The sequence below is a fragment of the Microbacterium sp. PRC9 genome (genome assembly GCF_031844125.1).
Taxonomy (GTDB): domain Bacteria; phylum Actinomycetota; class Actinomycetes; order Actinomycetales; family Microbacteriaceae; genus Microbacterium.
Map to the genome: position 1 here is coordinate 1 of NZ_JAUZUR010000002.1, position 56,506 is coordinate 56,506.

The following is a 56,506-nucleotide window of genomic DNA, read 5'->3' on the forward strand; positions in this document are numbered from 1 at the left end:
GGGCGCTGGCCCCCCCACCCCTCCGCCGGCTACTGAAGATCAGCCCGCCGACTCGCGGATGGCCTCGTAGGCGTCGAGGTTCTCGCCGGTGTAGTGGTCCTTGAAGTAGTCCTCTGCCTGGCTGATGAAGGCGTCCATGTCGATGTCCTCGGTCTCGATCACCGTGAAGTTGTCGTCCGCACGGTACTCGTCGAGGATCTCCTCGGTCGCCTCCTCCACGCACTCGCGGTTCTCGGGGCGGATCTCGTGGATGGTCTTCTCGAGCAGCTCGGCCTGCTCGTCGCTCATCTTGTCGTAGGTCTTGTCGCTCACGAGGATCCAGTGGATGCCGACGTTGTGGTTGTTCAGGATGACCGTGTTGAGCACCTCGTCGTAGCTGGACGAGTGCGTCGCGACGATCGGGTTCTCCTGCCCGACGGCGATCCCCTGCTGGAGCGCGGAGTAGACCTCTTCGACGGCGACCGAGACCGGGTTGGTGACGCCGAGCGCCGCCGCGTTGGCGAGGAACTGCGGCGAGTTCGGGAACCGGATCGGCACGCCCTCGAGGTCGTCGGGGCTCTCGACCTCGACATCCTTCGTGGTGAACGTGCGGTTGCCGAAGAACCAGCCGTCGACGATGCCGACACCCGTCGCGTCGTGGAAGGACGTGAACAGGTCCTCCGAGCCTTCGTCGATCCACTGGAACGCGTGGTCGACGTCGTCGAAGGCATAGGCCGCGTCCACGACGCCGATCGGCTCGAACGTCGAGCTGAGCGCCGATGCTCCCTGGAGATCGATGTCGATGTCGCCGGCCTGCACGAGCGGGAACCGGTCCGCGTCGGGGCCGAGCTGGCTCGCCGGGTAGAGCTCGACGGTGAAGCCGACGTCGGCGCCCTCGAGCCGGTCCTTCAGGAGCTCGACTCCGCAGTAGTAGTTCGGAGTCTCCTCGTTCTGGCTGGTCGCGACAGTGAGCGTGACGGGTTCGTTCGCTGCCGCGGTCTCGGTGTTGCTGCCCTCGGGGGTGCCTCCGCCGGCGCAGCCGGCGACGACGAGAGCGGTTGCTGCGAGCGCAGACGCGGCGATCAGGCCGCGGCGCATCGAGCTGGCTGTGCTCATGGGACTCTCCTCTTGTTCTGCGCACGTCTTCGTGCAGGTTACGACGTGACGTTGATGGTCCTGGCGCGGCATCCGGGCGACGCATCCTCGCCCCAGGCGAGATCCTCATCGACCGCACTGCCCCGACACGACTCGGTGGCAGTGCCGACTCTGACCGACTTCGATCGGACCGCAAAGCGGTGTCCCGTCGAGTGGAACATGAGGCCGCTGTCCACCGCGCACGTGTGGTTCCCCGCTGAATGGGACGACTCCCGCGCCTCGCGGCAGCGTCAATTACGCTCGTCGCGCGAGCACAAGCAAGGAGGCCCCGGTGACCGCATCTGCCTTCCCACCCGTGCGAATCGGCATGGTCGGAGCCGGATTCATGGGACACCAGCACATCGACTTCATCCAGGCTGCGCCGGGAGCGGAGCTCGCGGCCGTCGCCGATCCTGTCGCGACGGCCGATTCCTTCGACTGCCCTTGGTACGCGACGACCTCCGACATGCTCCGCGCCGGAGATCTGGACGCGGTCATCATCGCGAATCCGAACGCGCTGCACGTCGATACGGCGGTCGAGTGCCTGGAAGCCGGGGTCGCAGTGCTCCTCGAGAAGCCGGTCGCCGTGGACTACGCCGAGTCCCGTCGGCTCGTCGATGCCGTCGCGCGTCTGGAGGGGCGCCTGCTCGTCGGGCATCACCGGCGCCACCACCCGGCCGTCGCCCGTGCGCGCGCCGCGATCGAAGGCGGCGAGCTCGGGCAGCTGGTCGCCGTCAGCGGACTGTGGTCGGCCCGTAAGGAGGACGAGTACTTCACCGACATCCCGTGGCACAGCCGCAAGGGCGCCGGGGTGACCCTCATCAACGTGGTGCACGACCTGGACCTGCTTCGGCACCTGTGCGGCGAGGTCGCCGAGGTTCAGGCGATGCAGAGCTCGCACGCTCGTGGCCTCGAGGTCGAGGACACCATCACCCTGAACCTCCGGTTCGAGAGCGGCGTCGTCGGCAGCTTCCTCGCCTCCGACGCCGGAGTCTCGCCGTGGGGCTGGGACCAGGCCACGGAGGAGACCCTCGCGTTCCCCTTCGTTCCCGACGGGGTCGCCTACCGCCTCGTCGGCACGGACGCGGCGCTGTCGGTGCCCAATCTGGCCAAGTACGCCTACGATCGCGCGGTGCCGGCGAACTGGCACTCGCCTCTGTCGCGCACGTACCTGCCCGTCGCGCCCCGCGGCTCGTTCCACGCCCAGCTCGATCACTTCATCGAGGTCGCACGCGGCGCCGCACAGTCCCTGGTGTCGGCCGAGGACGCCTCGCGGACGCTGGCGCTCGTCGAGGCTGCCGCGCTCGCCGCGCGTACCGGACAGACCGTCGATGTGGCGAGGTTCCGCGCCGATAGCCAAGGATCGGCGGAGTCGTAGTGGCACCCGCGGACAGTCCAGAGCCTGTGGCGACGCGAGGTCGCGGCAGCCGCTTCGATGCGATCGTCGTCGGAGGAGGGCTCGCCGGGATTGCCGCGGCCAGCCGTCTCGCCGAAAGCGGCCGGACGGTCGCCCTCATCGAGAAGCGCGAGCGGCTCGGCGGGAGCTCGGCGATGAGCGGCGGATGGTTCGCGTTGTCCGGCACTGCCCTGCAGCGGCGGGGAGGCATCGACGACTCCGATGCCGTCTTCCTCGCCGACATGATCCGGACCGGCGCCGGATTCGCCGACGAGAAGCTGCTTGCGGCGCTCGTGGCCCAGCAGGCGTCCGCGATCGCGGCCATCGACCGCGCGAACGCGTGGACGGACGAGCTCAAGGTCAGCGCCGGCATGACGATCCCCCGGGCGCACCTGGTCCGCATCCGCCAGCTGCTCGACCATCTCGAACGCGCGGCCGTCCGTGCGGGAGCCCGGATCTTCACCGGCTCGCCGGCCGACGGCATCGTCCTGGAGGGAACGCGTGTCAGCGGCATCCGTTCCGGAGGCGACCTGCTCACGGCGGAGGGCGGCGTGATCCTCACCACGGGCGGGTTCTCCCGCTCGCGCGAGCTGCTCGACCTGTTCGTCCCCGATCAGGCGGACGCGATGCCGTACGGCGGTGTCGGCAACACCGGGGACGGACTGCGCATGGCATGGATGCTGGGAGCCGGTCTCGCCGACATCGGCCATGTCTCGGGCACGTACGGCCAGCACGCCGACACGAGTGACGACGAGCACGAGCTGCTGACGGCGAACTATCTCGGCGCGATCATGGTGAACTCCGTGGGCGAGCGCTTCACGGACGAGTCGGAGTCGTACAAGATCCTCGGGTCGGCAGTGCTGAACCAGCCCGGCCGCATGGCCTTCCAGATCTTCGATGCCCGCGTGCGCGCGCTCTCCAGGCCCGGGGTGCCGCTGTCGGATATGGACCGCATCGAGGAACTCGGACACTTGGTGAGCGCGCCGACCATCGCCGAGCTCGCGCAGCGGATCGGGCTCTCTTCGGAGGCGCTCGAGGGCACGGTAAGGCGATACAACGAGATGGCCGCCGGCCGGGGCGAACACGAGCCGATCCGCACGGGGCTCGTGAACGGGATCGGGGCCCTCACGCCCCTGATGACAGGCCCCTTCTACGCGTATCCCGCGGTGACGGCGATGACCTCGACGTACGGCGGTCTCAGCGTCGGGCCCGACACCTCCGTGCGGCGCGTGGACGGGAGCCGGATTGAGGGCCTCTACGCCGCCGGCGAGGTGGTCGGCGGATTCCACGGCGCGTCGTACATGACGGGCACGGCGCTCACGAAGGCGCTCGTGTTCGGGTTCGAGGCGGCAGACGCGATCGCACGAGGCTGAGGCCGCCGCGTGTCGTCAGAGCTCTTCGTAGGTGTCGGAATCGCGGATGCCACGCTCTCCCTCGTCGTCCGGATCGAGGCCGTCCAGCTCTGCAAGGATCTCGGCAGGCAGCGGCGGCATCCGGATCGCGTCGAGATTCTCGCGCTGACGAGCCTCGGTCGCCGACTTCGCGACCGGCACGATTCCCTGCGCCCGGTGCCAACGCAGGACGATCTGGCCCGGCGTCGACGAGGTCGCCTCGGCAGCGCGCAGCACGACCGGATCCGACAGCAGCGGGCCGCCGCGCCCGAGCGGACTCCAGGACTGGGCGGCGACGCCCTTCTCGGCCAGAACGGCCCTGAGGGCGTGGCGCTGGATCTTCGGGTCGCATTCGAACTGGTCGACGGCGGGGGTGAGGCCGGTCTCGGCGGTGAGTCGCTCGATGTGCTGTGCCTGGAAGTTCGAGACGCCGATCGAGCGGATGAGCCCCTCCTCGGCGAGTGCGGCCATCTCGAGGAACGCCGCCGAGGCCTTCCCGAGCCGGGGGAGGGGCCAGTGGATGAGGTACAGATCGACGTAGTCGGTGCCCAGTGCGGCGAGGCTGCGCTCGAGGGCCTCGCGCGTCGCATCGGCCACCATGGCCGAGCCGCGCAGCTTCGTGGTGACGAACAGCTCCTCGCGGGGGACGCCGGACAAGCGGATGCCGCGGCCCACGGCATCCTCGTTCGCGTATTTCGCCGCGGTGTCGATGAGCCGATAGCCGACGCTGATGCCCGATTCGACGGCGCGTTCGGCATCCGCGCCGCGCAAAGGCCACGTGCCGAGCCCGATCGCGGGCATCTGGTGACCTGAGTTCAGCGTGACGGTCGGCGCGGACACGGGCTACTCCTGGTCGGCCGTGAGTCGGTCTGCGGCGCGGAGCGCCAGTTCATAGCCGTACACGCCGGCGCCGGCGATCACCACGCGTGCGACGTGGGAGATGATCGAGTTCTGGTGGAGGGCATCGCGAGCGTGGATGTTCGTGATGTGCACCTCGATGACGGGCGTCGACAGCATGTGGAGCGCGTCCAGCAGCGGCACGGAGTTGAAGCTGAAGCCGGCAGGGTTGATCACGATGATCGCCCCTTGGCGGAAGGCTTCGTGCACCCACTCGACGAGCTGGTGCTCGGCATTGGACTGCGCGAAGAAGAGCTCGAATCCGAGTTCGGCGGCCACGCGCTCGCAATCGGCGCGCACGTCGTCAAGGCTCGTCGTGCCATACAGTTCGGGTTCGCGCCGGCCGAGCATGTTGAGGTTCGAGCCGTTCAGCACGAAGAGCTTCCGCGTCACGGGCGGGCTCCTTTCAGGGGCAGGTGAATTCCTCTGGGGTTCGCGCGGCACGCCGCGCGAACCCCAGAGCCGGGGGCTACAGCAAACCGAGCAGTGATGGCAGGAACGTGACGATCACGGGGAACAGTGTGAGCAGCAGCAGCACCGTACCGAGCGGGATCAGGAACGGCAGGATGCCTCGGAAGAGCTCTCCCATTGGTCTGCGCGTGATGGATCCGACCACGAACAGCACGGCTCCCACTGGTGGCGTCAGCGACCCGATCATCAGGTTGAGGATCATGATGACGCCGAGCTGGACCGGGTCGATGCCGAACTGCGCGACGATCGGCATCAGGATCGGCACGAGCACGAGGATCACCGGCGGCGCCTCGAGCGGGATGCCGAGCAGGATGAGCAGCACGTTCAGCATCAGCAGGAAGACCACCGGGTTGTCGGTGAACCCGGTGAGCCACTCACCGAGCGCGCGCGACACCTGCTCGCGGGCGAGCACCTGGCCCATGAGGTTGGAGGCCCCCAGGATCAGGAGGATGCCGCCGGCGATGACGACGGTCTCCTTGGCCGACTTCCAGAACACCTTCCAGGTGAGCGTGCGGTAGATCACCCCGAGGAGCAGCATGTAGACAGCCGCGATGCCCGCGCTCTCGGTCGCCGTGAAGAGACCGCTGAAGATGCCGCCCAGGATGATGACGGGCAGCAGTGCAGGGCCGATGACGCGCACGGCCGCCTTGCCGAGCATCCCGCCGTCGAAGGGCCGGCTGTGGGCGACATCGGGATGCCGGCGCACCCAGATGAAGATGTACAGCGCGAGCCCGACCGCCATGAGCATGGCGGGGATGATCGATCCCGCGAACAGTGCACCGGTCGAGATCGAGGCGGTCGCCGCGAAGAGGACCGCGGGGATGCTCGGAGGCATGACCGTGCTCATCAGCGAGCCGGCCGCGGTGAGGCCCGACGAGAAGCCGTAGGGGTAGCCCGCCTTGAGCATCTGCGGGATCTGCACCTTGCTCGTGGAGGCCGCGTCCGCAAGGGCGGAGCCGCTGATCCACGAGAACCCGATCGCCGTGCCGAGGTTGACGTAGGCGAGGTTGCCCGGAAGACGGGGGAGCAGGGCCCGTGCGAGATCGTAGAGCCTCGTGGCGATGCCGAGGTTGTTGGCGATGGTGCCGACGAAGATGAACAGCGGGACGGCCAGCAGCGGGAAGCTGTTGATGCCGTTGACGATCGACGAGATCGCGTAGCCCGCCGACAGTCCGTGGCTGTAGAAGTACAGCATGCTGGACGCGATCATCGCGAAGGCGACGGGCACCCGCAGCAGCAGGAAGACGACGAAAAGCAGGATGTAGAGCCAGAGGTCCATGCGGGTCAGCCCTCCATCTCGCCGATGTCGAGCTTGCGCTCGGGGCGGTGCGCATACGGGATCTTGAACGAGGAGTGGATCGCCGCCGAGACGAAGCCGACCAGCGCGAAGATGTACAGCACGCCGAGAGGCACGTGCATCGCGGCGCTGAGCCGGCCCCACTCGGTGTCGATCTTCACCCAGGCCTCATATGCCAGGGCGAGGCTGGTGATGACCATGATCACCGCGGAGATGACGCGCAGCGCGACGAACAGACGGGTTCCGGCGAGCATCTCGTCGAAGATCTCGAGCACGATGTGGCCGTTGCGCCCCACGAGGTAGCCGGTGGTGATGAACGTCAGTGCGATCATCGACAGCAGTGCGAGCTCGCCCGCGCCGACCCAGCTGATCGTCGGGAAGTAGCGGCCGAGCACCTGGTACATCACGCCGAAGACGATGAAGGCGAACAGGGTGACACCGATCGTGATCTCGATCCCGGAGAGGATCCGGATGAAGACGGGGTCGGCAGGTACGCCCTGGTTGAGCTTGGGCTCGGTGTAGAAGGTTCTCGTGGGCGGGTAGATGGATTCGCCGACGCCTTCTTCGTGAGCGGCGACGGCAGCCGCTTCGGGCTCGGTCTCGGGACCCTCCTCGGGCCCGGGCTCCCGGCCCTCCTCGGGCTCGCGCCCGGGTTCCTTGTCGCTCATGGCGCGACCGCCATGGTGTCAGGGTGCATTGCCAACCTCTCTGTCGATGCGGGGCGAGCGTGCGCACGCGCACCGCTGCCCCTGAGACTCTGGTCTGCCGGTCGATCCGGGCAAAGCCGAGTTTCGCCGAATGGGACACCTCCGTACAGACCGATCCGCCCCCGTCGCGAGCGACGGAGGCGGATCGGCGTCCGGCGGGACGACCTACTTGACGACGGTCACCGTGGCGGTCGAGGAGAGCTGCTCCTGGACACCAGCCGGGTTGAGCACGTTGACCCTCACCGTGAGGGACGCTTCACCCGCCGGCACGTTGTTGTCGACCTCGGCGGCGTCGAACTGGACGATCACCTTGTTCTTGTTGGCCGTGACCTTCGACGCGTCGATGAGCGTTCTCGTGAGAGGCGTCACCAGGACGGCGCCGCTGTCGTAGGTGTAGCCGGCCGGCAGGGCGAACTGTGCCGTGACCTTGCCGTTCACGCCGGTGAACAGTCCGGTGCCCGAACCGAGCTCGAGCTTGCCCGGAGTGAACGTCAGCGCGCCCGGCTGGTCCTGCGGGGTGAGGTATACCTCGATCTTGCCGGTCGGTCGCGGGTCGGTGCAGTCGTTGAAGAAGTACTCACCGGCACGGTCGAACGTGTGCTGGTAGGTCTCTCCCGGCTTCAGCTTGACGTTGAACTCCCCCTCGAAGAACTGCGTTGCACAGTGGTCCTTCAGGTTGGGGAAGTTCGGGAACGTCTCGGCACCCGGATTGCGGAACGTCACGGTCGTGCCGACGGGAACCCGCAGGTGCGTGGGCTGCATGCCGTTCTGCGACACGCTGTCGCGCGAGGCAGCGTCGTCTGCCGTGCGACTGCTCCGCGCGAGGAGCACGGTGTTGCCCACCGTCGATCCCTCGACGGCCGTGCCGCCGACGGGGCGACGGATCGTCAGGGGAGCCGTGTCGGGCCCCTCCTGGCTGCCCGACTCTGTCTTGTAGCCGCCGCCGAGCTTGAACGACCACAGCGAGTCGCCCTGCGTCACCGACCCGCCGTACGGGTTCGTAGATCCGGCCGCGATCACGGCGACGTACTGCTCGCCGTCCACCTCGTACGTGACCGGAGCACCCGCGATGCCGGACCCCGTCTGGAACTGCCACAGCACGTCGCCGGTGGCCGCGTCCATCGCCAGCACGCGACCGTCGATCTGACCGACGAAGAGCAGATCGGATGCCGTGGTCAGGGGTCCCTGACCGTGCGACATGTCGGTGCCCAGGTGGTTGCGCCACACGACCTCGCCGGTCGACGCGTCGTAGGCCAGGATGCCGCCGGTCTGGTACTGGCCGATGGCACGCAGGCCGTTCGCCGCGGCACCGTCGTAGTGCGCGACCGGGTTGGTGCCGTACGGGAAGTAGACCAGGTTGGTGCTCTGGCTGTACGAGTTGTTCGACCAGTCGCCGCCGCCGTTCTGGCTCGTCGTCGACAGGATGGGCGCCTCGAACTGCGGGTCGTACAGGCAGCCCTCGCGGTGTCCCGACGAGCCCGCCGGGTATGTGAGGTACGGCTCGTCGACCGAGACGTAGCTGTCCGGGTTGAACACGAGGTTGCCGTCTGCGTCCGCCTGATAGCCGTTGTAGTTCGGCACGCCGCGCCACGGGTTCCCGGGGATGTTGTCAGCGTCGAGCTTCTCCCACACCACGCAGTCCGGCAGCAGGCGGGTCTGCGGCATGGGCTGGGTCGCCGTGTTGTGCTGGCGCGCGTCCGTCGGGACCGGCTGCTCGGTCACGGGGAGCACCGGCTTGCCGTTGGTGCGGTCGATCACGAACTGGTGGCCTGACTTGCTGCCGTAGAAGGCGACCTTGCGCTCCTCGCCGTCGACCTCGATGTCAGCGAGGGTCGGCGGGTGGACATTGTCCATGTCCCACACGTCGTGGTGGATGGACTGGAAGTGCCACTTGAACTTGCCGGTCTTGGCGTCGACGGCGACCAGCGTGTCGGAGAACAGGTTGTCACCGGGGCGACCCGAGGCATTCTGCGACGACGTGCAGCTGCGCGCGTTGCCGAAGGTCATGATGTAGTAGCCGAGCTCGGTGTCGACGGCGCCGTGCATCCAGGAGGTCGCACCGCCCTCCTCGGCGCAGTCGGTGCCGTCGGCCTGCACAGGGCCCCACGTGGCCGACGCGTCGAACGTGACGCCGTCGAGCCCGGTGAAGAGCTCGCCGCGCTTCGGTCCGCCGAAGAAGTGCCAGAGGTAGTGGCCGTCGCTCGCGTCGAGCGCGACCACTGCCCCGCGGTCGCCGTCGGCCGCGTGCGCGTAGACGATCCCGTCGTTGTACACGGTCGCGACCTTGCCGACACGGCCCAGGTCCTCGCCGTTCGCTCCCTTCGGCTGCACCGCCCAGACTTCTTTGCCCGTCGCCTGGTCGAGGGCGACGACGCGGCTGCCGCCGGCGAGGGTGAAGATCTTGCCGTCACCCGCCGAGACGCCGCGGCGCGTGGTCGACGTTCCGTAGGCGGGCTTGTCCCACTTCCAGATCGCGTTCCCCGTCACGCCGTCGACGGCGATGACGCCGCCGCTCGGCGTGTCGAGGTAGATGACGCCGTCCACGACGATCGGCGTCGTCTGCTGACCGACGTTGGTCGATGCCGGCGCGACGGCCGAAAGGTGCGTGCGCCAAGCGGGCGCGAGGTCCTTCAGGTTCTGCTTCGTGATGTCCGTCAGACCTGAGTAGTGCTGATTGCCGAGGTTGCCGCCGACGGTGGGCATGTCGGCGCCGGTCGGCTCCAGGCCGGTCAGACCGGCCGGTGGAACCGGCTCGGCGGTCTTCGCCAGGCCGTACGCGGGTGAGGCGGCGACGGCGAGCGCCAGCGCCAGTGCGCCGATTCCCGCCGCGCCCAACCTCGTGGTCAGTCGTTTGCGCATCCCTTGCTCCTTGATCATCGTCGATCTGACGGCGGTGAGCTCATGCCCCACCGCCGCCGATGTGGGGAAGCCGCCTCAGTGTGCCGATACTGGGGGATCGGCGGCACGGGCCGGCGCTCGGACGCTAACTGCGCGGAGCGAGAGGGGCAACCGTGCGGCCCATCGAGTGGTACAACTCGCGCCGCCGCGTGGGGGCGCGAACCAATCGCCTCGTTGCTTCCTGCCCAGTGGGACAACCTTTGTTCCGCGCGACGACGCCTGCCTAGCATTTCGCCGTCGGCATCGTTTGCCCACGGACGGAGTTGTCATGGCCGAATCAGCACCCAAGTCCCTGTCGCCTGAGCAGGAGCAGGAACTCGACGAGGTGTTCGCGCGCGCACGGGCGGCGCTCGCGATCATCGAGACATACGACCAGGCCCGCGTCGATCGCCTCATCCAGGCGGTCGCCTGGGCGGTCGCCAACAGATCGTCCTTCCACCGCCTCGTGGAGATGGGCATCGAGGAGTCCGGTCTCGGCGATTTCGGTAGCCGGATGAACAAGCGGATGAAGATCCGCGGCGTGCTCCGCGACGCGCTGCGCAGTCCCTCGGTCGGCATCATCGACGAGGACGCCGAGAAGGGCCTCGTCAAGTACGGCAAGCCGGTGGGGATCATCGGCTGTGTCGTCCCGACGACCAACCCCGATCTGACCCCTGCGGGCAACGCCATCTACGCGATCAAGGCACGCGACGTGGTGGTCTTCTCGCCGCATCCGCGCTCGAAGAACACCACCTTCGAGACCGTGAGGCTCATGCGCGAGGCGCTCGAGGCCGAGGGTGCTCCCGCTGACATCCTGCAGTGCATCACGCTGCCGAGCCTGGCGGCATCGCAGGAGATCATGCGCCGCTCCGACCTCGTCATCGCCACCGGCGGCCAGGGGCTCGTTCGCGCGGCGTACAGCTCGGGAACGCCCGCGTACGGCGTCGGCGCCGGCAACGCGACCGAGTTCGTCGACGAGACCGCCGACCTCCAGGAGACGGCGCGCAACTGCATGCTCTCCAAGACCTCGGACTTCGGCTCGGGGTGCTCGGCGGACGGCAACGTCCTCGTCCCGGCGGCCCGCTACGCCGACATGCTCGAGGCGCTCCAGGCCGAGGGCGGACATCTCGCGACGACCGGGCAGCGCGAAGCCCTCGAGTCCGTCATGTGGGATGACGAGGGCCACCGCCTGGCCGACACCGTCGCCATCTCGCCGCAGCAGCTCGCCCGCGCCGCGGGCTTCGACATCCCCGAGGACCGGCGTTTCATCGTGGTCGAGGGCGACGGCATCGGCGAGGACAAGCAGTTCTGCAAGGAGAAGCTCACGACCCTGATGGCGGTTCACGCCTACGAGGGCAGCTTCGAGGACGGGGTCGAGGTCGCCAAGCATCTCTACGACATCGGCGGCAAGGGCCACTCGTGCGGCATCGCGTCGACCGATGAGGCGCACATCGACTACTTCGCGCGCCACATGCCGGTCTCGCGCATCATGGTGCGCCAGCCGAACTCGAAGGCGAACGCGGGCGCGTTCACCAACGGCATGCCCATGACGTCGTCGATGGGCTGCGGCACGTGGGGCGGCAACATCACGTCCGAGAACGTGTCGCTGCGCCACTATCTCAACACCACCTGGGTCTCGCGCACCATCGCCGAGGACCGGCCGTCCGACGAGGAGCTCTTCGGAGACTTCTACGACGCCGTCCTCGAGTCGGCGGACGCCGTGCCGGTCGTTTCATGAGCACGCCGTCGCCCGCCGCGCCGGATGGCGCACCGACCGCCGGGAAGTCGCCGGAGGAGCTCGTCGACGAAGCGCGGCGCTGGTGGCAGACCGACATCATCGACATCCATCCGGGTGAGATCGCCCTGAGGGGCTACCCGATCCAGGACCTGATCGGGAACGTCGGATTCGTCGACACCATCTGGCTCATGCTGCGCGGTGAGCTTCCGACGCACGCTGAGACGGCGCTCCTCGAGGCCGCTCTCGTCGCCTCCGTCGACCACGGTCCGCAGGCGCCCTCGATCGCCATCGCGCGGATGGCCACGACCTGTGGGGCGCCGGTCAACGGCGCGATGGCGTCGGCGATCAACGTCCTCGACGACATCCACGGCGGACCGGGGCAGCAGTGCATGGAGCTGTACCTCGAGATCGACGCCGAGCTCGAGCGCCTGGGCGACCTCGAGGAGGCGACCCGAGTGGTGCTGCAGCGCCATCGTGACGAGGGCGTGAAGTACGTGCCCGGCTTCGGGCACCGGTTCCACCCGCTCGACCCGCGCACCCCTCGGCTGCTTTCGCTCGTCGATGAGGCAACCGCCGACGGCACGGTGAACGGCCGATTCGCGCGGATCGGACGCGCCGTGGAGGACGCCATCAGCGAGGGCAAGCCGCGACGCATCCCCATGAACGTGGATGGCGTCACGGCGGTGATCTACTGCGAGCTCGGTTTCACGCCGGAGATGGGACGGGGCGTCTTCATCCTCGCCCGCTCCGTGGGCATCCTGTCCCACGCCGTCGAGCAGATGACGCAAGGGGGCCGCATCAAGGGCCCGATCCCCAAATCCATCGGATACACCTACACGGGGCCGGCACGCCGGTCCGTCCCGGTCAGCGACGACCAGACAAGGAGAACGTCATGAAGGACCTCGTGTCCAATCAGATCGTCCGCTATCTCGAAGAGCGCGCCGTCGCGCACGTCTTCGGGCTCTGCGGGCACACGAACATCGCGCTGCTGGCGGCACTGGAGAAGAGCGAGCAGATCTCCTTCGTGAATGTGCGGCACGAGCAGATCGCGGCGCACGCCGCCGACGGCTACGCCCGCGCGAAGAAGGAGACCGCGGTCGTGCTGACCCACCTCGGTCCCGGTCTCACCAACGCAGCCACGGGTGTGGCCAACGCCGCACTGGACTCGATCCCGATGGTCGTCATCGCCGGTGACGTGCCGACCCACTACTTCGGCAAGCACCCGCACCAGGAGATCAACCTCCACGCCGACGCAGCTCAGTACGAGATCTACCGTCCGTTCGTCAAGCGGGCGTGGCGCGTCGACCAGCCCCACCTGATCGCCGAGGTTCTCGACAAGGCGTTCACCCTGGCCGCGAGCGGTCGCCCGGGTCCCGTCCTTGTGGACGTGCCGATGGACGTCTTCTCGGCCGAGGTCGACGTCGCGCTGTTCGACAAGGTGATCGGCAACACCCGCTCGCTCGCGAAGCCCAGCATCGACGAAGCCGTCGCAGAACAGATCGTGAAGAACCTGCTGGACGCCGAGCGCCCCGTGCTCTACGTGGGTGGCGGCGTCGTCGCCGCCGACGCGGCGACGGAGCTCGCCGAGTTCGCGGAGCTGCTCTCGCTCCCCGTGGCGCACAGCCTCATGGGCAAGGGCGCCGTGCCCGACGACAGCCCGCTCGTGCTGGGCATGACGGGATTCTGGGGGACGGCGTTCACCAACGAGACGACGCGCACCGCCGATTGGATCCTTGCCCTCGGCACGCGGTTCGCGGAGGCCGACTCGAGCTCGTGGTACACGGAGTACACCTTCGACATTCCGGGCACGAAGCTCATGCAGGTCGACATCGACGCCGCCGAGCTCGGGCGCAACTACCCGCTGGAGGTCGGCGCGCTCGCCGATCTGAAGTCCGCTCTCACCGTGCTCCTCCGTGTCGCACGCCGCCTCGCGCCCGAGGGCGTCGGTCGGGACGAGCTGCGGGCTCAGATCGCCGCGAACCGGGCGACGCTGAAGCTCCAGAACGCGCAGGCGCAGGCATCCGATGACTGGCCGATGCGCCCCGAGCGCATCCTCTCCGAGACGCGGGAGGTGCTGCCGGCGGATGCCATCATCACCACCGACGTGGGGTGGAACAAGAACGGGGTGGGTCAGCAGTTCGACATCCTCACACCCGGCACGTTCCTCACGCCGGGCGGGTTCGCGACGATGGGCTTCGGCGGACCGGCCGCGGTCGGTGCCAAGATCGCGCGGCCCGACCGCGTGGTCGTCTCGCTCGTCGGCGACGGGGGCTTCGGCCAGAACCCCGCGGTGCTGGCGACGGCGCGGGAGCAGAACGTCCCCGTCGTCTGGGTCGTCATGAACAACAACGCGTTCGGGACCATCGCCGGCCTGGAGAAGGCCGCCTTCGACACCACTTACGGAACGGTGTTCGGGACCGCCGACGACCCGATGTACACCGATTTCGCCGCGATCGCCCGGGCTTACGGGGTCACCGGCATCAAGGTGGAGTCCGCGGCGGAGTTCAAGCCGGCTCTCGAACGGGCGATCGCGCTCGACGCGCCCGTGGTCATCGACGTCTCGATGGTCAACGTCCCCACGCCCACCACGGGCCACTGGAACATCCTCGACATCTACTCGCCCGACGAGAAGATCGAGCACGTCGCGACGCACTGACCCGCGTCGTCGCCTCGAAACAACACTCCACGTCAGGTCGTCCACCGATGAACGTCGCATTCGGAACGCGGAACTTACTCATCTCGACGGTGTGTCTGTCCGGCACCCTGGAGGACAAGCTGCGCGCCGCCGCCGCCGCCGGCTTCGCCGGCGTCGAGCTGCTCGAGTACGACCTCGTCATGTCGCCCTGGTCGCCAGGCCGGGTCTCCGCAGAGGCTGCGGAGCTCGGCCTGGCCGTGGGTGTGTATCAGCCGCTTCACGTCGAGGCAGTACGGCCGGAGATGTTCGAGGCGCGCCTGCGGCACGCGGAGCGCAAGTTCGACGTGCTGGCCGATCTGGGTGCGCAGGTGCTCGTGTGCTGCTCGGCGCGCACCGCTGACGGCGTCGATGACGACGGCCTCGCCGCGCACCAGCTGCGCGCCCTGGCCGACCGTGCGGCGCGGCGCGGCGTGAGGCTGGCGTTCGAAGCGGTGCCGTGGGGCCGCATCCCGACCCATCGCCACGCATGGCGCTTGGTCGAGGAGATCGATCACCCGGCCCTCGGCCTGTGCCTCGACAGTTTCCATGTGCTGTCAGCCGCGCACGACCCGGAGGCGATCGCCGGCGTCGATGTCGACAAGATCTTCCACGTGCAGCTCGCGGACGCGCCTCAGCTGCATCTCGACACCCGGGACTGGAGCCTTCACCACCGGATGTTCCCGGGGCAGGGGTCACTCGACGTGGCGGGGTTCGTCGACCGCATCGTGTCGAAGGGCTACACCGGGCTGTTCGCGCTCGAGGTCTTCAACGACGTCTACCAGCAGGAGGACCCTCGGCACGCGGCGATCGACGCCATGCGGTCGGTGCGGCTCCTCGCCGAGAGCCTCGACGGGCGGGCGCCGGATTCGCGAACTGTCGACGGCATCGCCGACTCCTCGCCGGCCGGCGGGCTGCCGCCCGCACCTGCGCTGGCCGGCTTCGCGTTCGCCGAGCTCGCCGCGGACGAGGTCTCGGCGCCCCTCGTCTCACGCGCGCTGACGGCGCTCGGCTTCGTTCACACAGGGGAGCATCGGTCAAAGCCAGTGCAGTTGTGGGAGCAGGGGGACGCTCGCGTCCTGCTAAACATGGCTCCCGAGCGATCCATCGCTCCCGCCACCGCATCCATCTGTGCGCTCGCTGTCGAGAGCTCCGATGCCGACGCGTCGATGCGACGTGCGCAACGGCTGCTCGCACCGCGCCTGGCGCGTCCGCGCGGGCCCGGCGAAACCGACCTGTCGTCGGTGGCCACCCCGGGCGGCACCGCGCTGTTCTTCTGCGACGACGGATCGGAGCATCCGTGGCTCGAAGACTTCCTCCCGACCGGCGAGGGCGTCGCGTCTGCATCGCTGCTCTCGACGATCGACCATGTGTCGATCACAGAGTCGATCGACGACTTCGATCAGTCTGCGCTCTTCTTCCGTGCCGTGCTCGGGCTCGTGCCAGAGGAGTCGACCGAGATCACAGCCCCGTTCGGCGTGATCCGCAGCTGGTCAGCGAGTCAGCCCGACGGACGCGTGCGCATCGCGCTGAGCACGACGCCGCTGCGACGCGGCGATTGGGCCCCGGGCATCTCGAGCCCGCAGCTCCTCGCCTTCGCGACCGACGATATCGTCGCCTCCGCCCGGGCGATGCGAGAGCGGGGGGCGCCCATCCTGCGCATCCCCGGCAACTACTACGACGACCTGGACGCCCGGCTCTCGCCGTCGACCGATTTCCTCTCGGTGCTCCGGGAGCACTCGATCCTCTACGACCGAGATGCGGACGGCGAGTTCCTGCACTTCTTCACGGAGATGCTGGGGTCGCGGGTGTTCTTCGCGGTCGTGCAGCGCATCGACGACTACCGGCGCTTCGGCGACCCGCAGAGCGTTCCCTTGCGCATGGCCGCGCATCGCCGCCAGCGCATGCGGATGCTGGCCGGCGCGCCGACCGAGGGATCCTCCGACGACCGGCACGACTACTCCCTCGCCCATCTGACCGCTCTCAGTCTGTCGCCGCCGGAGTTGGTCGACGCGGCCGCCGCAGCAGGGTATCGCTACGTCGGCCTGCGCATGACGAAGGTGACGCACTACCCGCTGGCCTATGATCCGGCGCTGATGCGGGCGACGAGAACGCATCTGGCGGCGACCGGCATCGAGGTCCTCGACATCGAGCTGGCGCGCTTCACATCCGGCGACAGTCCACGTGACTACCTGCGTTTCCTCGAGGCCGGCGCCGAACTCGGCGCGCGCCACGTCATCACTCAGCTGCCGGACTCCGACTTCGCTCGCAAGACGGATCGGTTCGCGGAACTCTGCCAACTGGCCGCGCCCCTCGGCTTGACGATCGATCTGGAGTTCCCATCGTGGACGGAGACGCCCAATCTCACCGAGGCGGTCCGTGTGCTCCGAGCCGCCGCCCAGCCGAACGCCGGGCTGCTCATCGACCTTCTCCATTTCGCCCGGTCGAGATCGAGCGTGGAGGAGCTCAGGGCGCTCCCGCCCGAGTGGTTCCACTACGCCCATGTGTGCGACGCTCCGGCGGAGATCCCCACGACTACGGCGGACTTGATCCACACCGCTCGCTTCGAACGACTCTTCCCCGGCGAAGGCGGGATCGACACGCACAGCATCCTCGATGCGCTGCCAGTCGGCATCCCCTACGCGCTCGAGATTCCTCGCGCGATGCTCGTGGCGCAGGTGGGCGCCAAGGAGCACGCGCGGCTCGCGATCGCCGCCGCACGTCGGCACCTGGACCAAGCCACCGTGCCAGCCTGAACTTCCTTGGGAGGCGGGATGGGTCAGGAGTCAGCCGCGACGGCCGTGCCGACAGGCAGGGCACAGACGCAGGATACGGACTCACGGCGGCCCGAAAGCGGCATAGGCTCGTCGGCATGAGCTGCCAACGCTAGCCCCATTCGGGGGCGGCGACGACGAAGGGGATACCCCTATGCGTGGCATGCTCTGCAACCTCCTGTTCCGCCTGTTCGGGCACCGCGTCTGCTGCGGCCGCATCCCGGCCTGGACGGCTCACGTCGGCCAGCGGTGGGACACCTACGATCAGGCGCCGCTGAACCTGTACAACATCATCTGGCGCGTGCAGAACTGGGTGCGGTCGGGCATGACCGACTAGGCCGACGACGCACGGCCCCCCTGCCGGGCGTGGGAGGCGGGCTCTGGTGCCGTTACGCGAACATCTGGCGCAGCATGTCGAGGTCGCCCGCTTCGAGCGCCTGCGCGATCGGGTCGGCCTCGGTCGGGTCCGGGCAGAGGGCGCCTGAGCTCGACACGCCGATCGAGACCGTCGACTACTCGTCCCTCACACTGTGCCGTCCGCGTCGACCGCGCGGGACTCACGTCGTCGGCGGACTGTTTCCACGATGGCCCATGCCAGCACGGCGACGGCGACCCCGAGGAAGATTCCGCCGATGACGTCGGTCAGCCAATGCGCGGCGAGGTAGGTGCGACTCCACGCCATCCAGAGGACCCACACCGCTCCGAGGGTCCACCAGAGCCAGTGCCGGAACAGCAGTCCCATCACCGTCGCGAGGGCGGCGGCGAACGCGACGTGCCCCGAGGGGTAGGACGTGGGGACGATCTCGGCGAGAGAGTCTTCGGGCCTGATTCGCGCGACGACGCGGGCGAGAGGGGCGGCGATCCCGATGCACAGCACCAGCGTCGCGGTGACGGTGAGGGCGGCCCACCACCAGCGCAGCACGAGGAGTGTGCCGACAACCACCACACCGGTGACCGCCGCCAGCACCGGCCCGCCGACGTGGGCGGGGATCCACGCCAGTACGAGGCCGGTATCGGTCCGGTTCGCCACCATCATGTCGTGCCACCACACGTCCACGGGAAACGGCTGGTCCCGGCGAACCGAGGTCACCAGCCACAGGAAGATGATCATGACGATGGCGGCGGCTGCGCCGACGATCAGCGGAACGAGGCGCGAGATGTCGGGCCGCTCGTGAGGAGGCTGCATGTCGCCATCCTGGCAGGGGCGCCGTTGTGACGAGGGACCCGAGCCGCGTAGGCACATTCCGCGCCGGGAAACCACCCTCTACCCCGCACAGGGCGGACTGGCTACGCTTCGGCCGTGAGCAAGAAGAACGCGAAGAAGTCGTCCGTGAAGCGCCTGAACAAGCGGCTGTACAAGGCGGAGCTGGAGCGGCTGCAGACCGAGCTGGTGGAGATGCAGCAGTGGGTGGCTTCCTCAGGGCAGCGCGTCCTCGTCCTCTTCGAGGGTCGCGACGCTGCGGGCAAGGGCGGCGCCATCAAACGTGTGATGGAGTACCTGAACCCGCGGCACGCGCGCGTGGTCGCATTGCCGAAGCCGTCCAAGAAGGAGCGCGGGCAGTGGTACTTCCAGCGCTACATCGAGCGCCTGCCCACCGCGGGGGAGATCGTGCTGATGGATCGCTCCTGGTACAACAGGGCCGGAGTCGAGCGTGTCATGGGTTACTGCACAGAGGACAAGTACCAGGAGTTCCTGCGCCAGGCTCCGATCGTGGAGAATCTGCTCATCGAAGACGGAATCATCCTGATCAAATACTGGTTCTCCGTCTCTGACGACGAACAGCAGGCGCGCTTCGCCTCCCGGGTCAGTGACCCGATGCGCCGATGGAAGCTGTCGCCGACAGACCTCGAGTCGATTCTTCGCTGGGAGGACTATTCCCGCGCGAAGGACGCTATGTTCGCTGCGACGGATACCCAAGGGTCGCCGTGGTGGACCGTCGAGAGCGACGACAAGAGGAGCGCTCGCCTGAACGTCATCAACCACCTGCTCAGCACCATCCCCCGCGGGCGGCTCGAACTGGACGAGGTGTCGATCCCCGATCGGCCGGATGGCGGCGACTACGAGCGTCCGCCCGCAGAGCAGTTCAACTATGTCCCTGACATCGCCGCTGACCTCAGCGCCGCGAAGTCGAAGAAGGCTGCCTGAGATGCGGGCGGCGATCGTCTGGAACCCGTCCAAGATCGACCAGGAGACCCTCGAAGCGGGGCTCGCGCAAGCCATGGAAGAGACCCCGATCGAGGACGTGCGGTGGTGGGAGACGACGGAGGAGGATCCCGGCCAGGGTGTTGCCGAGGCGGCCATTGCCGCGGGCGCGGAGCTGCTGATCGTGGCCGGTGGTGATGGCACCGTCCGGGCAGTCGCCGAGCATCTCGCGGGCACATCCGCCGACGTCGACATGGCGATCATCCCGCTCGGCACCGGCAATCTCTTCGCGCGCAACCTCGACATCCCCATCAACGACGTCCCGGCGGCATTCGAGCTCGCCCTGGCTGGTGAACCTCGACCGTTCGACGTGGGCTGGGTCGAGGTGGAGCGCGAGGGCGGCCCTGAGCGCCACGCGTTCGTCGTCATGGTGGGTTTCGGGCTGGACGCCCACATGCTCGCCGAGACCGACGACGACCTCAAGGACAAAGCGGGATGGCTCGCGTACGTCGAGTCGCTCGGACGGGCATGGTCGGCCAGCGACGTCATCCCGTTCACGATCACCACGGATGATGCGGCGGCGCAGAACCGGGAAGGTCATACCTTCCTGGTCGCCAATTGCGGCACGATCCAGGGCGGGATGCGGCTCGTCCCCGATGCGGACCCGTCCGACGGCGAGCTGGACTACCTCGTGCTGAGCGCGGAAGGGGTGGTGCAGTGGCTGGGCACGCTGAAGACGATGATGTGGGACAACGGGCTGAAGCGACTCGTCCAGACGTCCGACGAACTGACGAACACCGACTCGACCCAGCATGGCCGCGCCAGCAAGGTCGCCGTCACACTTCCTGAGGCGCACGCGTTCGAGATCGACGGCGAGGAGGTCGGCGACACTCGCGCATTCACCGTGACGATCCAGCCGTCCGCGCTCCGCGTGCGATCGCTGATCGCCGATACCCGCTAGGGTCGATGGGCGCTGCAGGGCCCGCAGCTGACCACCAGAGAGGGCACGATGTCGTCGACGTTCCGAATCGCAGGACTGCCCGAGCTCGAATGGACGCATGGCGCGTCCGCGGCGCGGTACGACGAACAGACCCGTGCCCTTGAGCTGACCTGTGCCGCCGGCGTCGACTGGACGAACGACGCGACCGGCGCACCGCCGCAGCACAAGGCATCCAGTCTCTCCTTCATCGCCCCGGCATCGCCGTTCACGGTGCAGGCGCGCGTCGAGGTGGTCGGCGAACGCACCACGTTCGACGCCGGCGCGCTGACGATCTGGCGCGACAGCGATCACTGGGCGAAGCTCTGCTTCGAGTTCTCACCGCAGGGCGAGGCGATGGTGGTCAGCGTGGTCACGCGCGGCCTGTCGGATGACGTGAACTCCGCGGTCGTCACGGACCGCGCGGTGTGGCTGAGGATCGCCTCCGTCGGCGGGGATGCGTGGGCGTTCCACGCCTCTCCGGACGGCGTCCGATGGGACTTCGTCCGGCTGTTCTCGCTCGCCGGCGGCGCCACGCCCGTCCGAGTCGGCTTCATGGCGCAGGCGCCGCTCGGCGACGCCTGCACCGCGGTGTTCGACCAGATCGATCTGCGCGCGACCCTCGTCCCGGATCTCCGCGACGGATCGTAGACGGATGCTGCGCCTATGAGCTGGCGCGCGTGCCGCCGCGTCGCGCGGCCAGGTACTCCGCGGGCATGCCCGGCCCGATGCGGATCGCGACCTCTTCCGCCGGCACGGAGCCGCACGCGTCGCACGTCGCCGTGGCGTGGATCTCGCTGTCGCACACCGAGTGGCGGTAGAGGATCGGCGGGTCGATCGGCGACGCCCACTCGTCGCCCCACTCCGTGAGGGCGATGAGGGAGACGGCCAGCGCCCGGCCCTTCGGCGTGAGCACGTAGTCGGCGGCGCCGTCCCGCTGCATGATGCCGGCGGCTACGAACGACTCCAGTCGCGAGGTGAGGACGTTCGTCGCGATGCCCAGATTGTGCTGGAAGTCGCCGAATCGCGTCACGCGTGCGAACAGGGCGTCGCGGATGATGAGCAGGCTCCAGCGTTCCCCCACCATCTCGAGGGAGCGTGCGATCGAGCACACCTGTGTGTCGTACGTCTTGCCGAGCATGCGTCGAATCTATCACTTGCATGATGCAAGCAGCAGCGCTAGGGTCGCTTGCATCACGCAAGTCATCGATCCGATCCGATCGGATCGCGAGCAAAGGAGCAGGAAGCATGACCGCGAGCTTCACCACGACGATCACCGTGAACGCCTCGGCGCAGGACGCGTTCGACGCAATCAACGACGTCTCGGGCTGGTGGGGCCGGACCACCGGTTCGACCACGGAGGTGGGCGGCGAGTTCGTCTACGTGGTCCCGGGCCTGCACTACAGCGGATTCCGGGTCACCGAGCTGGAGCCCGGCCGGCGCGTGGCGTGGCTGGTCACCGGCAGCCACCTCGACTTCGTGGCCGACAAGCAGGAGTGGAACGGCACGACCGTCCGCTTCGACATCCTCGAGGGCGAGGGTGCCACCCGCGTCGTCTTCACCCACGACGGCCTCACGGCCGACGACGACTGCTACGACATCTGCACCAACGCGTGGGGGATGTTCGTGAACGGCAGCCTCAAGGCGCGCATCGAGACGGGCGAAGGCGCGCCGTATGTCTTCGGCGGCGACGAGGAGCTGACCACTGAAGACCACGATGAACTGCACAGGCAGGTCGCGGCCGCCAGCGAGCGTGTCGGGGGTGCGGCTTAGAGTGCGCCCATGCCGGAGCGGGTGGAACTGTGGTGGGCGAGACGCCAGTTCTCGAAGGGCGTCGACGTGCCGTACCCGGTGGGCACCTACCGGACGCAGTGGGCGGCGTATCCCGCGCTCATCCGGCAGTACCACCCCGATCTGAACGCGGGCATCACCCTCACCCAGGTGCCGCCTGCCGCTGATGTGCTGCTGCTGTGGCAGTGCGAGGCCGGGCACACGTTCGCCGCGACTCCGTCGGAGCAGCGCGACCGGCCCGGCCGCGAGAGGCGCCGGTCGGCCTGGTGCCCGGAGTGCTCCGTGCTGGCCAGCCCGCCGCGCGTCGTCGCCCGGGCGCCCGGCGCGGAACGTGCACCGCGTCGCAAGTCCTCGCGCACGCTGTGCGCCAAGACACCGGAGCTTCCGGTGGGGGAGCCGTTCGTGAGCGTGTGCGCGCCGAAGCCGGCCTCGGCGGTCGAGGCGCGGATGCGTGCGGATGTCTTCGCGATGCTGGACGTCACGCCGGGCTTCACCGCGATCCGGACGCCGCGGCCCTTCTTCGATCACCTCGAGGTGTGGCCCGACATCCTCCTGCCGGAGCTCCGGATCGCGCTCGAGTACGACACCGTCGGCAAGCACGGCCTGGAGCACGTCGGCAAGCGTGAGGAGGCCGACCGGCGCAAGGACCGGGCCGTGCGGGCCGCGGGGTGGGAGATGGTCCGCGTGCGCACCGGCAAGCTGGAGCCGCTCGGTCCGCACGACATCGTGATGTCGGCGTGGACCACGCGCAGCCGAGAGACCCTCCTCGACGCGCTGCGCGGCATCCGCGGTGCGCTCTTCGTCGATGCCTACCTGAAGTGAGTCCGCGCGTGCGTCGCGCGCGTGTCGGAGGTCGTCGTTACGGTGGTGGGCGGAGGGGACATGAAGACGAAGAGACTCGCCCGCACCGCATCGCGTCTGCCGCGCCGGGGCCACGTTCTGGTGACCGTGTCGGTGGTCGACGAGAACGGGTTCACGTCCCAGTACGAGACCGTCGAGGTGCCCGTCGGCGCGCTGCGCGACGGCGTCGCCGCGATCCATCTCGCCGCGGTGGAGGCTGGGGCCGAGGCCGGCAGCCGCAGCGCGTAGCCCGAACGCATCCACTGTTGCACCGGAGCTTCTCGCGTCCTAGAATCGAACATAGATTCGATGAAGGAGGAGCATCATGCGGATGGTGGCACGTGAGGATGTTCAGGTCTGGTGCGAGCACGAGCGGCCGGTGCGACTCGTCGTCGACCATGAGCGGTGGCGGATCATCGACACCCCGACCCGCAGCGACGGCGGCCGGCTCTTCCAGAGCTGGCGGTTCACCGCGCGCAGCGACGTCGACCACCGCACGCGCGTGATGGACGTCGAAGAGGTCGACGGTCACTGGATGCTCGTCGCCGCGTGGGAGTGAGCTAAAGACATCCCGCAACGCGTCAGGCTGCCGAAAGCGAGAAGATCCGGCGAACTTCACTCCTCAGCCTGAGTCAACCCCCTTGAAACCTGAATCGTGCGTCAGGTAACGTCCCGCAGGGCGGTTCCCCCCGAGCCGCTACCGCGCTCTACAAGGAGGTACCAGCGCATGGCATCACCCCAGACACCCCCGGCCTCGATGAAGCAGTCGAGCCTGCGGCGGGTCGTCACGGCCTCGATGGCGGGCACCGTCGTCGAGTGGTACGAGTTCTTCCTCTACGCCACGGCCGCGACGCTCGTCTTCAACAAGATCATGTTCCCGCCGTCGGACGACCCGTACGCCCCCATCATCGCGGCGTTCGTCACCTACGCGGTCGGCTTCATCGCCCGGCCGCTCGGCGGCATCGTGTTCGGGCATTTCGGCGACAAGTACGGGCGCAAGAAACTGCTGCAGTTCGCGATCATCCTCGTCGGCGTGGCGACCTTCCTGATGGGATGCCTCCCCACGTTCGACATGATCGGCTACTGGGCGCCCGCGCTCCTGGTGGCGCTGCGCTTCGCGCAGGGCTTCGCCGTCGGCGGCGAGTGGGGTGGAGCGGTGCTGCTGGTCGCGGAGCACTCGCCGAACAAGACGCGCGGTTTCTGGGCATCGTGGCCGCAGGCCGCCGTGCCGATCGGAAACCTGGTCGCGACCGTCGTCCTGCTCGTGCTCAGCCGCACGCTGACCGAGGAGCAGTTCCTCGCGTGGGGCTGGCGCATCGGCTTCTGGCTGTCGGTCGTGATCGTGGCGATCGGCTACTACGTCCGCACGCGGGTCACCGACGCTCCGATCTTCCTCGAGGTCCAGAAGGAGGTCGAGCAGTCCAAGGCGCTGCGCTTCGGTGTGCTCGAGGTGGTCAAGCGCTACCCGCGCGGTGTGCTCACGGCGATGGGCCTCCGCTTCGCGGAGAACATCATGTACTACCTCGTCGTGACCTTCTCGATCACCTACCTGGCGGTGGCGCTCAAGGTCGACACAGCCGAGATCCTCGGTCTCCTGGTCATCGCGCACATCGTGCACATGATCGTCATCCCGCTCATCGGCGGGCTGACCGACAGGATCGGCCGCAAGCCCGTGTACCTCATCGGCACGCTCGGCGCGGCGGCCTGGGGCTTCGTCGCCTTCCCGATGTTCGACACGCGCAACCCGGTGATCATCGTCGCCGCGATCTGCCTCGGCCTGTTCATCCACGCCTTCATGTACGCGCCGCAGCCCGCGATCATGTCGGAGATGTTCCCGACGCGCATGCGGTACTCCGGCGTCTCGCTGGGCTACCAGGTGACGTCGATCGTCGCCGGCTCGCTGGCGCCGATCATCGCGACCGCACTCCTGGCCAGCACCGGCTCATACGTCCCGGTCGCCGTCTATCTCGCGATCGCCGCCGCGATCACGCTCATCGCGGTCATCTCGATGCGCGAGACGAAGGGATCGTCGCTGCACGAGATCGACCGTCTCGACGAGGAGAAGCTCGCCGCCGAGAAGGAGTCGGTCGGCGCGTGACTCCCACCCGGACCGCCTCGCCACGCTGTGGCGGGGCGGTCCGCCGTTTCCGCCGACAGTGTGGCGAGGCGTGGGTCCCTACGCGCCCTGCGGGCTGCGGCGCATGCCCGGCACGGTCTGCGGGCGCAGCACCATCGCGGTCGTGATCCCGAGCACCACGATGCCGATCGACTCGATGATCACGGTCTGGGGCACGAGCGTGAAGTCCCAGGTCTGGTGGATGCCGAACAGGCCCACGGTGAGGGCGAGGATGAGCGCCCCGAGCGTGGCGATGAGGAACAGCAGGCTCAGCACGGTCACGAGCTGCAGGAGCCGACCGCGCAGGAGCAGCATCCCCGCCGCCAGGACGAGCCCGGCCACGGCATTCAGGACGAACATCACCCCCAGCACGCCTCCGACGCCGTTCAGAGCGAGATAGAGATGGATGCCGCCCGTAGCGAGAAGGGCGATCGCGCTGAGGATGCGCATGGTCCAGAGCGCCCGCCCGCTGGATTCGGTCATGGTCCTACCTGCTCTCTTCCGGAGGCGAGGTCGACGCCTTCTCAAGGGAAACGAGCGGGGCGCCGGCAAGGTTCACACGCACGAGCCAGATCACATCGCGTCCGAAGGACTCGACGATCAGCAGCAGCGCCGCGACCGCGACGAGGACGTTCAGCGCCGGCGGCAGCAGCTGTGACGCGACGAGGGCGAGAGCAACGCCGCAGGCGGCCGTGACGACCTTTCGCCAGTATCGCGGTGGCAGCGTGTGGTTCATCCACGGCAGCACGAACCCCGCCACCACGAACGCGTACCTGAGCAGGCCGATCGTGAGCACCCACCAGCCGACGTATCGCACGTCGTACGCGCACAGCACCAGCAGCAGGAACGCGTCGACCTCCATGTCGAAGCGCGCACCCAGTTCGCTCTCGCTGCGGGTGCGGCGCGCCACGTAGCCGTCGACGCCGTCGAGGGCGAGCGCCACGGCGACGAGCGCGACGAGCAGAGCCGTCGGCACCGCGCTCGCGAAGGAGGCCGCCACCAGGGCGGTCACGAGTCCCACGAGCATGGACCGCGTCGCGGTGACCGCGTTGGCCGGGCCGAAGTGCTCGACCCCACCCCGGCGGATGCCCCTCATCAGGAGCGCCGTCGACACGATGAGGTATCCGACGCCTGCGGACCACGCCGCCGCGGGCAGCCGCACCGTCGTCCCGATCGCCGCCAGGCCGGCGATTCCGGCCGCGACCCACCACCAGGGCACCCACTGAACTTTTCCCATGCGCGCTCCGTGTACTCCTCATGGCGGTCACGGGGAACACGACACAGGGACCCGCTGAGGTTCACCGCGAGATTCCGGATGCCGCGACCGCCTGGTGGACGGTCGGCGCCGGGCAGGGCGAGTTCCGCCGCGAACCGCTGCCCGGCGTCTCCGACGGCGAGGCTTCGGTGCGCACTCTCTTCACCGGCGTCAGTCGCGGCACGGAAGCCCTCGTCGCCCGGGGCGAGGTGCCCGCGTCGGAGCGCGAGCGCATGCGTGCCCCCTTCCAGGAGGGGGACTTCCCCTTCCCGGTGAAGTACGGGTACCTCAACGTGGGAACGGTCGAGCACGGGCCCGCCGCACTTCGAGGCCGCACCGTGTTCTCGCTGTTCCCGCACCAGTCGCACTTCGTCGTTCCCGCGGAGGCGCTCCATGCGGTGCCGGACGCCGTCCCGCCGCGCCGGGCGGTGCTCGCCGGCGCGGTCGAGACCGCGGTCAATGTGCTGTGGGATGCCGCCCCCCTCGTCGGCGACCGGGTGATCGTCGTCGGCGCGGGCATGATCGGGTGCGCGATCGCGCGCGTGGCGCGCGGCATCCCGGGTTCCGAGGTCACCCTCGTCGATGTCGACCCGGCGCGTGCGGCGACCGCCGAGGCGCTCGGCGTCGGCTTCGCGCTCGCGACGGAGGAGATCGCACCCGCCGACGTCGTGATCGAGGCCAGCGGCGCCGGCGCCGGGCTGCAGCTGGCGCTCGGCCTCGCGCCCACCGACGGCGAGGTGATCGTCGCCAGCTGGTACGGCAGCCGCCCGGTCTCGCTGGAGCTCGGTGCGGACTTCCATTCCCGCCGCATCGCCCTCCGGCCGAGTCAGGTCGGTGAGGTCGCCGCGCGCCGGAGAGGTTCCCGCACGACGCGCAACCGTCTTGCGCTGGCGCTGCGACTCCTGGAGGATCCTGCGTTCGACGAGCTTCTGGCGGGCGCCTCGACGTGGCGGCAGCTGCCCGAGGTCACCGCCGCGCTCGCCGACGGCACCGCCGGCGAACTGTGCCACACGATCGATTGGACTGCCGAATGAGCTTCAGCGTCACCGTCCGCGACCACATCATGATCGCGCACAGCCTGCGCGGCGACGTCTTCGGCCCCGCGCAGCAGCTGCACGGCGCGACGTTCCTCGTCGACGCGACGTTCCGTGCCGACGGGCTCGACGCGCACGGCGTCGTCGTCGACATCGGCCGCGCGAGCGAGGTGCTCCGCGACATCGTGGGCGCGCTGACCTACCGCAACCTCGACGACGAGCCCGACCTGCAGGGGATGAACACCACGACCGAGCGGCTGTGCCAGATCATCGGCGATCGGCTGGCCGCACGAGTGAAGGACGGTGACGTCGGCGAGGCGAAGCCGAGCGGGATCGCCGTGACGCTGCACGAATCGCACGTCGCGTGGGCCTCCTACGAGGTGGCGCTGTGACGGATGCTCCGTCCCTCCGCTTCGTCGTACCCGCCGGGGTCGACGACCCCCGGCGCGTAAGCGGCGGCAACGTGTACGACCGGCACATCCGAGACGGTCTCCGCCACCGCGGCTGGGACGTGGACGTGTGCGAAGCGGCGGACGCGAGGGGCGCAGCATCCGTCCTCCGTGACGCGCCCGACGGGTCGCGGGTGCTGGTCGACGGACTCGTGGCGGGTTGGGCGCCGGCAGCCGTGGAGGAGGCGGCGGGGCGGCTGCGACTGACGGTGCTCGCCCACATGGTGACGGCGGCCTTCGCGGACGCCACGGATGCCGCGATCGACGCCGAACGGCGGGCCTTCGCGTCTGCGCACGACGTGATCGTCACGAGCGACTGGACGGCGGACGAACTCGCCCGACGTGGGCTGGCGAACCCGGATCGCACGGTGGTCGCCGTCCCGGGAGCCCGCCCGGCAGAGCCGTCGCCGCCGGCCGCCGAGGGCGAGCTGCTGTGCATCGGCGTGATCGCCCCGCACAAGGGGCAGGACACCTTGCTGGCCGCGCTCGCGCGGGTGGCCGCCGACGACTGGACCTGCACGATCGTCGGCTCGACCGAGGTCTTCCCGGAGTTCGCGGCGAGGATCGCGCGACAGGCAGCCGCCCTCGCCGGCAGAGTGCGGCTCGCCGGCGTGCTCGACGGCCCTGCCCTCGCCCACGAGTACCGGCACTGCGCACTGCTGATCGCCCCGTCCCGCGTCGAAAGCTCCGGGATGGCGATCGCCGACGCGCGGGCACGGGGGATCCCCGTGCTCGCCGCCGAAACCGGTGGCATCCCCGATGCGCTCGCCGGCGGGGGAGGACTGCTCGTCCGAGCCGGCGACCCGGCCGCCCTCGCCGAGGCGCTGGACGCGTGGCTCTCGGACGCCTCCTTGCGGGCACGCCTGCGCCGCGAGGCGCTCGCCGCGCGCGCGACCCTGCCGACATGGCGCGACACCGTGAGCCGCGTGGCCGCGGCATTGGAGGCGGCATGACCACGATCTCGACGGCGACGGCCGGGTGGCTCGCACTGCGCGCGCCCGCCGACGACGACGCGCGCTCGGTCGACCTCGCCCGCGATCTGGCGCGGCTGATCGTGCCCGGCTCCCCGTCGGCGCCGGTCGTGCTGCACGACCTCGGCGCGGGGACCGGCTCGATGACGCGGTGGCTCGCTCCGCGACTGCCGGGGCCTCAGCGGTGGGTGCTCCGCGACGGCGACGCCGACATCGTCGAGCATCTCGACCTGAGCACCGTCGTCGACGAGGCGGGCCGCCCCATCGCCGCGGACGTGGTCGTCGAGCATCTGGCCTCGCTGCCGATCGACGCCTTTCACGGTGCGGCGGCGGTGACGGCATCCGCTCTCCTCGATGTGCTCACCGAGGCCGAGGCCGCCCACGTCGTCTCCGCCTGCGTCGCCGCGGGTACTCCGGCGCTGTTCAGTCTCTCCGTGACAGGCTCGGCCAGGCTTCGTCCCGCCGAGCGGCCCGACGAGGTCGAGCGCGCCTTCGAGTCCGCCTTCAACGACCACCAGCGTCGGGATGTGTCGGGGCGACGGATGCTGGGACCCGACGCGGTGGCCGCGGTCGCCGCCCTCTTCGCCGACGCCGGCTGGAACGTGCGCACGGCGGTGACCCCGTGGCGCCTCGCGCATCGCGACACGGCGCTCATCGGCGAGTGGCTGGACGGCTGGATCGGCGCCGCGGTCGAGCAGCGTCCCGAGCTCGCGTCCGAAGCCGGCGCGTATCGCGAGCGCCGGCTTGCGCTGGCCGCGGACGGGCGGCTGCGCGTGACGGTCTTCCACGAGGATCTGCTGGCATGGCCGCGCTGAGCAGGATCCCCCCGCGCGTGCGGTCGTTGCTCCGGATCGCGGTGGCGCTGGCCGTCGTCGCCGGCACGATCGCCGTCGTCGGCGTCGGACCGTTCCTGCACGGGCTGGCGTCGATCTCGCCGCCCACGATCCTCGTCGCGGTGGCGCTCGCCGCCGTCGCCACGGCGGCCGCCGCGTGGCGCTGGCGGATCGTCTCGGCGGGCTTCGGGCTGCCGCTCCCGTGGAGCGAGGCCTTCGCGTCGTACTACCGGTCCCAGTTCCTGAACACCGTCCTGCCCGGGGGAGTCGTGGGTGACGTCCACCGCGCCTACGTCCACGGACGGCACCACGAGCGCGTCGACCTCGCCGCCCGGGCCGTCGCGGCCGAGCGGGTCGCGGGCCAGCTCGTCCAGGTGGTGCTCACGCTCGCGATCCTCCTGCCGCTGGGGCTGGCGTCGCCGCTGGCACCGCTCGCGTGGATCAGCGGTGCCATCGTCGTGCTCGCGATCGTCTTCGTGGGAGTGGTCGCCGCGACCCGGCGCGGTCGCGCCGCTCTGCGGAGGGAGTGCCGGATGCTGCGCCCCGTGCTGACACGGCCGGCCGCGCTGTTCGCGATCGCGGCCGCATCGGTCGTCGTCATCGCGGCGCACGCGACCACCTTCGTGGTCGCGGGGATCGCGGCAGGGGTGCACGCCGGTGCGGACGAGCTCGCCGTCGTGGCGCTGATCGTGCTCGGCGCGGCCGCGATCCCCGTCAACGTCGGCGGCTGGGGGCCGCGCGAGGCGGTCGCCGCCTCGGCGTTCGCGCTCGCGGGACTCGGCGCCGGCGCCGGCGTCGCCGTCTCGACCGCGTTCGGCGTGCTGACCGTGGTCGCCGTCCTGCCGGGCGCGCTCGCGCTGGTCGCCGACCGCTTCCGATCGGTGCCCGCGAGGAGCATCATCGGGAAGAGGAGATCCGCATGAGCGAGCGCCCGTACGTCACCCTCAGCTGCGCGATGTCGATCGACGGATATCTCGACAGTGCCGAGCCGCACCGGCTCGCGATGTCGAACGCCGCCGATCTCGACCGCGTCGACGACGTGCGCGCTCTTCACGACGCGATCATGGTCGGCGCATCGACCGTGCGACGTGACAACCCCCGCCTGCTGGTGCGGGATGCCGCGCGCCGCGCGCGGCGGCGGGCTGCGGGGCGTCAGGAGTCCCCGGCGAAGGTGACGGTCACCGCGAGCGGCGACCTGTCGGCCGACGCCGCGTTCTTCACGACGGGCGAGGGGCCCCGCATCGTCTACTGCCCGCGCGAGCGCGCGGCGGAGCTCTCCGCCCGGCTCGGCCATCGTGCGGTCGTGGTGGGGATCGGCGACGAGTGCGTCACGATGGACGCTCTGCTCGACGACCTCGCCGCCCACCACGGCGTGCGCAGCCTCATGGTCGAGGGCGGCGGCACGGTGCTGACCCAGTTCCTCGGTGCGGACCTCGTCGATGAGCTGCACCTGGTGGTCGCACCGTTCTTCGTCGGCGAGACCGGAGCCCCGCGGGTGGTCGGACCCGCCGCCTATCCCTGGACGGCATCGCGTCGGGCGCACCTGGCCGACACGCGCCAGATCGGCGACGTCGTCCTGCTGCGCTACGCGCTGTCCGACCGCTTCGGCATGCTCGACCCTCATCCGCAGCCGACGGGAGCCGGACGCATCGCCGTCGAACGCCCGTGAGCACGATGTCCGGCCCGCAGGTCGCCCCGGTCTGGCGCAGACGGCTCGCGCTCGGCGGCGCGATCGCCGTCCTGGTCGTGCTTCCCCTCATCCCGGGTGCCCTCGCGACGGGGTCGGTCGTCGACCTCGTCCGCATCCCGGTCGAATCGATCGTGGTGCTGCTCGTGCTGGCGCTGATTCCGTGGCGGATGCTGCGCCGCGCCGTCGCGACGGCCTTCGGGGTGTTCGTGGCCGTCGCCGTCCTCCTCGCGAGCATCGATCGCGGCTACGAGGCGGCCCTCGGCATCCATTTCGTTCCGCTCGACTGGCTGCAGCTGGGCGACGCCTACGGCGTCGTCGCCTCGGCGATCGGGCCGGGGCCGGCGAGCGCGGTGTTCACCGCGGCCGTCGCCCTGATCGTCGCCGTGGGGATCGCCGCGGGCTGGGCTGCCCTCCGCGTCGACGCCGCGCTGCGACGTCGAGGCGATCGCGGGCGCACCGTGCTCGCCACCGTCACCGTGGCCTGGATCGTGATGGCGGCCGCGGCGCCGCCCCTGCGGATCCAGGACCCGGTCGCGGCCGCGGCATCCGCCTCATCCGTCGGCTCTGCGGTGTCGCGCGCCGTGTCGGCGCTCGAGACCAGGGCGCAGGTCGCCCGCGACGTCGCCGACGATCCGTTCGCGGCAGTGCCGGCACCGGACCTGCTGACGGCACTGCAGGGCAAGGACGTGCTGTTCGTGTTCGTGGAGAGCTACGGGCGCGTCGCGCTCGAGGGCGACGGCATCGCGGACGGGGTGAACGACATCCTGCGCCGTGGCGAGGAGACGCTCCGGGCCGACGGGTACGCGACGCGGAGCGCCTGGCTGACCTCGCCCACGTACGGCGGGGTGAGCTGGCTGGCGCACTCGACGCTGCAGACGGGGGTGTGGGTCGACTCCCAGGCGGTGTACGACCTGGTGGTGCGGACCGATCGGCTCACGCTGAGCGCGGCGTTCGGCCGTGCGAGCTGGCGCACGGTGAGCGACGTCCCGTCGAACCGGCATCCGTGGGACGTCGGGACGTCGTTCTACCACTACGACACGCTGCTCGACGCGACGAACGTCGGCTACCGCGGCCCTTCGTTCGGGTACGCGCGCATCCCCGACCAGTACACGCTCAAGCACTTCGCCGACCAGGTGCTCGCGCCTTCGGACCTGCCCGTCATGGCGGAGCTCGATCTGGTGTCGTCCCATACGCCGTGGGCGCCGCTTCCTGAGCTCGTGCCGTGGGACGAGGTGGGAGACGGATCGGTCTACGACGACCAGCCCGCGCGGAGTCAGCAGGCGAGCGAGGTCTGGAAGGACCCGAAGACGATCCAGCGCTACTACGGGAGATCGGTCGAGTACACGCTCGGGTCGATGCTGTCCTTCTTCGAGAACGTCGACGATCCGAACCTGGTCGTGGTCATGCTCGGCGACCACCAGCCGGCCGCGGTCGTGAGCGGCGAGGGTGCCAGTCGTGACGTGCCGATCAGCATCATCGCGAAGGACCCGGCGGTCTTCGACGCGATCACCGACTGGAACTGGACTGCCGGGCTGCGCCCGTCGGACGCGTCGCCGGTATGGCGCATGGACGCCTTCCGCGACCGCTTCTTCGCGGCATACGGCGCAGCGGGGTGACGCCTCTGTCCGCGTGCCCCGCCCGCTGGCAGGATGACGGCATGACGTTCACCCTGCGCGTGCCCGTGCCGCGCGACGCAGCCGAGATCGCCGCGCTCCACGTGGCGACGTGGCGAGAGACGTACACCCATCTCCTGCCCGCCGGATTCTTCGACGACGAGTTCGTGCATGGGCGACAGAGCATGTGGACCCGCATCCTCGGCAACCCTCGCGACGAATGGCGCGTCTGCGTCGCCGAGAGCGAGGGGCGGATCATCGGCTTCGCGACCTCGGGACCGGGCCTGGAGTTCGACGGGGCGCCGCCGCCCTGCGAGCGCCAGCTCTACATGCTCTACGTCGCGGCCGCGGATCACGGCGGAGGAGCAGGGCAGGCGCTGCTCGACGCGGTGCTCGACGAGGGTCCCGCAGTGCTGTGGGTGGCGAAGGAGAACCCCCGCGCCATCGCCTTCTACCGGCGCAACGGGTTCGACTTCGACGGCGCCGAGCAGACCGACCCGATGGTGCCGTCGATCATCGACGTGCGCATGCTGAGGTGACCTGCGGTCCGAGGAGTTCAGCCCGAGAAGTCCGAGTCGTCGGTCCAGGCGGCGATGTCGACGCCGTGGTTGTCGGGCGACGTGAGGGTCCACCATTCCGGCGCGTGGGAGTCGTCGGCCATCCGCCCGCCCGCGGCCAGCGCCGCCGCGACGCGTGCCTGGACCTGGTCGCGCGGCACGGAGATGTCGATATGCGTGCGCCCGCGACCCGGCTTGGGCGGATCGAGCGGATGGAACCACACGTGCGGGTTCCGGCGCAGGGGGTCGATCGCGTCCTCGCCGCCGAGCGGGTCATAGCCGAGCGCGGCGCTCCAGAACGGCCGGACGTGGCTATCGGGCCCCTGGGCCACGGCGATGCCGACGACGGTGAGCACCGACGGATCGGCCTCGAGGCCCAGCTCGCGGGCGGCGCGTGATACGGATGCCGCGAGGTCGGCATCCGTCCGGCTCAGCGCCCCGTCGCGGCGGCTGAAGGTCTTGACGAAGACACCCTCGGGCCGGAGATCGACGTCGGGATAGTGGTCGAGGCCCTCGGCGATGGCGGCGACCTCCGCCACGAGCCGTGCGCCGTGGGAGAGCGACTCGGCGCGGAAGAAGGCGTGCGCGCCCCAGTACAGGACTCTCCAGTCCGCCACGCCTTCGGACGCGTGGAAGGCGACCGGGCTGATCGTCTCGACCTCCGGGGCGATGGTGCCGTCGCCGAGCGGCGGCTGCGCGAGGATGATGCGGGCCAGCTGGTGCGGACGCGTCAGCTGCGGCCAGTGCCCCGTCGGCAGGTCGACGTAGGTCACGTCGCGCAGGCGGGCGAACTCCTTCACCGGCGGTGCACCCGCGTCGATCCAGCTCTGCAGGTCGGCGACCGTGTAGTCGGTCGCGATCGCCGTGACGGGGATGTCGAGGCGGCGGTCGTCGCCGAGGCGCTGGATGCCGGTGACGACGCCGGCGGGCGAGGGGATCGCGTACGTCCTGAACGCCGTCCTGCCGCCGTCGCCGAGATCGCGCAGATCGGCGTCGTCGAACTCGCTCCACGGCGGCAGCGGGAGCTCGCCGCCCTCCGTCGCGAACCCGTCGAGCAGCGGATCGCCGTCGGCCGTCGGGAAGCCTCCGATGAGGATGAGCCGCGCGACACGGTCGGGCCGTGCGTCGGCCGCGGCGTACACGATGCCCGCGCCCGCGGAGTGTCCGACCAGGACGACCCGCTCGCCGGGCGCCTCGTCGATGGCGGCCACGACCGCCGCGACGTGGTCGGCGAGGGTGATCGCCGAGCGGTCGGCATCGGCCGATCCCATGCCGGGGAGGGTGAGCGGCACGGGCCGGTGCCCTTCGCGCTCGAGGGCCGGCGCCACCTCGTACCACGCCCACCCGCCCATCCACAGGCCGGCGACCAGGATGATGTCCATTCGTGCTCCTCGCGACTCCGGGGTGATGTCAGTGTCGCGCGCTCGGCCGACATCCGCCACGATCCGGCGCGACGGGGAATAGCACGATCGCGAGGGCGATTGAACTTGATACCCCTAGGGGGTATAACGGAGACGTACTTCGACGAGGAGAACACCGTGACCGATCCGCATCGCCGCCATGACCACTCCGGGCACGACCACGCGGCACATGACCACGCCCACAACGATCAGGCGGCTCATCAGGCGATGAGCGCCACCGCCACGACCGACCCCGCCCACGCGGTGCACGCTGACCACATCGCGACCGCCGATCACGCCGGCCACGCCGATCACGCCGGCCACGCCGATCACGCCGGTCACGCCGGCCACGCAGGCCACGGCGCGGACCACGTCGCCCGCTTCCGCCGGCTGTTCTGGATCAACCTTGCCCTCGCGGTACCCGTGGTCGCGTTCTCGGGCATGTTCGCGATGGTGCTCGGCTACACGCTGCCCGACGCCCCGTGGGTCGGCTGGATCTCGCCGCTGCTGGGCACCGTCATGTACTTCTGGGGCGGCTGGCCCTTCCTGTCGGGCGCCGTGTCGGAGCTGCGCTCCCGCAAGCCCGGCATGATGCTCCTCATCGGCCTCGCGATCACGGTCGCGTTCTTCGCGTCGTGGGGTGCGAGCCTCGGGCTGCTGCACCATGAGCTCGAGTTCTGGTGGGAGCTGGCCCTCCTCATCGTGATCATGCTGCTCGGCCACTGGATCGAGATGCGCTCGCTCGCCCGGACGACCTCGGCGCTGGACTCCCTCGCCGCGCTCCTCCCCGACGAGGCGGAGCGCGTGGAGGGCGACCGTATCGTCAGCGTGACACCGTCCGCGCTGCGGCTCGGCGATGTCGTCGTGGTGCGACCCGGCGGCAGTGTTCCCGCCGACGGCCGGGTCGTAGACGGCGGCGCCGACATGGACGAGTCGATGGTGACGGGCGAATCCCGGCCCGTCGCCCGCGGCGTCGGCGACCACGTGACCGCCGGCACGGTCGCCACCGACTCGGGGCTGCGGGTCGAGGTCACCGCGACCGGCGACGACACCACGCTCGCCGGCATCCAGCGGCTCGTCGCCGAAGCGCAGAGCTCGACGTCGCGTGCGCAGCGCCTGGCCGACCGTGCGGCCGGCTGGCTGTTCTGGTTCGCCCTCGGTGCCGCGGCGCTGACCGCGATCGTGTGGACCGCGTTCGGTCTTCCCGACGAGGCGGTCGTGCGCACCATCACCGTCCTCGTCATCGCCTGCCCGCACGCACTGGGCCTCGCGATCCCGCTCGTGGTGTCGATCGCCACGGAACGCGCCGCGCGCGGCGGCGTGCTGATCAAGGACCGCCTGGCGCTCGAGAGCATGCGCACGATCGGCGCGGTGCTGTTCGACAAGACGGGCACCCTCACGAAGGGCGATCCCACCGTGGTCGACGTCGCCGCGGTGGCCGACATCGACGCGGACGGCGTGCTCGCGCTCGCCGCTGCGGCCGAGGCCGACAGCGAGCACCCGCTCGCGAAGGCGATCGTGCGTGCCGCCCAGGAGCGCGGCCTCGCGGTCGCCGCCGCCTCCGGCTTCCAGTCGTCGCCGGCGGTCGGCGTGACCGCGACCGTCGACGGGCACGTGGTGCGGGTAGGCGGCCCGCGCCTCCTCGACGAGATCGGGGGTGCCGACATCGCGGCCGCGGGCGCGTGGCGCGACCAGGGCTCGATCGTGCTGCACGTCGTGCGCGACGGCGCCGTCGTCGGAGGGCTCGCGCTCGCCGACGAGATCCGCCCCGAATCGCGCGAGGCCGTCGACGCGCTGCACCGGCTGGGCGTCGAGGTCGTCATGATCACGGGCGATGCCGAGCCCGTCGCGCGGTCCGTCGCCGAGGCGCTCGGCATCCGCCGGGTCTTCGCCGGCGTGCGTCCGGAGGACAAGGAGCGGAAGGTCGCGGAGCTGCAGAGCGAGGGTCTCAAGGTCGCGATGGTGGGCGACGGCGTCAACGACGCTCCCGCGCTCGCGCGGGCCGACGTCGGCATCGCGATCGGCGCCGGCACCGACGTCGCGATCGGGTCGGCGGGGGTCATCCTGGCGTCGAGCGATCCGCGCTCGGTGCTGTCGGTGATCGAGCTGTCGCGCGCGAGCTACCGCAAGATGACGCAGAACCTCTGGTGGGCCGCCGGCTACAACCTCATCTCGGTCCCGCTGGCGGCCGGCGTCCTCGCCCCGATCGGCTTCGTCCTGCCGATGTCGGTGGGCGCGATCCTGATGTCGCTGTCGACGGTCGTCGTGGCGCTCAACGCGCAGCTGCTGCGCCGGCTCGACCTTCCCCACGGCCCCTCCACGCGCCGCTGACGCGTCGCGCGGAGCCTCCGGCCGCGTGGGCCCACCCCCGAACGGAGCGCCCGCGCCGTCCTCGACCGCTGATTCCGGGGACCGGATGCTGCGCCCCGGCGCCGGGGCGCAGCATCCGCGATCCGTGCCTCCAGAGGTGGCGGGGATAGGGTTTGAGGATGACGACGACTCCTCCCGGCTGGTACGACGACGGTCACGGCGCGATGCGCTGGTGGGACGGTGCGCAGTGGACGGAGCACGTCGCTCAGCCCGACCCGGAGGCGTCGCCGGCGCCGACCGAGGCCGAGATCGTCGCCGGGGCCGAGGTGTCCGGGCCGGGCGAGCCGGAGGCGTTCGCGACGGAGCCCGTCTTCCCGGCGGCGCAGCCGTACCCGGTGCAGGAAGGGGGCGCGCCGGTCGAGGGGTATCCGCAGGGCGTGTACCCCGGAATGCCCGCAGGCATCGCTCCTGCCGGCGGCGGCTTCGCCGCGGCGACCGAGCCGCGGAGCACTTCGAAGCTCTGGATCGTGTGGGTGGTGCTCGGCGTGGTGCTGCTCGGCATCGTGATCGCCGCAGCCGTCGTGATCCCGCTGCTGCTGCTCTCGGCGTCGACCGCGAACAGCGCCGGTCAGTCCGAGGACGAGCGCGCAGCCGTCGCGACCGTGGGCCTGTACGACGACGCCTGGCAGGAGGGCGACTGCGACTCGTTCGCCGCCGCCACGTCCGAGAACTTCCGCGACACCGTCGGGCTGCTCGACTGCGCCACGTTCGAATCCCAGGCTGTCGCATTCGACGAGAACTTCGACGACTACGAGATCAAGGTCACCGATGTGGAGACCGTCGGCGACCAGGTCGCGGTGACGACGAACGAGACGTACACCGCGCTCATCGACGAGGACGGCCAGCCGACCGACCCGGCCCCCGGCGCCACGGTGTACCACTACACGCTCGTGCAGTCGGACGGCGAGTGGGTCATCGACAACCTGTCGTACGAATGACCTCGCCCGAGACGGCGCGCCCTCTCCACGACGCTCGGTTCTTCCTCACCTGCATCGGCATCGGCCTGCTCGCAGGTCTGCTGTCGGGCCTGTTCGGCGTCGGCGGCGGCACGGTCATCGTGCCGTTCCTGGTGCTGTTCCTCCGCTTCGACCAGCGGCTCGCCGCGGGCACATCGCTGGCCGCGATCGTGCCCACCGCGACGGTGGGCGTCATCTCGTACGCCGTGCACGGCTCGGTCGCCTGGATCCCCGCGCTGCTGCTCGCGGCGGGTGCGGTGTTCGGCGCCCAGATCGGCACGTGGCTGCTCCCGCGGCTCTCGCTCACGGTGCTGCGGTGGGCGTTCGTCGGCTTCCTCGCCGCGGTGATCGTCAGCCTCTTCATCGTGATCCCGTCCCGCGATGCCGAGTTCTCCCTCACCTGGCTGAGCGGAGTCCTGCTCGTCGTGCTGGGTGTGGTCACCGGTATCCTGTCGGGGCTGATCGGCGTCGGCGGCGGGATCATCGTGGTTCCGGCACTCATGGTGCTGTTCGGCACCAGCGACCTCGTGGCCAAGGGCACGTCGCTGCTCATGATGATCCCGACGGCCGTCTCGGGCACGGTCGGCAACATCCGGCGGCGCAACGTCGACCTCGTCGCGGCGGCGATCGTCGGGCTGGCGGCGTGCACCACGACGGCGCTCGGCGCGTGGGCGGCGACGCTCATCGATCCGTTCGTCGGCAACATGCTCTTCGCCGCGTACCTCGTGATCATCGCGGTGCAGATGGGCCTGCGGGCCTGGCGCGGGCGCCCTCGGCCGGAGGCCGGCCCGGCCGGGTCGGGGGATGCCGCTCGGTAGGATGGCCTGGTGCCAGTGAACCCCGAGCTCGTCGGCCGCGACTTCCCGCCGACGACCCCCTACCTCGTGGGTCGCGAGAAGGTGCGCGAGTTCGCGCGCGCCGTCTTCGCCGATGACCCGCAGCACACCGACCTCACCGCCGCCCAGGCGCTCGGCTACACCGACGTCGTCGCGCCGCCGACCTTCGCGATCGTCGTGACCGACGCGACGCTCCAGCAGCTGCTGGGCGAGCCCGACGCGGGCATCGTCCTCAAGAACGTGCTGCACGCCGAGCAGAAGTTCCGCTACTCCCGGCCCATCGTGGCAGGCGACGAGCTCACCGCGAAGCTGTCGGTCACCGGTCTGCGCGCCATGGGCGCTGCCGCGATGGTGACGAGCGAGTCCGAGATCACGGATGCCGCGGGCGACCACGTCGTCACCACGACGACCATCCTGCTCGTGGGGGAGGGTGACCAGTGAGCGCGCTTCAGAACCTGACCGTCGGCGACGTGGTCGCCGAGCGCACCGTGCACCTCACGCGCGAGTCGCTCGTGCGGTACGCCGGGGCATCCGGAGACTTCAACCCGATCCACTACCGCGACGACGTCGCGGCCGCGGTGGGCCTCCCGGGCGTGCTCGCCCACGGCATGCTCACGATGGGTCTCGCCGTCGGCACGATCGAGTCGTGGGTCGGTGACACCGGCCGCATCCTCGAGTACGGCGTGCGCTTCACCAAGCCCGTCGTCGTCGACCCCGAGACCGGTGCCGACGTGACCGTCGTCGCGAAGGTCGGCGCGGTCGACGAGGAGTCCGCCCGCATCGACCTGACCGTGTCGTTCGAAGGTGCCACGGTGCTCGTCAAGGCGCAGGTGCGCGTCCGGACCGCCTGACGCATGCCCGACGTCACCCCCATCCCGCTCGCGCGGCTCACGACGCTGCGCACCGGCGGTCTGCCTGCGCGCATGATCGACGCCCACACCACCGATGAGCTCGTCGACGCCCTGCGCGACGTCTGGGCCTCCGGCGACGAGTGGCTCGTGCTCGGCGGCGGGTCGAACCTCTTCGTCGGCGACGAGCCTTTCGACGGCACCGTCGTGCGCGTGCTCACGAAGGGGATCGAACGGATGCCGTCGCCCCTGCCCGGACGCGTGCGGCTCAGGGTGCAGGCGGGCCACGACTGGGACGACCTCGTCGGTGTCGCGGTCGCCGAAGGGCTCGGCGGCATCGAGGCGATGTCGGGGATCCCCGGAACCGTCGGTGCCGCCCCGGTGCAGAACATCGGTGCGTACGGCCAGGAGATAGTGCAGACCCTCAGCGAGGTCGAGCTGCTCGACGAGTCGACCGCCGAGGTGTCGACCGTTCCCGCCGCCGAGCTGGGCCTGGGCTTCCGGACGTCCGTCCTCAAGCACCACTACGGCTCGGTGCCCGCGCGGCGCGCGGTGATCCTCTCGGTGACGCTGGACCTCCCCGACATCGGCCAGGGCGCCCGTCGCATCGCCGGCGATCAGCTCCGCACCGCGCTGCGCCTCGGCCCCGAGGACGAGGCGACCCTCGCGTGGGTGCGCGAGCGGATCCTCGAGACCCGGCGCGCCAAGGGCATGGTGCTCGACGCCGACGACCCCGACACGTACAGCGCCGGGTCGTTCTTCCAGAACGCCGTGGTGTCGGCATCCTTCGCCCGCACGCTCCCTGAGGCGTGCCCGCGCTGGCCGGTGCATCCCGATCTCGACCCGGTGCTCGTCATCCCGCTCGCGAACTTCGACGGCTATGTTCCCGCGCCCACGACGGTCGAATCCGACGTCAAGGTGAGCGCCGGCTGGCTCATCGAGCACGCCGGCGTGCGCAAGGGCTTCAAGCTCCCGCGCTCACGCGCCGGCCTGTCGACGAAGCACGCCCTGGCGCTCACGAACCGGGGTCATGCGACCGCCGCCGAGCTCGCCGAGCTGGCCCGCTTCATCCAGGGCCGCGTGCAGTCCGAGTTCGGCCTGATCCTGCAGCCCGAGCCCGTCCTGGTGAACGTCGAGCTCTAGCCCCGGGCCGAGGCATCCGTCCCCCTAGGGTTTTGGGGCGCACGGCGAACGTTTGGGGTGCACGGCGCGCGCCCCGACGGCACGGGACGCGCCCCGAACCCCGAAGCGACCCGCCGACAGACGCAGAAACGCGGATGCCTCGAACCCGAGGCATCCGCGTTCCGAAAGGGTTGTTACGACGCGAAGAGGCGCTGCATGCGCTGCACGCCCTCGAGGAGGGCGTCGTCGCCCAGGGCGTACGACAGGCGCAGGTAGCCCGAGGGGCCGAAGGCTTCGCCCGGAACCACGGCGACCTCGGCCTTCTCGAGGATGAGGTCGGCCAGCTCGAGGGAGGTCGTCGGCGTGACACCCGCCCACTCGCGGCCGAGGAGTCCGCGGACGTCGGGGTAGGCGTAGAAGGCGCCCAGCGGCGTCGGCACCGCGACGCCGTCGATCTTCGACAGCTCGGCGACGATCAGCTTGCGGCGGCGGTCGAAGGCCTGGCGCATCTGCTCGACCTCGTCCTGCGGTCCGGAGAGGGCCGCCAGCGCCGCGCGCTGCGCGATGTTGTTGACGTTCGAGCACAGGTGCGACTGCAGGTTGCCGGCGATCTTGATGGCGTCCTTGGGGCCGACCATCCAGCCCAGGCGCCAGCCGGTCATCGCGTACGTCTTCGCGACGCCGTTCACGAGGATCGTCTGGCCCGCGGCCTCCGGAACCGCCTCCACGATCGACACCGCACGCGTGCCTTCGTAGACGAGGTTCTGGTAGATCTCGTCCGAGATGATCCAGATGCCGTGCTCGACGGCCCACCGGCCGATCGCCTCGGTCTCCTCCAGCGTGTAGACCGAGCCGGTCGGGTTCGACGGCGACACGAACACGAGCGCCGTGGTCTTGTCGGTGCGGGCGGCCTCGAGCTGCTCGACGGTCACCTTGTAGTCCTGGTCGGCGCCGGCGAAGACCTCGACGGGGATGCCGTCGGCCAGCGCGATCGCCTCGGGGTAGGTGGTCCAGTACGGGGCCGGCAGCAGCACCTCGTCGCCGGGGTTCACGACGGTCTGGAAGGCCTGGTAGACGGCCTGCTTGCCGCCGTTGGTGACGATCACCTGCGATGGGTCGACCTCGAGACCCGAGTCGCGCAGCGTCTTCGCGGCGATCGCCTCGCGCAGCACCGGAAGACCGGCGGCGGGCGTGTAGCGGAAGTTGGCGGGGTTGTGGAGGGCCTCCGCGGCGGCGTCCACGATGAACTGCGGCGTCGCGAAATCGGGCTCGCCCGCCGCATACGAGATGACGGGCCGACCGGCGGCCTGCAGAGCCTTCGCCTTGGCATCGACCTTCAGGGTCGCGGACTCGGCGATGGCGGAGAGCTTGCGGGAGAGCGGTGCGCGTTCTGTCACGGTTCGAGCGTAGTCCGCGCGGCGGCGGGCTTCAGCGCCGATTGCGGACGTGTGGCCCGCGCGCGTGCGGGATGCGCGCACGACGCGACGGATCGTCCGATGGGTAAGCGCTCTTCCGGATCGGCCCGGCGACGCGGTACCCTGTGCGTCGTGGACGCCTGGATCTGGGGAGCCGTCGTGCTCGCCATCGTGCTCGTCATCGCCGGTGGGATCGCCTGGTGGCTCGCGCGCGGGTGCGTGCTGACCATCATCGGCGCCACGGGCGCCATCCTCGGCGGACTCGTCGCCCTGATCAGCCTCGTGCTGTTGCTCGACCCCGACGTCGGCCTGCGCGTCGCGTTCATCGTCACGGTCGTCTCGGGGGTGTGGCTGCTCGCCTGGGCGCTGGCGGGAGGCATCCGCGGTCAGCGCATGCTCCGCGCCGAAGAGCGGGCGGACGCCGAGGCCCGCGCTGTGCCGGTCCCGGTGATGGTCGCGTCGCGGCACTGATCCGGTTCGCGCCGCGGCAGCGCGATGCGCCGTGGCATCCACCGAATGGGGGATGCCGTCTCCTGCGGATGACCGCTGGGCGCAGCATCCGTCTTCCATGACGCTGGAAGCATGCAGACACAAGCGGTGCGGGTGCGGAACCTGCGGAAGACCTACGGCGACCGCACGGTCGTCGACGGTGTGTCGTTCGAGATCGAGCGCGGCGAGACCTTCGCCCTGCTCGGGCCGAACGGCGCCGGCAAGTCGACGACCGTCGAGATCCTCGAGGGGTACCGGCGCCGCACGGGCGGCGACGTCGAGGTGCTCGGGGTCGACCCGGCCGCCGGCGGGCTCGACCTCAAGGCGCGGCTGGGCATCGTGCTCCAGTCGACCGGCCAGTCCGGCCTCGTCACCGTCCGCGAGCAGCTGCGGCAGTTCGCCGGCTTCTACCCGGACCCGCGCGACGTCGACGAGGTGATCGCGGCCGTCGGCCTCGAGGCGCAGGCGAAGACGCGCATCTCGAAGCTCTCGGGCGGGCAGCAGCGGCGCGTCGATGTGGCCCTCGGGATCATCGGACGCCCCGAGCTGCTCTTCCTCGACGAGCCCACGACGGGATTCGACCCGCACGCGCGGCGCGAGTTCTGGGAGCTCATCCGGTGCCTGCAGGCCGAAGGCACGACGATCGTGCTGACCACGCACTATCTCGACGAGGCGGCGCAGCTCGCCGACCGCGTCGCGGTGATCGCCGCCGGCCGGCTGCAGGCGATCGGGCCCGTCGCGGGGTTCGGCGGCGAGGCCGCGCGCGTTCCGATCGTGCGATGGGTGGAGGACGGGATGCTGCGGCACGAGCGCTCCGACGATCCCTTCGCGTTCGCGACAGCCCTGGCCGCGCGGCTGGGCGAGGCGCCCGCCGAGCTCGAGATCGTGCGGCCGAGCCTCGAGGACGTCTACCTCCAGATGGTCGGCGAGACCACCGACGCCGCCGCGAGTGCTGCTGTCGACAAGAAGGGAGCGGTGCGATGAGCGCCACCGTCGAGAAGGCGCGGGTCGCGGGTGTCGGTCCGCGACGCGCGCGCCGCAACGTCCTCAGCGTCGGAGTCTGGCGCACGCGGTTCGAGCTGATGCAGTACTTCCGCTCGGGCGACACGCTGTTCTTCACGTTCCTCTTCCCCGTCTTCATGCTGGGGCTTTTCAGCGTCGCGTTCGGATCGGACGGCGACGTGCAGGTCGCCCCCGGCGTGCCGGCGATCTCGATGGCCGAGCTGTACCTGCCCGGCATGATCGCCGCCGGCCTGCTGCTCTCGGGGTTCCAGAATCTCGCGATGGACATCGCGATCGAGCGGTCCGACGGCATGCTCAAGCGACTCGGCGGCACGCCGCTGTCGCCGGTGAGCTACTTCGTCGGCAAGATCGGACAGGTGCTGGTCACGGGAGTGCTGCAGTCCGCACTGCTCCTGCTGTTCGCGGCCACGGTGCTCGGTGTCGAGCTGCCGACGGAGCCCGCGCGCTGGGCGACGTTCGCGTGGGTGTTCGTGCTCGGCATCACGACGTCGGCCCTGCTCGGCGTCGCACTGTCGTCCGTGCCGCGCACCGGGAAGAGCGCGACCGCGGTGGTCGTGCCGATCGCCCTCGCGCTGCAGTTCATCTCAGGCGTCTACCTCACCTTCTCGCAGCTGCCGGAGTGGCTTCAGAACGTCGCGGGCCTCTTCCCGCTCAAGTGGATGGCGCAGGGCATGCGCGCGGTGTTCCTGCCCGAGGAGTACGCCACACTGGAGCAGAACGGCGAGTGGAACCTCGCGGGCGTCGCGATCGCGCTCGGCGTCTGGCTCGTCGTGGGTCTGGTGCTCTCGCGGATCACCTTCCGCTGGATCCGGCGCGACGCATAGCCTGCGGGTGGGCCGAGGGGAGGAGGGACGATGCTGACGAAGCGGGGATGGGACGCGATCGTGTCGATCGTGTGCGCCGTCATCGCCCTCGCGCTCGTCTTCCTCTTCCCACCCGCGACCGCCGCGCGCACCGCGATCGCGCTCGCGGCGATCGGCCTCTTCGTGCTGGGCTACGCCCTGATCGGCCGCGACGCGATCGAGCCGCCGCGCGCGGCGTGGCGGTACCCCGCCTTCCTGTCGGTGGCAGCCGTCGCCGCGGGGATCGGCGCGGGCGCAGCTCCGTTCATGGCGATGCTCCAGACCCTGGCGTACCCCCTGGTGTGGGTCATCGGCGACTCGCGCAAGCGCGGAATCGGCGGCTCGGCGGTGATCGCGGGGAGCGTGTTCGTCGGAGCGAGTTTCGGCTATGGAGCCAACCTGGATTCGGTCGTCGCCGGCGCGACCACCGCGGTCTTCTCGCTCTCGTTCGCGATCGCCATCGGCCTGTGGATCGCCCGCATCGCCGAGTACGGCGAGGAGCGGGAGCGCCTGCTCGCCGAACTGACGGCGGCGCAGACCGAGGTCGAGGCCCTCAGCAGGGAGCGCGGCGCGTCCGCCGAGCGCGAGCGCCTGGCCCGCGACATCCACGACACCCTCGCGCAGACGCTCGCCGGGCTCGTGATCTTCGCCGAGCGGGCGGGCCGGCAGTCGAGGGAGGGGCAGACGGATGCTGCCGCCACCACGATCGCGACGGTCGAGCAGGTCGCGCGCGACGCCCTCGCCGAGGCACGCGCCCTCGTCGCCCGTACGGCGGCCGTCCCCCGCGAACCCGCCTTCGGCGCCGCGGTCGAGCGGCTCATCGAGCGGTTCCGCGAGCACGGTGCGGCCCGCATCGCACTCGACACCGCCCGCGTGGAGGGCGAACTCGACCGCGAAGCCCAGGTGGTGCTGCTGCGCTGCCTGCAGGAGGCGCTGTCGAACGTGACGAAACACGCCGCCGCGGCGGAGGTGACGGTGCGCGTCGAGGTCGCGGCGGATGGCGCCGCGGCACTCGAGGTGGCCGATGACGGGCGCGGCTTCGACACCTCGCGGCCCACGAGCGGGTTCGGGCTGGACGGCATGCGCGAGCGTGTGGCGCTCGCAGGCGGCACGTTCGACGTCGCCTCGGCACCGGGCGAGGGCGCGACGCTGACGGTCAGGCTTCCGGCGGTGTCGCAGGACGAGCGGGGTGCCGGGGTGTCCGCCCCGGTGATGCCCGCCACCATGGGAGTTGCGGCGGCCGAGGCCGTCCGGACGAAGGGAGATCGCCTGTGATCCGGCTGCTCATCGCCGACGACCACCCGGTGGTGCGTGCCGGCCTCGCCGGACTGCTCTCGGATGAACCCGGCTTCGAGGTCGTGGCCGAGGCATCCGACGGCGATGAAGCCGTGCGTCTCGCGGACGCCACCCGCCCCGACGTCGTGCTGATGGACCTGCGCATGCCGCACGTCGACGGTGTCGCCGCCACCGCCCGGATCGCCGGGGGAGAGGCGGGCGATCCGCCGCCGCGCGTACTGATCCTCACCACGTACGAGTCCGACGACCAGATCCTGGCCGCCATCGAGGCCGGTGCGACGGGGTACCTCCTGAAGGCCGCGCCGCAGGCCGAGATCGTCGCCGGCATCCGCTCGGTGGCGGCGGGGCAGTCGGCGCTGTCGCCTCAGGTGGCGGTGAGGCTCGTCGAGCGCATGCGGCGGCCGGAGCCCGAGACGGTGCTGACCGCGAGGGAGCTCGACGTGCTGCGGCTGGTGGCGACGGGCCACAGCAACAAGCAGATCGCGGTAGTCCTCGGCATCGGCGAGTCGACGGTCAAGACGCACCTGCTCAAGGTGTTCGAGAAGCTCGGCGTCGCCGATCGCACGCGCGCCGTGACCCTCGCCATGGAGCGCGGACTGCTCGGGTGATCGCCCTCGACCGGTTCGTTCACAGAATCGGATCCGCTCCTGCGGTGACCAGGCCCGACACGCCGTGCGGCGGCATCCGTCATCGGTGTGTCCTGCGGCACGTCCGCACGTGCGGATCCGATGGTGCGTACGGCGCGCGAGGGCGCTGACACCAGGTACACGGATGCCGCGACCCGGCGCAGTGCGCGGGCCGCGGCATCCGTGCGAGAACTCAGCCGAACTGGTTCATCGTGTTGTGCTGACCGCCGGCCTTGAGGGCCGCGTCGCCGGCGAAGTACTCCTTGTGGTTGTCGCCGATGTCGCTTCCCGCCATGTTCTGGTGCTTGACCGTGGCGATGCCCTCGCGGATCTCGCGACGCTGGACGCCCTTCACGTAGGCGAGCATGCCCTCGTCGCCGAAGTAGCCCTTCGCGAGGTCATCGGTCGACAGGGCCGCCGTGTGGTAGGTCGGCAGGGTGATGAGGTGGTGGAAGATCCCCGCGCGGGCGGCGCCGTCCCGCTGGAACGTGCGGATCTTCTCATCGGCCAGCCGCGCGAGCTCGGTGTCGTCGTACGCGACGTTCATCAGGTCGCCACGGTCATAGGCCGAGACATCCTCGCCCTGCTCCGCCAGGAGGTCGTACGCCTGCTGGCGGAAGTTGAGCGTCCAGTTGAACGACGGGCTGTTGTTGTAGACGAGCTTCGCGTTCGGGATGACCTCGCGGATCGCGTCGACCATGCCGGCGATCTGCTCCACGTGCGGCTTCTCGGTCTCGATCCACAGCAGGTCGGCGCCGTTCTGCAGCGACGTGATGCAGTCGAGCACGACGCGCTCCTCACCGGTCCCGGGGCGGAACTGATAAAGGTTGCTGGCCAGACGCTTCGGGCGCAGCAGCGTGCCGTCGCGCTTGATGACGACGTCGCCGTTGCCGAGGTCGGAGTCCGAGATCTCCTCGACGTCGAGGAACGAGTTGTACTGGTCGCCGAGGTCGCCGGGCCGGTGCGTGACCGCGAGCTTCTGCGTGAGTCCGGCGCCGAGCGAGTCGGTGCGGGCCACGATGATGCCGTTGTCGATGCCGAGCTCGAGGAAGGCGTAGCGCACTGCCGTGAGCTTCGCGATGAAGTCCTCATGCGGAACGGTCACCTTGCCGTCCTGGTGGCCGCACTGCTTCTCATCCGACACCTGGTTCTCGATCTGGATGGCGCACGCGCCCGCCTCGATCATCTTCTTCGCCAGCAGATACGTGGCCTCGGGATTGCCGAAGCCCGCGTCGATGTCGGCGATGATCGGCACCACGTGGGTCTCGTAGCTGTCGATCTGCGACTGGATGAACTCGACCGCGGTGTCGTCGCCGGCGACGCGCGCGTCGTCGAGCTGCGTGAACAGCAGATCGAGCTCACGCGCGTCGGCCTGACGGAGGAACGTGTAGAGCTCCTCGATGAGGGCCGGAACCGCCGTCTTCTCGTGCATCGACTGATCGGGAAGCGGCCCGAACTCGGAGCGGAGCGCGGCGACCATCCACCCCGACAGGTAGAGGTAGCGCTTGTTCGTGCTCTTCAGGTGCTTCTTGATCGAGATGAGCTTCTGCTGCCCGATGAAGCCGTGCCAGACGCCGAGCGACTGGGTGTAGACCGACGAGTCCGCGTCGTACTCGGCCATGTCGCGGCGCATGATGTCGGCCGTGTACTGGGCGATCTCGAGCCCCGTGCGGAAGCGGTTCTGCGCGCGCATGCGGGCGGCGGACTCGGGGTCGATGGCATCCCAGCTCGAGCCGTGCTGCTGCTTGAGCGCCCGGATGGCTTCGATGTCGTCCTGATAGGCAGTCATTGTCGTTTCCTTGTTCGTCTCGGGGAGCGGGGGATCAGTCGGTCTCGACGAGGTACTTCGCGTAGGCGGGCAGCGTCAGGAACGCGGGGAAGTCCTGGCCGAGCGCGACCTCGCGGAAGATGTCCGCGGCGTCGTCGAACCGGTCGCCCTCGCGGCGGTCCGCCTCGGCCAGCACCTGCGTGACGAGCGCCTCGATCGACTCCCGTGTGATCGGCGCGCCGTCCTCGGTGGTGCGGTCCTGGTGGATCCACTGCCAGACCTGGCTGCGGCTGATCTCAGCGGTCGCGGCATCCTCCATGAGGTTGTCGATGGCGACGGCGCCGAGGCCTCGCAGCCACGCCTCGATGTAGCGGATGGCCACCGACACGTTGCCGTGCACTCCCGCCGTCGTGATCGGGCGTCCGATGTGGACGTCGATCAGGTCGGCGGCTTTCACCTCGACCTCGGGACGCTGACGGTCGAGCTGGTTCGGGCGATCGCCGAGCACGGCGTCGAACTCCGCGCGGGCCACCGGGATGAGGTCGGGGTGCGCGACCCACGTGCCGTCGAAGCCGTCGCCGGCCTCGCGCTTCTTGTCGGCCGCCACCTTCTCGAACGCGCGTTCGGTGACCTCGGGGTCGCGGCGGTTCGGAATGAAGGCGCTCATGCCGCCGATCGCGAAGGCGCCGCGCTTGTGGCACGTCTTCACGAGCAGCTCGGTGTACGCCCGCATGAACGGCACGGTCATCGTGACCTCGCTGCGGTCGGGCAGCACGAACCGAGCGCCGCGACCGCGGTAGTTCTTGATGATCGAGAAGATGTAGTCCCAGCGACCCGCGTTCAGGCCCGCGATGTGGTCGCGCAGCTCGAAGAGGATCTCCTCCATCTCGAACGCGGCCGGCAGCGTCTCGATCAGCACGGTCGCGCGGATCGTGCCGTGGGGGATGCCGACGTACTGCTCGCTGAACGTGAACACGTCGTCCCACAGCTTCGCCTCTTCGCTCGACTCGAGCTTGGCGATGTAGAAGTAGGGGCCGCGGCCGTTCGCGATCAGCTGCTCGGCGTTGTGGAAGAAGTACAGGCCGAAGTCCACGAGCGAGCCCGACGCGGCCATCGTGCGGCCGGTGCGGTCGGTGAAGCGGATGTGCTGCTCAGGCAGGTGCCATCCCCGCGGGCGCATCACGATGGTGGGCGTCTCGGTCGCCGTCACCTCGTAGCGCTTGCCTTCGGGGCTCGTGTACGAGAGCTCTCCGCGGATGGCGTCGCGCAGGCTCAGCTGGCCCTCGATGACGTTCTTCCAGGTGGGGCTCGTGGCGTCCTCCTGGTCGGCGAGCCACACCTTGGCGCCGGAGTTCAGCGCGTTGATCGTCATCTTCGGGTCGGTCGGGCCCGTGATCTCGACGCGGCGGTCCTCGAGGCCGGGCCCGGCGCCGGCGACCTTCCACTCGGCGTCCTCGCGGATGTGCCGGGTGTCGTCGCGGAACTGCGGGTCGTGGCCGTTGCCGATCTCGAAGCGGCGGCGCATCCGGTCGGCGAGCCGGTCGTGCCGGCGGGCGCCGAAGCGGTGGTGCAGCTCGGTGAGGAACGCGAGCGCGTCCGGCGTGAGGACCTCGTCGTAGCGGGGCGCGAGGCGGCCGGCGATCTCGATCGAGGGCTCGTGGGTCTGGGTGGGGATGGGGCCGGTGCGCGTACGCATCGGGGTGGCGGTCGCAGGTGTCATGTCCCTGCCTTCCTGTGATCGACTGCGTTGAGTGTGTGGGGGATGCCTCTGCCTGGCGTGTGCGCCGGGTCGAGGCATCCGGTGATCCGCGTTCTGTGTGGATCGATGGTTCGTCGTGAGACCACTCTGGGGTGAAGTTCGGGGGTGTACCCGACGAATCTGGGTGTGAAGTTTTCCGGTATTTCTGCTTTCGTGACAGAATCGCGGCATGACGACGACGTTGACCTCGGATGTGCGCGGTGAAGTCCCCGACGATGATGAGGTGGATCCCCTCACCATCGGCCGACGCATCCGGCAGCTGCGCACCGACCGCGGCATGACGCTCGAAGAGCTCGCTTCCGCGGTCGACCGCGCGCCGAGCCAGCTGTCCATGATCGAGAACGGGCGCCGCGAGCCGAAGCTCACGCTGCTGCAGGCGATCGCGCGGGCGCTGGGTTCGTCGATCGACGCGATCCTTGAGTCAGAGCCGCTCGACGAGCGCGCGACGCTCGAGATCTCGCTCGAGCGGGCGATGCGCGGCCAGACGTTCCAGGCGCTCGGCATCCCCCCGTTCCGGATCGGCAAGACGGTGCCGACAGAGGCGCTCAAGGCGATGCTGGCGCTGCAGGGCGAGATCGAGAGGCTGCGCGACGAGCGCGCGGCGACTCCGGAAGAGGCACGACGCGCCAACGTGGCGCTGCGCAAGCTCATGCGCACGCAGAACAACTACTTCGCCGAGCTCGAGCAGCAGGCGCGGGGCATCCTCGATGCGGTGGACCACCCGGGCGGCCCGTTGACCCAGCGCACGGCCTCCGACATCGCCGCGCACCTCGGGTTCACCCTGCACTACGTGCCCGACCTGCCGCAGACGACGCGATCGGTCGCCGACATCAAGAACGGCCGGCTCTACCTGTCGAGCCGCCTCGCCACCAAGGGCGACCCGCGCACGGCGGTGCTCCAGGCGCTGTCGAGCCGCATCCTCGGGCACCGCGAGCCGACCTCGTACGCGGACTTCCTGCGTCAGCGCGTCGAGACGAACTACCTCACCGGCGCCCTCCTCATCCCCGAGGCGCATGCCGTGCCGTTCCTGCAAGAGGCCAAGAAGGACCGCTCGATCTCGATCGAGGACCTCCGCGACGCCTACTCGGTGTCGTACGAGACGGCCGCGCACCGCTTCACCAACCTCGCGACCGTCCACCTGGGCCTGCCGGTGCACTTCCTGAAGGTGCACGAATCGGGTGTCATCACGAAGGTCTACGAGAACGACGACGTGAACTTCCCGACCGACCGCCTCGGCGCGATCGAGGGGCAGATGTGCTGTCGCAAGTGGACCTCGCGCGTCGTGTTCGACGTCGACGACCACTTCAACCCGTACTACCAGTACACCGACACCGGCAACGGCACCTACTGGTGCACGGCCCGCGTCGAGCTCTCGAGCGAGGGCGCGCACTCGATCAGCGTCGGCGTGCGGTTCGACGACACGAAGTGGTTCCTCGGCCGCGACACCCCGAACCGCGGCGTCTCCAAGCACTCCGTGGAGGTCTGCTGCCGGCGCGCGCCCGCCGAGCTCGAGGCGTCGTGGCGCGAGCAGTCGTGGCCGAACGTGCGCACGCCGCGGACGCTGCTGGCGACGCTGCCGACGGGTTCGTTCCCCGGGGTCGACACGACCGACGTCTACGAGTTCCTCGAGGCCCACGCCCCGCGCTGAGCGCGCGCCGGGCGACCCGGCCGACCGGGTCAGTGGCGGCCGGCGACCCAGTCGGCCACGTGGGCGGGCCATGCGGTGCGGGCGGAGGAACCGGATGCCTCGGCCCGGTCGGCCATCCGATACGCGGTGTAGATCGCGTTGACGGCGGTCCACCGCAGCGGCTCGACCTCCCAGCGCCGCGCGCGGTGGCCGACCCAGGGGAGCCGGGTGAGCTCGGTGTCGCGCTCCAGCACGAGATCGGCGAGTGTGCGGCCGGCGAGGTTCGTCGCGGTGACGCCGGTGCCGACGTAGCCGCCGGCCCAGCCGAGGCCGGTCGCCCGGTCGTGGAGCACGGCCGCGGCCCAGTCGCGCGGCACGCCGAGCACGCCGGCCCAGGCGTGCGCGATCGGCGTACGCGCGGCATCCGGGAAGAACTCGCGCAGCAGCCGCGTGAGCGAGGCGATCGTGCGCGACTGGGTCGTGCCGTCGGTGTCGACGCGCGAGCCGTAGCGGTAGGGCACGCCGCGCCCGCCGAAGGCGATGCGGTCGTCGGCCGTGCGCTGCGCATACATGTACACGTGGGCGAAGTCGCCGAGCGTCTCGTATCCGTCCCAGCCGACCGCGTCCCAGAACGAGGCCGGCAGGGGCTCGGTCACGATCATCGACGAGTTCATCGGCAGCCACGTGCGGTGCTCGCCGCGGAGGTCGGCGGTGAAGCCCTCGGTGGCGCGCAGCACGTGGGTCGCGCGCACGGTCCCGCCGTCGGTGAGCGCCTGGCCGGGTGCGATCTCCCGCACATGCGTCGCTTCGTAGATCGGCACGCCGAGCCGCTCGACGGCGTCGGCGAGCCCGCGCACGAGCTTCGCGGGGTGCACCCGGGCGCAGTGCGGATGCCACGCGGCGCCGAGCGCTCCGGCGATCCCGACACGGGATGCTGCGGCTGCAGCATCCAACATCTCCACATCCGTGTGAGGCCAGGCCTGCTCGTCCGCGACGGAGGCGTGCAGTCGCGCGAGCTGGGCCGGCGTGCGGGCGACGCCGTACTCGCCGCCCTTGACGATGTCGGCGTCGATGCCTTCGCGCGCGGCGACGGCGATGACCTCGTCGACGGAGTCGTTGAGGGCGCGCTGCTGTGCGATCGCCGCGTCGCGGCCGTGCGACTCGGCGTAGCGCTCGCGTCCGCCCGTCACGGTGTTGGTGAGCCACCCGCCGTTGCGGCCCGACGCTCCGAATCCCGCGAAGCGCTGCTCGAGCACGGCGACCCGCAGGTCGGGCTGGGCGCGCTTCAGGTAGTACGCGGTCCAGAGGCCGGTGTAGCCGGCGCCCACGATGGCGACGTCCACGTCGAGGTCGCCGGCCAGGGGAGCGCGCGGGGTCGGCGTGCCGCCGAGGCTGCGCCACCACCACGACACATCGCCGTTGGGCACAGGGGGCTCGGTCATGCGCCCATCCTTCCGGGTGCTGCCGCCCGCGACGAGGAACGATCTGTTGCGAACGCGCGGCCGAGTCGGACCGACCGTGCGCCCTGTCTCTTCTCGGTCGATGAACTCCCGGCGCGCTCGATCAGACCGACGCGTCCAGGGCGCGCAGCGCCGCCCACAGTTCGGCGCGGGTCGCGAACGACGAGAGATCGCGGCCGAGCACGCGCTCGATGAGGGCGAGGCGCGTGCGCACGGTGTGCCGGTGCACACCGAGCGCCTGCGCGGTGGCCTCGTGCGAGCAGTCCTCGTCGAGCCACACCTTCAGCGTCTCGACGAGGTGTGTGCCCTGCGCGGCGTCGTGGTCGTACAGCGGTGCGAGCTCCGCTCGCGCCAGAGCGCGGGCCTCGTCCGTGAGCGCCGACAGGACTCCGGCGCGGGCGACCTCGGCGAACTCCGTCACCGGACGGATGCCGCGGTCCCGCGCGACGCGCGCCTGCCCGAGCGCGGCGGCGAAACCGTCGTAGCCGGTCGGATCCGACAACCCGACGCGCACCTCGAAGCGGGCGACGAGCTCGTCGACGCTCGAGCGGTCGCCCTGGGGCACGACCATCACCAAGCCGTCCTCGCCGCGACCGAAGAACAGCGCGCCGCGGCGCTCGTCGGCCCAGAGCTCCAGCAGCTCGGCGATGCCGTCGACGCGTGCGGCGGCAGCATCCGTCACTCCCACGACGACGGGGGCGGAGGGCAGTGGCCCCCACAGCTCCCGCGACGTGCGGCGGGCGAGCGCGGGATCGCCGGTCAGGAGCGACTGCACGAGGCCGGCGCGCAGCGCCGAGCGCGCGCGACCCAGGCCCTGCTGCTGCTCGAGTGCGAGGCCGGCCATCGCGATCACGGCGGTGACGACGACGCGGCCCTCCTGGTCGAGGTCGCCGGCGGCGATCGCGATGACGCCGCGCAGGTGTCCGCCGCGGCCGAGGGTCTGCAGCGAGAACGGCGTCTCGCCGATGTGCAGCGACGAGCCCGCTCGCGCGCCGCGGTGCAGCACGCCGGTCACCTCGCGCTGCAGCGCCGCGGCCGTCTCGGCGCCGAGCCCGCCGGCCGGATGCTCGCGCGACAGCTCGCCGGCGGCGTCGAACATGCCCACCCAGGTGTCGAGCTGCTTGGCCAGCTCCGCAACGGTGGCGCCGAGCCCGTCGGGCCGCAACGCGGCCAGCGCGATCGCGCGCTGCGCGGCAAGGGCCCAGCTGCGCCGCGCGTAGGCCTCGGCGGCGATCGCCTCGGCGTTGGCCCGGGCCACGGCGATGAAGGGCGTGCGGTACGGCACCTCGAACAGCGGCATCCGTTCGTCCCTGCACGCGTCGACGAGGGCGGGCGGAATGCCGGCGCGCACGACCTCGGTGCCGAAGCCGAGGCCCACGACGCCCCGGGTCGCCAGGCGATGGACGTACGAGCGGTAGACCGCCGCCGCGTCGGCGTCGTCGCCCTGCGGGAACTGCGTGCCGGTGGTGAGCAGCACCAGGCCCTCGGAGAGGAACGGCGTCGGATCGGCGAGATCCGAGCTGTGGACCCAGCGGATGCCGCGGTCCAGCGCCTGCGGATCGAGGTCGTCGCCGGCGAGCGAGAGCTTCAGATCCCGCCGGGCGAGAAGCGCGCGAAGAGTAGGGGCGTCGGCGTCCATGATGCTCTGAGTGTACGGCCCGTACAGCGGGCCGGACAGAATGTACACCGGGGCGGGTGCGGGGGTTCCCGGCGACGAAATACGCTCCCCTGCATGAGCAGCGCAGCCGACACCCTCACCGAAACGCCCCTCGGCGGTCCGACCCTTCCGCAGGAGCGCCGCCTGGTCACCAGCATCCCCGGTCCCCGCTCGCAGGAGCTCCTCGACCGCAAGGCCGACGCCGTCGCCGCGGGTGTCGGCCACACCGCGCCCGTGCAGGCCGTCGCTGCCGGCGGAGGCGTCATCGTCGACGCCGACGGCAACTCGCTCATCGACCTGGGCTCGGGCATCGCGGTCACGACGATCGGCAACGCCCACCCGAAGGTCGTCGCGGCCGTGCAGGCACAGGTCGCGCAGTTCACTCACACGTGCTTCATGATCGCGCCGTACGACTCGTACGTCTCGGTCGCCGAGGCCCTCAACCGCATCACGCCGGGCGACCACGCCAAGAAGAGCGCCCTGTTCAACTCGGGCGCCGAGGCGGTGGAGAACGCGGTCAAGATCGCCCGCAAGTACACCGGCAAGCAGGCCGTCGTCGCGTTCGACCACGGCTACCACGGCCGCACCAACCTCACGATGGCGCTCACCGCGAAGTCGATGCCGTACAAGAGCGGCTTCGGCCCGTTCGCCTCGGAGATCTACCGCGCCCCGCTGTCGTACCCCTACCGCGACGGGCTCGACGGGGGCCTCGCGGCCAAGAAGGCCATCTCGATGATCGAGAAGCAGGTCGGCGCCGACAACCTCGCCGCGATCATCATCGAGCCCATCCAGGGCGAGGGCGGCTTCATCGTCCCCGCCGACGGCTTCCTGCCCGCCCTCGTCGAGTGGTGCCGCGCCAACGACGTCGTGTTCATCGCCGACGAGATCCAGACCGGCTTCGCTCGCACGGGGGAGATGTTCGCGAGCGACCTGTTCGGCATCGTGCCGGACCTGATCACGACCGCCAAGGGCATCGCGGGGGGCCTGCCCTTGGCGGCCGTGACGGGCCGGTCCGAGATCATGGACGCCTCGCACGCGGGCGGCCTCGGCGGCACGTACGGCGGCAACCCGATCGCCTGCGCCGCCGCGCTCGCCGCGATCGACGTGTTCGAGAACGACGGGATGCTCGAGCGCGCCCGCGAGATCGAGGCCGTTCTGAAGGGTCGCCTGAAGGACCTGCAGGCCGCCGACCCCCGCGTCGGCGACGTGCGCGGTCACGGCGCCATGATCGCCGCCGAGTTCGTCGACCCCGCGACGGGAGAGCCGGACGCCGCGCTCACCGCCGCGGTCGCGAAGGCGTCCATCGCACAGGGCGTCATCGTGCTCACCTGCGGCACCTACGGGAACGTGATCCGCTTCCTCCCGCCGCTGTCGATCACCGACGACCTGCTCCACGAGGGCATGGACGTCGT

The 56,506-nt window shown here is 70.2% G+C and carries 52 protein-coding genes (1 of these 52 cut by a window edge); 36 read left to right on the forward strand and 16 right to left on the reverse strand.

Annotated elements, in window-relative coordinates; genetic code table 11:
• Positions 1-39 precede the first annotated feature (39 nt).
• Positions 40-1,095, reverse strand: a complete 1,056-nt coding sequence (dctP, locus tag Q9R33_RS03520; RefSeq protein ID WP_056368988.1) for a TRAP transporter substrate-binding protein DctP — start codon at positions 1,093-1,095, stop codon at positions 40-42.
• 310 nt (positions 1,096-1,405) lie between these two features.
• On the opposite strand from dctP, the gene Q9R33_RS03525 reads away from it, so the two are divergent.
• Entirely contained in the window at positions 1,406-2,491 is a 1,086-nt protein-coding gene (locus Q9R33_RS03525; RefSeq protein ID WP_311292888.1) for a Gfo/Idh/MocA family oxidoreductase, read from the forward strand.
• A gap of 26 nt (positions 2,492-2,517) precedes the next feature.
• Positions 2,518-3,882 (forward strand): FAD-dependent oxidoreductase, encoded by a 1,365-nt coding sequence (locus Q9R33_RS03530; protein WP_311292889.1) that lies wholly within the window; start codon positions 2,518-2,520, stop codon positions 3,880-3,882.
• Between the two features lie 15 nt (positions 3,883-3,897).
• Here the strand turns inward: Q9R33_RS03530 and Q9R33_RS03535 are convergent, their stop codons facing one another.
• The 5 genes from Q9R33_RS03535 to Q9R33_RS03555 all read right to left on the reverse strand — a co-directional run bounded on the left by Q9R33_RS03535 (position 3,898) and on the right by Q9R33_RS03555 (position 10,131).
• On the reverse strand, positions 3,898-4,740 hold the full coding sequence (locus tag Q9R33_RS03535; protein ID WP_311292890.1) for an aldo/keto reductase: 843 nt from the start codon (positions 4,738-4,740) through the stop codon (positions 3,898-3,900).
• A 3-nt stretch (positions 4,741-4,743) separates the two neighbouring features.
• Positions 4,744-5,190, reverse strand: a complete 447-nt coding sequence (locus Q9R33_RS03540) for a type II 3-dehydroquinate dehydratase (protein WP_056368992.1) — start codon at positions 5,188-5,190, stop codon at positions 4,744-4,746.
• A 76-nt stretch (positions 5,191-5,266) separates the two neighbouring features.
• Positions 5,267-6,547, reverse strand: coding sequence for a TRAP transporter large permease (locus Q9R33_RS03545; protein ID WP_056368993.1), 1,281 nt, complete (start codon positions 6,545-6,547; stop codon positions 5,267-5,269).
• Positions 6,548-6,552: 5 nt separating this feature from the next.
• Positions 6,553-7,233, reverse strand: a complete 681-nt coding sequence (locus tag Q9R33_RS03550) for a TRAP transporter small permease (RefSeq protein WP_311292891.1) — start codon at positions 7,231-7,233, stop codon at positions 6,553-6,555.
• Positions 7,234-7,437: 204 nt separating this feature from the next.
• Positions 7,438-10,131, reverse strand: coding sequence for a PQQ-binding-like beta-propeller repeat protein (locus Q9R33_RS03555; RefSeq protein ID WP_310245068.1), 2,694 nt, complete (start codon positions 10,129-10,131; stop codon positions 7,438-7,440).
• Between the two features lie 307 nt (positions 10,132-10,438).
• On the opposite strand from Q9R33_RS03555, the gene Q9R33_RS03560 reads away from it, so the two are divergent.
• The 5 genes from Q9R33_RS03560 (at position 10,439) to Q9R33_RS03580 (ending at position 17,669) form a co-directional block, all read left to right on the forward strand.
• Positions 10,439-11,887 (forward strand): aldehyde dehydrogenase family protein, encoded by a 1,449-nt coding sequence (locus Q9R33_RS03560; RefSeq protein ID WP_311292892.1) that lies wholly within the window; start codon positions 10,439-10,441, stop codon positions 11,885-11,887.
• Positions 11,884-12,783: a citryl-CoA lyase gene (locus tag Q9R33_RS03565; RefSeq protein WP_310245069.1), complete on the forward strand. Its 900-nt coding sequence runs from the start codon at positions 11,884-11,886 to the stop codon at positions 12,781-12,783. Before Q9R33_RS03560 ends, Q9R33_RS03565 begins: the two co-directional genes overlap by 4 nt.
• Positions 12,780-14,543: a thiamine pyrophosphate-binding protein gene (locus Q9R33_RS03570; RefSeq protein ID WP_311292893.1), complete on the forward strand. Its 1,764-nt coding sequence runs from the start codon at positions 12,780-12,782 to the stop codon at positions 14,541-14,543. The genes Q9R33_RS03565 and Q9R33_RS03570 overlap by 4 nt, the downstream gene beginning before the upstream one ends.
• A gap of 89 nt (positions 14,544-14,632) precedes the next feature.
• Entirely contained in the window at positions 14,633-17,314 is a 2,682-nt protein-coding gene (locus tag Q9R33_RS03575) for a TIM barrel protein (RefSeq protein ID WP_311292894.1), read from the forward strand.
• Between the two features lie 172 nt (positions 17,315-17,486).
• Positions 17,487-17,669, forward strand: coding sequence for a hypothetical protein (locus Q9R33_RS03580; protein ID WP_310245072.1), 183 nt, complete (start codon positions 17,487-17,489; stop codon positions 17,667-17,669).
• Positions 17,670-17,855: 186 nt separating this feature from the next.
• Here Q9R33_RS03580 and Q9R33_RS03585 read toward each other — a convergent pair whose 3' ends face one another.
• Positions 17,856-18,518 (reverse strand): phosphatase PAP2 family protein, encoded by a 663-nt coding sequence (locus Q9R33_RS03585; RefSeq protein WP_056369004.1) that lies wholly within the window; start codon positions 18,516-18,518, stop codon positions 17,856-17,858.
• 153 nt (positions 18,519-18,671) lie between these two features.
• Here Q9R33_RS03585 and ppk2 point away from each other — a divergent pair, with 153 nt between their 5' ends.
• Genes ppk2 through Q9R33_RS03600 form a run of 3 tightly spaced genes read left to right on the forward strand, consistent with a single transcriptional unit; the run spans position 18,672 to position 21,102 of the window.
• Positions 18,672-19,478: a polyphosphate kinase 2 gene (gene ppk2, locus Q9R33_RS03590; RefSeq protein ID WP_311293250.1), complete on the forward strand. Its 807-nt coding sequence runs from the start codon at positions 18,672-18,674 to the stop codon at positions 19,476-19,478.
• A gap of 1 nt (position 19,479) precedes the next feature.
• The gene (locus Q9R33_RS03595) at positions 19,480-20,436 is read left to right on the forward strand and encodes a diacylglycerol kinase family protein (RefSeq protein ID WP_311292895.1); all 957 of its coding nucleotides are present in this window, start codon (positions 19,480-19,482) and stop codon (positions 20,434-20,436) included.
• 48 nt (positions 20,437-20,484) lie between these two features.
• Complete coding sequence (locus Q9R33_RS03600) at positions 20,485-21,102, forward strand: DUF1349 domain-containing protein (RefSeq protein ID WP_311292896.1); 618 nt, start codon at positions 20,485-20,487, stop codon at positions 21,100-21,102.
• A 13-nt stretch (positions 21,103-21,115) separates the two neighbouring features.
• Here Q9R33_RS03600 and Q9R33_RS03605 read toward each other — a convergent pair whose 3' ends face one another.
• On the reverse strand, positions 21,116-21,592 hold the full coding sequence (locus Q9R33_RS03605; RefSeq protein ID WP_311292897.1) for a helix-turn-helix domain-containing protein: 477 nt from the start codon (positions 21,590-21,592) through the stop codon (positions 21,116-21,118).
• Positions 21,593-21,699: 107 nt separating this feature from the next.
• Between Q9R33_RS03605 and Q9R33_RS03610 the strand changes: the two genes are divergently transcribed.
• The 5 genes from Q9R33_RS03610 to Q9R33_RS03630 all read left to right on the forward strand — a co-directional run bounded on the left by Q9R33_RS03610 (position 21,700) and on the right by Q9R33_RS03630 (position 25,180).
• Complete coding sequence (locus Q9R33_RS03610; protein ID WP_162239859.1) at positions 21,700-22,224, forward strand: SRPBCC domain-containing protein; 525 nt, start codon at positions 21,700-21,702, stop codon at positions 22,222-22,224.
• A gap of 9 nt (positions 22,225-22,233) precedes the next feature.
• Complete coding sequence (locus Q9R33_RS03615) at positions 22,234-23,064, forward strand: zinc-ribbon domain-containing protein (RefSeq protein WP_311292898.1); 831 nt, start codon at positions 22,234-22,236, stop codon at positions 23,062-23,064.
• A gap of 60 nt (positions 23,065-23,124) precedes the next feature.
• Entirely contained in the window at positions 23,125-23,331 is a 207-nt protein-coding gene (locus Q9R33_RS03620) for a hypothetical protein (RefSeq protein ID WP_311292899.1), read from the forward strand.
• A gap of 82 nt (positions 23,332-23,413) precedes the next feature.
• Positions 23,414-23,641 carry a hypothetical protein gene (locus tag Q9R33_RS03625; RefSeq protein WP_056369015.1) on the forward strand — a complete coding sequence of 76 codons (228 nt, stop codon included), beginning with the start codon at positions 23,414-23,416 and terminating at the stop codon, positions 23,639-23,641.
• Positions 23,642-23,809: 168 nt separating this feature from the next.
• The gene (locus Q9R33_RS03630) at positions 23,810-25,180 is read left to right on the forward strand and encodes an MFS transporter (RefSeq protein ID WP_311292900.1); all 1,371 of its coding nucleotides are present in this window, start codon (positions 23,810-23,812) and stop codon (positions 25,178-25,180) included.
• Positions 25,181-25,258: 78 nt separating this feature from the next.
• Here Q9R33_RS03630 and Q9R33_RS03635 read toward each other — a convergent pair whose 3' ends face one another.
• Positions 25,259-25,681 carry a hypothetical protein gene (locus tag Q9R33_RS03635; protein WP_056369020.1) on the reverse strand — a complete coding sequence of 141 codons (423 nt, stop codon included), beginning with the start codon at positions 25,679-25,681 and terminating at the stop codon, positions 25,259-25,261.
• A gap of 4 nt (positions 25,682-25,685) precedes the next feature.
• Positions 25,686-26,435 (reverse strand): CDP-alcohol phosphatidyltransferase family protein, encoded by a 750-nt coding sequence (locus Q9R33_RS03640; RefSeq protein ID WP_311292901.1) that lies wholly within the window; start codon positions 26,433-26,435, stop codon positions 25,686-25,688.
• A gap of 20 nt (positions 26,436-26,455) precedes the next feature.
• Here Q9R33_RS03640 and Q9R33_RS03645 point away from each other — a divergent pair, with 20 nt between their 5' ends.
• From Q9R33_RS03645 to Q9R33_RS03680, 8 genes are read left to right on the forward strand one after another with little or no spacing between them, the layout of a single operon-like run.
• A complete protein-coding gene (locus tag Q9R33_RS03645; RefSeq protein WP_311292902.1) occupies positions 26,456-27,487 on the forward strand; it encodes a zinc-binding alcohol dehydrogenase in 1,032 nt (343 codons plus the stop codon).
• Positions 27,484-27,879: a 6-carboxytetrahydropterin synthase gene (locus Q9R33_RS03650; protein WP_311292903.1), complete on the forward strand. Its 396-nt coding sequence runs from the start codon at positions 27,484-27,486 to the stop codon at positions 27,877-27,879. The genes Q9R33_RS03645 and Q9R33_RS03650 overlap by 4 nt, the downstream gene beginning before the upstream one ends.
• Positions 27,876-28,889, forward strand: coding sequence for a glycosyltransferase family 4 protein (locus Q9R33_RS03655; RefSeq protein ID WP_311292904.1), 1,014 nt, complete (start codon positions 27,876-27,878; stop codon positions 28,887-28,889). Before Q9R33_RS03650 ends, Q9R33_RS03655 begins: the two co-directional genes overlap by 4 nt.
• Positions 28,886-29,722, forward strand: coding sequence for an SAM-dependent methyltransferase (locus Q9R33_RS03660; RefSeq protein ID WP_311292905.1), 837 nt, complete (start codon positions 28,886-28,888; stop codon positions 29,720-29,722). The genes Q9R33_RS03655 and Q9R33_RS03660 overlap by 4 nt, the downstream gene beginning before the upstream one ends.
• Complete coding sequence (locus Q9R33_RS03665; protein ID WP_311292906.1) at positions 29,710-30,663, forward strand: lysylphosphatidylglycerol synthase transmembrane domain-containing protein; 954 nt, start codon at positions 29,710-29,712, stop codon at positions 30,661-30,663. The genes Q9R33_RS03660 and Q9R33_RS03665 overlap by 13 nt, the downstream gene beginning before the upstream one ends.
• Positions 30,660-31,409: a dihydrofolate reductase family protein gene (locus tag Q9R33_RS03670; protein ID WP_311292907.1), complete on the forward strand. Its 750-nt coding sequence runs from the start codon at positions 30,660-30,662 to the stop codon at positions 31,407-31,409. The genes Q9R33_RS03665 and Q9R33_RS03670 overlap by 4 nt, the downstream gene beginning before the upstream one ends.
• Positions 31,406-33,046 (forward strand): CDP-alcohol phosphatidyltransferase, encoded by a 1,641-nt coding sequence (locus Q9R33_RS03675; RefSeq protein WP_311292908.1) that lies wholly within the window; start codon positions 31,406-31,408, stop codon positions 33,044-33,046. Before Q9R33_RS03670 ends, Q9R33_RS03675 begins: the two co-directional genes overlap by 4 nt.
• 41 nt (positions 33,047-33,087) lie before the next feature.
• Positions 33,088-33,582: a GNAT family N-acetyltransferase gene (locus Q9R33_RS03680; RefSeq protein WP_311292909.1), complete on the forward strand. Its 495-nt coding sequence runs from the start codon at positions 33,088-33,090 to the stop codon at positions 33,580-33,582.
• A gap of 17 nt (positions 33,583-33,599) precedes the next feature.
• Here the strand turns inward: Q9R33_RS03680 and Q9R33_RS03685 are convergent, their stop codons facing one another.
• Positions 33,600-34,982, reverse strand: coding sequence for an alpha/beta fold hydrolase (locus tag Q9R33_RS03685; protein WP_311292910.1), 1,383 nt, complete (start codon positions 34,980-34,982; stop codon positions 33,600-33,602).
• Between the two features lie 246 nt (positions 34,983-35,228).
• Between Q9R33_RS03685 and Q9R33_RS03690 the strand changes: the two genes are divergently transcribed.
• The 6 genes from Q9R33_RS03690 (at position 35,229) to Q9R33_RS03715 (ending at position 41,153) form a co-directional block, all read left to right on the forward strand.
• Positions 35,229-37,331: a heavy metal translocating P-type ATPase gene (locus Q9R33_RS03690; protein ID WP_311293251.1), complete on the forward strand. Its 2,103-nt coding sequence runs from the start codon at positions 35,229-35,231 to the stop codon at positions 37,329-37,331.
• A 158-nt stretch (positions 37,332-37,489) separates the two neighbouring features.
• Complete coding sequence (locus Q9R33_RS03695; protein ID WP_311292911.1) at positions 37,490-38,308, forward strand: DUF2510 domain-containing protein; 819 nt, start codon at positions 37,490-37,492, stop codon at positions 38,306-38,308.
• Positions 38,305-39,144 carry a sulfite exporter TauE/SafE family protein gene (locus tag Q9R33_RS03700; protein WP_056369038.1) on the forward strand — a complete coding sequence of 280 codons (840 nt, stop codon included), beginning with the start codon at positions 38,305-38,307 and terminating at the stop codon, positions 39,142-39,144. Before Q9R33_RS03695 ends, Q9R33_RS03700 begins: the two co-directional genes overlap by 4 nt.
• Positions 39,145-39,153: 9 nt before the next feature.
• The gene (locus Q9R33_RS03705) at positions 39,154-39,603 is read left to right on the forward strand and encodes a MaoC family dehydratase N-terminal domain-containing protein (RefSeq protein ID WP_311292912.1); all 450 of its coding nucleotides are present in this window, start codon (positions 39,154-39,156) and stop codon (positions 39,601-39,603) included.
• Positions 39,600-40,013, forward strand: a complete 414-nt coding sequence (locus Q9R33_RS03710; protein ID WP_056369042.1) for a MaoC/PaaZ C-terminal domain-containing protein — start codon at positions 39,600-39,602, stop codon at positions 40,011-40,013. The genes Q9R33_RS03705 and Q9R33_RS03710 overlap by 4 nt, the downstream gene beginning before the upstream one ends.
• Positions 40,014-40,016: 3 nt before the next feature.
• On the forward strand, positions 40,017-41,153 hold the full coding sequence (locus tag Q9R33_RS03715; RefSeq protein WP_311292913.1) for a UDP-N-acetylmuramate dehydrogenase: 1,137 nt from the start codon (positions 40,017-40,019) through the stop codon (positions 41,151-41,153).
• Positions 41,154-41,326: 173 nt separating this feature from the next.
• Here Q9R33_RS03715 and Q9R33_RS03720 read toward each other — a convergent pair whose 3' ends face one another.
• Positions 41,327-42,529, reverse strand: a complete 1,203-nt coding sequence (locus tag Q9R33_RS03720) for a pyridoxal phosphate-dependent aminotransferase (RefSeq protein ID WP_310245087.1) — start codon at positions 42,527-42,529, stop codon at positions 41,327-41,329.
• Positions 42,530-42,679: 150 nt separating this feature from the next.
• On the opposite strand from Q9R33_RS03720, the gene Q9R33_RS03725 reads away from it, so the two are divergent.
• From Q9R33_RS03725 to Q9R33_RS03745, 5 genes are all read left to right on the forward strand, one after another.
• On the forward strand, positions 42,680-43,018 hold the full coding sequence (locus Q9R33_RS03725) for a hypothetical protein (RefSeq protein WP_056369045.1): 339 nt from the start codon (positions 42,680-42,682) through the stop codon (positions 43,016-43,018).
• Between the two features lie 111 nt (positions 43,019-43,129).
• A complete protein-coding gene (locus tag Q9R33_RS03730; RefSeq protein ID WP_311292914.1) occupies positions 43,130-44,020 on the forward strand; it encodes an ABC transporter ATP-binding protein in 891 nt (296 codons plus the stop codon).
• Positions 44,017-44,883 (forward strand): ABC transporter permease, encoded by an 867-nt coding sequence (locus tag Q9R33_RS03735; RefSeq protein ID WP_082497010.1) that lies wholly within the window; start codon positions 44,017-44,019, stop codon positions 44,881-44,883. The genes Q9R33_RS03730 and Q9R33_RS03735 overlap by 4 nt, the downstream gene beginning before the upstream one ends.
• Before the next feature lie 30 nt (positions 44,884-44,913).
• A complete protein-coding gene (locus tag Q9R33_RS03740; protein WP_311292915.1) occupies positions 44,914-46,176 on the forward strand; it encodes a sensor histidine kinase in 1,263 nt (420 codons plus the stop codon).
• On the forward strand, positions 46,173-46,805 hold the full coding sequence (locus tag Q9R33_RS03745; RefSeq protein ID WP_056369052.1) for a response regulator transcription factor: 633 nt from the start codon (positions 46,173-46,175) through the stop codon (positions 46,803-46,805). Before Q9R33_RS03740 ends, Q9R33_RS03745 begins: the two co-directional genes overlap by 4 nt.
• 211 nt (positions 46,806-47,016) lie before the next feature.
• Here the strand turns inward: Q9R33_RS03745 and Q9R33_RS03750 are convergent, their stop codons facing one another.
• Positions 47,017-48,612, reverse strand: coding sequence for an isocitrate lyase (locus Q9R33_RS03750; protein WP_311292916.1), 1,596 nt, complete (start codon positions 48,610-48,612; stop codon positions 47,017-47,019).
• A gap of 34 nt (positions 48,613-48,646) precedes the next feature.
• Complete coding sequence (gene aceB, locus Q9R33_RS03755; protein WP_311293252.1) at positions 48,647-50,287, reverse strand: malate synthase A; 1,641 nt, start codon at positions 50,285-50,287, stop codon at positions 48,647-48,649.
• 232 nt (positions 50,288-50,519) lie between these two features.
• Here aceB and Q9R33_RS03760 point away from each other — a divergent pair, with 232 nt between their 5' ends.
• Positions 50,520-51,998: a helix-turn-helix transcriptional regulator gene (locus Q9R33_RS03760; RefSeq protein ID WP_056369055.1), complete on the forward strand. Its 1,479-nt coding sequence runs from the start codon at positions 50,520-50,522 to the stop codon at positions 51,996-51,998.
• Positions 51,999-52,027: 29 nt separating this feature from the next.
• Here the strand turns inward: Q9R33_RS03760 and Q9R33_RS03765 are convergent, their stop codons facing one another.
• A complete protein-coding gene (locus Q9R33_RS03765; RefSeq protein WP_311292917.1) occupies positions 52,028-53,419 on the reverse strand; it encodes an FAD-binding oxidoreductase in 1,392 nt (463 codons plus the stop codon).
• A 121-nt stretch (positions 53,420-53,540) separates the two neighbouring features.
• Positions 53,541-55,076, reverse strand: coding sequence for a PucR family transcriptional regulator (locus Q9R33_RS03770; protein WP_311292918.1), 1,536 nt, complete (start codon positions 55,074-55,076; stop codon positions 53,541-53,543).
• A gap of 93 nt (positions 55,077-55,169) precedes the next feature.
• Here Q9R33_RS03770 and gabT point away from each other — a divergent pair, with 93 nt between their 5' ends.
• Positions 55,170-56,506: the 5' portion of a 4-aminobutyrate--2-oxoglutarate transaminase gene (gene gabT, locus Q9R33_RS03775; RefSeq protein ID WP_056369059.1), read on the forward strand. It continues 25 nt past the right edge of the window; the window shows 1,337 of its 1,362 coding nt (coding positions 1-1,337); its start codon is at positions 55,170-55,172; its stop codon lies off the right edge, out of view.

What these genes read in the sequence shown, in the direction of transcription:
- dctP (WP_056368988.1), bottom strand. Translation starts at nt 1,095, where the DNA reads ATGAGCACAGCCAGCTCGATGCGCCGCGGCCTGATCGCCGCGTCTGCG.
- Q9R33_RS03545 (WP_056368993.1), bottom strand. Translation starts at nt 6,547, where the DNA reads ATGGACCTCTGGCTCTACATCCTGCTTTTCGTCGTCTTCCTGCTGCTG.
- Q9R33_RS03550 (WP_311292891.1), bottom strand. Translation starts at nt 7,233, where the DNA reads ATGAGCGACAAGGAACCCGGGCGCGAGCCCGAGGAGGGCCGGGAGCCC.
- Q9R33_RS03555 (WP_310245068.1), bottom strand. Translation starts at nt 10,131, where the DNA reads ATGCGCAAACGACTGACCACGAGGTTGGGCGCGGCGGGAATCGGCGCA.
- Q9R33_RS03560 (WP_311292892.1), top strand. Translation starts at nt 10,439, where the DNA reads ATGGCCGAATCAGCACCCAAGTCCCTGTCGCCTGAGCAGGAGCAGGAA.
- Q9R33_RS03565 (WP_310245069.1), top strand. Translation starts at nt 11,884, where the DNA reads ATGAGCACGCCGTCGCCCGCCGCGCCGGATGGCGCACCGACCGCCGGG.
- Q9R33_RS03570 (WP_311292893.1), top strand. Translation starts at nt 12,780, where the DNA reads ATGAAGGACCTCGTGTCCAATCAGATCGTCCGCTATCTCGAAGAGCGC.
- Q9R33_RS03580 (WP_310245072.1), top strand. Translation starts at nt 17,487, where the DNA reads ATGCGTGGCATGCTCTGCAACCTCCTGTTCCGCCTGTTCGGGCACCGC.
- Q9R33_RS03585 (WP_056369004.1), bottom strand. Translation starts at nt 18,518, where the DNA reads ATGCAGCCTCCTCACGAGCGGCCCGACATCTCGCGCCTCGTTCCGCTG.
- Q9R33_RS03595 (WP_311292895.1), top strand. Translation starts at nt 19,480, where the DNA reads ATGCGGGCGGCGATCGTCTGGAACCCGTCCAAGATCGACCAGGAGACC.
- Q9R33_RS03600 (WP_311292896.1), top strand. Translation starts at nt 20,485, where the DNA reads ATGTCGTCGACGTTCCGAATCGCAGGACTGCCCGAGCTCGAATGGACG.
- Q9R33_RS03605 (WP_311292897.1), bottom strand. Translation starts at nt 21,592, where the DNA reads ATGCTCGGCAAGACGTACGACACACAGGTGTGCTCGATCGCACGCTCC.
- Q9R33_RS03610 (WP_162239859.1), top strand. Translation starts at nt 21,700, where the DNA reads ATGACCGCGAGCTTCACCACGACGATCACCGTGAACGCCTCGGCGCAG.
- Q9R33_RS03615 (WP_311292898.1), top strand. Translation starts at nt 22,234, where the DNA reads ATGCCGGAGCGGGTGGAACTGTGGTGGGCGAGACGCCAGTTCTCGAAG.
- Q9R33_RS03620 (WP_311292899.1), top strand. Translation starts at nt 23,125, where the DNA reads ATGAAGACGAAGAGACTCGCCCGCACCGCATCGCGTCTGCCGCGCCGG.
- Q9R33_RS03625 (WP_056369015.1), top strand. Translation starts at nt 23,414, where the DNA reads ATGGTGGCACGTGAGGATGTTCAGGTCTGGTGCGAGCACGAGCGGCCG.
- Q9R33_RS03630 (WP_311292900.1), top strand. Translation starts at nt 23,810, where the DNA reads ATGGCATCACCCCAGACACCCCCGGCCTCGATGAAGCAGTCGAGCCTG.
- Q9R33_RS03635 (WP_056369020.1), bottom strand. Translation starts at nt 25,681, where the DNA reads ATGACCGAATCCAGCGGGCGGGCGCTCTGGACCATGCGCATCCTCAGC.
- Q9R33_RS03640 (WP_311292901.1), bottom strand. Translation starts at nt 26,435, where the DNA reads ATGGGAAAAGTTCAGTGGGTGCCCTGGTGGTGGGTCGCGGCCGGAATC.
- Q9R33_RS03645 (WP_311292902.1), top strand. Translation starts at nt 26,456, where the DNA reads ATGGCGGTCACGGGGAACACGACACAGGGACCCGCTGAGGTTCACCGC.
- Q9R33_RS03650 (WP_311292903.1), top strand. Translation starts at nt 27,484, where the DNA reads ATGAGCTTCAGCGTCACCGTCCGCGACCACATCATGATCGCGCACAGC.
- Q9R33_RS03660 (WP_311292905.1), top strand. Translation starts at nt 28,886, where the DNA reads ATGACCACGATCTCGACGGCGACGGCCGGGTGGCTCGCACTGCGCGCG.
- Q9R33_RS03665 (WP_311292906.1), top strand. Translation starts at nt 29,710, where the DNA reads ATGGCCGCGCTGAGCAGGATCCCCCCGCGCGTGCGGTCGTTGCTCCGG.
- Q9R33_RS03670 (WP_311292907.1), top strand. Translation starts at nt 30,660, where the DNA reads ATGAGCGAGCGCCCGTACGTCACCCTCAGCTGCGCGATGTCGATCGAC.
- Q9R33_RS03680 (WP_311292909.1), top strand. Translation starts at nt 33,088, where the DNA reads ATGACGTTCACCCTGCGCGTGCCCGTGCCGCGCGACGCAGCCGAGATC.
- Q9R33_RS03685 (WP_311292910.1), bottom strand. Translation starts at nt 34,982, where the DNA reads ATGGACATCATCCTGGTCGCCGGCCTGTGGATGGGCGGGTGGGCGTGG.
- Q9R33_RS03690 (WP_311293251.1), top strand. Translation starts at nt 35,229, where the DNA reads ATGAGCGCCACCGCCACGACCGACCCCGCCCACGCGGTGCACGCTGAC.
- Q9R33_RS03695 (WP_311292911.1), top strand. Translation starts at nt 37,490, where the DNA reads ATGACGACGACTCCTCCCGGCTGGTACGACGACGGTCACGGCGCGATG.
- Q9R33_RS03700 (WP_056369038.1), top strand. Translation starts at nt 38,305, where the DNA reads ATGACCTCGCCCGAGACGGCGCGCCCTCTCCACGACGCTCGGTTCTTC.
- Q9R33_RS03715 (WP_311292913.1), top strand. Translation starts at nt 40,017, where the DNA reads ATGCCCGACGTCACCCCCATCCCGCTCGCGCGGCTCACGACGCTGCGC.
- Q9R33_RS03730 (WP_311292914.1), top strand. Translation starts at nt 43,130, where the DNA reads ATGCAGACACAAGCGGTGCGGGTGCGGAACCTGCGGAAGACCTACGGC.
- Q9R33_RS03735 (WP_082497010.1), top strand. Translation starts at nt 44,017, where the DNA reads ATGAGCGCCACCGTCGAGAAGGCGCGGGTCGCGGGTGTCGGTCCGCGA.
- Q9R33_RS03740 (WP_311292915.1), top strand. Translation starts at nt 44,914, where the DNA reads ATGCTGACGAAGCGGGGATGGGACGCGATCGTGTCGATCGTGTGCGCC.
- Q9R33_RS03750 (WP_311292916.1), bottom strand. Translation starts at nt 48,612, where the DNA reads ATGACTGCCTATCAGGACGACATCGAAGCCATCCGGGCGCTCAAGCAG.
- aceB (WP_311293252.1), bottom strand. Translation starts at nt 50,287, where the DNA reads ATGCGTACGCGCACCGGCCCCATCCCCACCCAGACCCACGAGCCCTCG.
- Q9R33_RS03760 (WP_056369055.1), top strand. Translation starts at nt 50,520, where the DNA reads ATGACGACGACGTTGACCTCGGATGTGCGCGGTGAAGTCCCCGACGAT.
- Q9R33_RS03765 (WP_311292917.1), bottom strand. Translation starts at nt 53,419, where the DNA reads ATGACCGAGCCCCCTGTGCCCAACGGCGATGTGTCGTGGTGGTGGCGC.
- Q9R33_RS03770 (WP_311292918.1), bottom strand. Translation starts at nt 55,076, where the DNA reads ATGGACGCCGACGCCCCTACTCTTCGCGCGCTTCTCGCCCGGCGGGAT.